Here is a 56,945-nt window from a genome sequence, read left to right as displayed (position 1 = left end):
AGCGGCACCAGAAGTGGTGCGCGGGTGAGCGTGACAGCGAGGATCAGTGCCCCGACCACGCGCTCGTCGTCGGTGTCGCGGTCGAACAGTCCGATCTCGCTGGTCAGCTTGATGAGCACCGGGAAACCCATCACCAGGACCGCGCTCGCGGCGGCGGCGGCCATGGCGGTCAGCGTGTTGGTGGTCAGTCGCCGGTCGGTGACGTCGCCCGGCAACCCGACCGCGCCGCGCGCCGCCGATGAGCCGAGCAGCAGCAGGCACCACGACACCGATCCGATCACCGTGATGAGCAGAAATGCGACGATGCCCCAGCCGAGGGCGACTGCAAGGATCGCGCCGACCAGCCGGATCAGGGCATCGACGGAGAGCAGCGTCGCGAAGGCCGTCCACGACGCGGCGCCCGCGAGCACGCCACACAGATGCGCATACACCGCGAAACTGGCCACGCCGACGGCCAGGAGCAGCGCCGAGAGCCAGCGGTCGGTGGCGAACACCTGCCCGCTCCACAGTGGAGCAGTGATCGCCACCAGCGCGCCGAGCGCGAGTCCGATCGCCACATTGACCTTCAGCGGACGTGACCCGGACGCGCCACGCGACGAATCCGAAGCCGACCCGAGCGCCGACCGCACCGCCCGCGTCGTCTCCTGCAACTGCCCGTTCTGCGCGCCGGTCACCATGCCGTATGCCGCCCAGAACACCGCGAACACGCCGTATCCCGCTGCGCCGAGATGACGTGCCGCGATGAGCAGCACGAGGTACCCGGATGCCGCGGCGATGATGGTGGCGACGGTGACCCGGCCGAGGGTGCCGGCCATCGACCCTTCTTCGGCTCCGTCCTGTTTCATGGTGCGGCTGTCATGGTGCGGCTCTCATGTCGCGGCGAACGTCAGGCCGGGCCCGGATACGGCGGCAGCGCAGGAGTGAAGAGCCACGCATCCCACAGCGGATTGAGCGAGGTGGTCGAGAAGTTCGCGGCGAGTGCGATGAAGTCCTCGGTGGTCACCGACCCGTAGCGGTATTTGTCGGTCCACCGGTGCAACAGCGCGAAGAAGTTGCCGTCGCCGATCGTCAGTCGCAATGCATGCAGGGTCATCGCGCCGCGCTTGTACACCCAGTCGTCGAACATCTTTCGCGGACCGGGGTCGGCGAGCGGAACCCGCACCGGCGCGGCCGCGAGTTTGGCGTAGTAGTGGCGTGCCCATTCGTCGGCGCTGCGTCCGCCCGACCGCTGACTCCACAACCATTCGGCGTAGCAGGCGAAACCCTCGTGCAGCCAGATGTCGCGCCACCGCGCGAGAGTGACCGAGTTGCCGAACCATTGGTGGGCGAGTTCGTGTGCGACGAGGCGTTCCGCTGTGCGGTGACCGTCGCAGTGATTGGCGCCGAAGGTGGAGAAACTCTGTGCCTCGATGGGGATTTCGAGGTCGTCGTCGGTCACCACGACGGTGTACTGCGGAAAGGGATACGGCCCGAACATCTCGACAAAGGCGTTGACCATCTCGGTCTGCCTGCCGAAGTCGTGGCGAAAGGTTTGCACCAGTCGGGGCGGGACGAGCGCCGACACCGGAATCGGCTTGGTACTCAACGAAACCGGTTTGTACTGGCCGATCTGGATCGACGCGAGGTAGGTGGGCATCGGCTCGACCTGCTGGTACACCCAGGTGGTCTGGCCGGCGCGGGCACGTTTGGACTCGAGCACGCCATTGGCGAGGGCGTGATACGGACTGTCCGTGGTGATGGCGAATCGGTACGGCGCCTTGACGCTCGGGTGGTCGTCGCACGGGAACCACGACGCCGCGCCGTTGGGCTGGTTGGCGCACAGCGCGCCGTCGGACAGTTCCTCCCAGCCGACCTCGCCCCATGGCCCGCGGATCGGCCGCGGTCCACCGTGATAGCGGATGAGGATGGTCAGCGCGCCGCCGGCGGGCACCGCGCTGTCGGGAGTGATCGTGAGTTTGTGACGACGGTGGCTGTAGTGGGCGCGCTTGTCGTTCACGGTCACTCGGTCGACGCGCAGCGACGCGGCCATGTCGAGGGTGAATCGGGCCAGTTCGACGTAGGACGTCGCGGTCAGGGTGGCCACGCCGGTCAGCCGGTTGCTGGCGACCTTGTATTCGAGTTCGAGATCGTAGCGGGAGATGCGATACCCGAGGTTGCCGTTGTGCGGCAGATACGGATCGAGAGTGTCTGCGGGCGTACCGAGAACGGGCTGCCGGGCCGACGCACCACGCGAACCCGAGCCAGACTTTCCCGGCACTGATTCTCCTCTTCCGGTGGTCACGGGTTGATTGCGGTTGTGCCGGCGGCGTCTCGATTGTGTGGAATCGCCACAGTGGATTCGCCCGTCAACCAGACTCAGAGTACCCGCCGACCCCCGGTTGCACCGGTACCGGTCCGGGGATGCGTGAAGACGGTGCGCATGGCTACTGTGGGGAATAATCGGACCGTGGTCCGGTTAAACCATTCGGTCGGGACCGAACCCAAGGAGAGACGTACATGGTCGGCTTCAGCACGGTCGCGCAGTTTCTAGCGCGTTTGATTCTCGGTGTCATCTTCATCGCACACGGCTGGCAGAAACTGCACACCAACGGCATCGATGCCACCGCGACGTTCTTCAAGTCGCTCGATATCCCGATGCCCACGACAGCCGCCTACGTCGCGACGTGGGTCGAGTTGGTCGGCGGGATCTTCCTGATCATCGGACTGCTGCTCCCGCTGGTGGCCGTCCTGCTGATCCTCGACATGCTCGGCGCCATCTATTACGTCCACTGGGACAACGGATTCTGGGCAACCAACGGCGGCTGGGAATGGCCGGCCGCGCTGATCGCCGGACTCCTGGCCGTCGGTTTCGCCCCGTCGGGCCGAGCCGCGGTGGACGGTCTCGTGATGAGTCGCAGGCGGCGATCGCGGGCGACCGTCGACGGCTGATCCTTCGATTGCGATAGAAGCCGACCGTCAGTGCCGTAGATCTGCGCCACCTGGTGACTCAGATCTACGGCACAAGGCGTTCCGGACGTCCGCCTCAGGCGATGGCCAGGCCCTCGCGCGTGATCGCGGCGTCGGATACGGGCAGGCCCGCGATCACGCTGTTCAGCGACGCCAGCAGGTCCGCGCTGTGGCGCAGGCGCACGCCGTCGATGAGCCCGGGTTCGATCATCGCGCTGTAGTCGGCGTCGCGCCGGTAGACCGCGGCGGCGCCCAGCAGTCGCGCGGCCTGCTGCGGGTCGGTGTCCCACAGCGCGTCGGCGGTGGTGAGGTAGAGCCGCAGGGCAGGTGGGTAATCGTGCAGGTGCACCAGCGCCCAGGCCCAATGCTTGGCGACGTCGACGGTGTCGGCCTCGGCGCGTCCGTGGGTCCGCACGTACTTGCCGTGCAGTTCGCTGCACAGCGGCGTGCAATCCGACCACATCTGCAGTTCGGATGTGCATCGCACGCAGTCGTGCAGATTCGACAGATATCTGGGTGAATAGGGCCCTTCCCGTCGCGCACGGATCTCCCGCAGCACCGAGAACTCGGCCAGTGCGTGAGTGTATTCGCCCGCGGAGAGCAAGGCCTGGGCCTCGGCCTGCATTTCCTCGATCACCCTGTGCATTGTCGCCGATCGGGCCTGGTTGATACCCCGATTCGGGCGAACCGATGAGGGATCGTTGTGCGAGGGTGACGGACGCCATGACATTGATGGCGCGGTATCGCCGAGCAGCGAGGGCCCCGGGCATATCGTGAAAGGTATGAACGACATCGGCAGCACACCAGAAGGTTCGGACGGCGAGTACAGCCTCGACGACGACGATCAGCTGCAACCGGGCGACACTCTCGACGACCGCGGCGTCGAAGATGTCCTCGACGAGGGATATTCGCCTCCGGACTTCGCGCCGAAGGGTGCCGTGCACGGGCTCACCGCTCAGGAGATGCGTGAGGGCGAGACCCTCGACGAGCGGCTCGCCGAAGAGGAGCCCGACGTCGGCGCCACCGATCCGCTCGACGACATCGAGGCCGACCGGCGCGACGAATCGAACTGGGAATCACACGAATCCGACAGTGACGACGAGTTCCCCGAGAACGACGAGGTGGGCGCGACCCGCGCGGGACGGCTGATCGCACCGGACGCCGGTTCGGGCATCGACACCGACTCCGACGTGTTCGCCACCGACGCCGGCATCGACGGGGCAGGTGCCTCCGCCGAGGAAGCTGCCGTGCACTACATCGATCCCGACGCGCGACAGTAGGGCTCCTGACCAGCAGTGACGCTGTTTTGTCGGTGGTCTCTGGTGGACTGGGTATGGGTGCGTGTCGCGTCGTTCGTTGCAACGACCGTCGTTGACACGTCCCACCCGCGCGGACACGATGGAAGGTGGAGCTCGACGCCAGTCCGCCGGTATCACCTGTACCGCCGCCTTTGAAACCGTCGCCACCCCGAGGATGCCCAATGAGCATTACCGAGCACGTTTCCACCGATTCGCCCAACGGAGTGACCAGTCCCGGCCTCACGCCGTCTGTCGTTTCACGATTTCTCGACGTGCGGTCGACGACCGACGCGCTGACGGCGAGCCTCTCACCCGAGGACCAGACTCCGCAGTCGATGACCGACGCGAGCCCGGCCAAATGGCATCGCGCCCACGTCACGTGGTTCTTCGAGGAATTCATCCTGCGGCAAGACCCGGACTACGTCGTCTATGACGAGACCTTTCGCTACCTCTTCAACAGCTACTACGAGGCGGTCGGCGCCCGACACCCCCGTCCCGACCGCGGCCTGGTCACCCGGCCCGGCGTCACCGACGTCACGCGCTATCGCGAGTATGTCGACGCCGCGATCGTGTCGGCTCTCGAGCGGGGGCGTCTCGACGCGGCTGCACTGGATCTCGTCGAACTCGGTTGCAATCACGAACAGCAGCATCAGGAACTGATCCTGATGGACATCAAGCACCTGTTCTCCACGCATGCGTTCGCGCCGGTCTACGTCGATCGTGCCCCCGACGAGTCGTCGTCGGCTCATCCGCTGTCGTGGCGTCCGTTCGCCGGAGGCGTGCACGAGATCGGCCATGCCGGAACGGGATTCGCCTACGATAATGAAGGGCCACGGCACCGGGTCTTCCTCGAGGACTTCGAGATCGCCGATCGTGCCGTGACCAATGCCGACTGGCTGGAGTTCATGCACGACGACGGCTACCGCCGGGCCGAGTTCTGGCTGTCCGACGGGTGGGCCCGCATCCGTGAAACCGGTTGGGATGCACCGGGTTACTGGCATCACGACGATGGTGAGTGGTCGACGTTCACGCTGTCGGGCCGACGCCCGGTGGTGCTCGACGAGCCGGTGGCGCACGTGTCCTTCTACGAAGCGGACGCCTACGCGCGTTGGGCGGGTGCCCGATTGCCCACCGAGTTCGAGTGGGAGATCGCCGCGGCGGCAACGGGATCGGTGCGCGGGCAACTGCTCGATCCGGCCCGATGCCACCCGGGGCGGGCCGGGGTCACCATGGTCGGCGACGTGTGGGAGTGGACCGCGAGCGCCTACCTGCCCTACCCGGGATTCGTCCCGGCCAACGGGGCGGTCGGCGAGTACAACGGAAAGTTCATGTCCGACCAGCACGTTCTGCGCGGCGCGAGCGCGGTGACCCCGAAGGGACACGAGCGGATCACGTACCGCAATTTCTTCCCGGCGTCCTCGCGCTGGGTGTTCTCCGGCCTGCGGCTGGCCCGATGACCGTCGAACTCGGCAGTCCGCTCGCGGCCGACGCACTTGCCGGTCTATGGCAAGACCCGCCGACCCTGCCGGTGAAATGGCTCTACGACGAACGCGGCAGCAAGCTGTTCGACGAGATCACCCGACTCCCGGAGTACTACCCCACCCGGCGCGAGACGGCGATCCTGACAGCGCGCGCCGCCGAGATCGCGGCGGTCACCCAGGCCGAGATGATGGTCGAACTGGGGTCGGGCACCTCCACCAAGACGCGGTTGCTGCTCGACGCCTTCGCCGCGCACTGGGAGAAGTGCACCACCCGGCTCCGCTATGTCCCCGTCGACGTCAGCAACGAGATCCTGGGCACGGCAGCGGAGATCCTGTCCATCGACTACCCGTCGGTCGACGTGGTTCCGGTGGTCGCAGACTTCACCGAACCGGATCTGCCCCTGCCCGCGGCGTCGGGGCCGCGGGTCGCGGTGTTCCTGGGCGGCACCATCGGCAATTTCTACCCGGAGGACCGCGCCCGGTTCTATCAGCGGCTGGCCGGCTCACTCTCGCCCGGCGACTACTTCCTCATGGGTGCCGATCTCGTCAAAGACACCGGCCGGCTCGTCGCCGCGTACAACGACAAGGCCGGTGTCACAGCCGATTTCAACCGGAACATGATCGAGGTGCTGCGCACCGGACTCGACGCCCGTGGGCTGTACGCCGACGACTTCGACCACATCGCACGCTGGAATCCGGTCGACCACCGCATCGAGATGTGGCTGCGGGCGCGGCGCGACGTCGCTGCGTATTTCGAAGTGCTGCAACGGCCCTGGCGGATCTCTGCGGGAACCGAGATCCTCACCGAGATCAGCACCAAGTTCGACGCCGCCGACCTCGCGTCGGAGTTGGGCGACGCGGGCCTGCCGGTCGTCGCGTCCTGGACCGATCCGGCCGGGGATTTCCTCCTGGTGCTCAGCCGTCGCTGAGTAGCTCGCGCACACGTGGGATCACCTGTGTGCCATAGAGTTCGATGCTGCGCATCAGTTGGGGATGACCAAGTGTGCCGTGTGAGTACTTCAGGTCGAAGCGGCTCAGGCCCAGTGCGGAAACGGTGGCCGCGATCTTGCGCGCCACAGTCTCCGGTGACCCGACGTAGAGGGACCCGCCGGGTCCGGTGGAGCGGTCGAACTCGATCCGCGTCGGCGGTGGCCAGCCACGTTCACGGCCAATACGTGCGACGTAGGTCCGGTAGTGCGGCCACAGTTCTTCACGGGCCTGCTCATCGGTGTCGGCGACGTGACCGGGGGAGTGCACGCCCACCGGGAGCCCGTCGTGCTCGAGTTCACGCAGAGCCCGGTGATAGAGGTCGACGTACGGCTTGAACCGCAACGGGTCGCCGCCGATGATCGCGAGCATCAACGGAAGGCCGTAACTCGCAGCGCGGACAACGGATTCGGGACTCCCGCCGACCGCGATCCACGTGGGCAGGGGTGCGTTCTCCAGTTGCGGGTAGACAATCTGGTCGCGCAGCGGACCCCGCGTCGAACCCGACCAGGTGACCGGCCCACCGCCATGTAAGGCGTCGAACAGTGCCAGTTTGTCGGTGAAGAGTTCCTCGTAGTCGGCGAGGTCGTACCCGAACAGCGGAAACGACTCGGTGAACGAACCGCGACCGAGGATGACCTCGGCGCGGCCCGACGACAGGGCGTCGAGCGTCGAGAACCGTTCGAAAACCCGGATGGGGTCGTCGGAGGACAGCACGGTGACCGCCGAACCGAGACGTATGCGACGGGTGCGGGCGGCGATGGCGCCCAGCACCACCTCCGGCGCCGACACCGCGTAGTCGTCGCGGTGATGCTCCCCGACGCCGAGGAAGTCGACACCCACCTGATCGGCGAGAATTGCCTGGTCGAGCAGGTTGCGCAGCGTCTGCGCACCGGAGATCAGCGAGTCATTCTCGTCGACGGTGACGTCGCCGAAGGTGTCGAGGCCGAGCTCTACGTTCTCTGGAGTTGCCATGTCCTCACCTATACGGGATGAATGTCTGGGCACAAAGCCCTGTTTACGCCGGGCATCTATCGCCTGGTGCCCGAGCGTGTGACATGCTGTTGCCGCAGTCAACGAGCCTCGTTGGCGACCCGACTCTAGAGCAAGAAGGAGCTAGCCCAATGTGGGACTCGTTCTGGGACTTCATCTGGTACACGATCGTCATCTTCGCGTTCGTCGCCTACCTGATCGTCCTCTGGCACATCATCTCCGACCTCTTCCGTGACAAGGCGTCCTCCGGTTGGGCCAAGGCCGCGTGGGTGATCTTCCTGATCATCTTCCCGTACCTGACGGCCATCGTGTATCTCCTCGCCAAGGGCAAGGGGATGGCCGAGCGTCAGCGCGAGGCCTACGCCGAGGCCAAGAAGGCCTCCGATGCCTACATTCAGTCGGTTGCCGGCGCTACGCCCGCACAGCAGATCTCCGAGGCAAAGTCCCTGCTCGACGCGGGTTCGATCACGCCCGAGGAGTTCGAGGCACTGAAGGCCAAAGCGCTCAGCTGACCCAGCTTCAGTTCAAAGGCGCCCACACATTCGATGTGTGGGCGCCTTTGCTTCGCCCTCCGTTGGCTGGCATGCGAGCCTGCCCTCCGCTGGCTAGGTGCGAGCCTGCGAGCCATTAGCCCCCGGCGAGATGACATCGTTGTCTCACCACGCCCTTCGAGGCGAGCAAGCTCGCACCTAGCCAGCGGGCGGGGCGCTTCGGGCAGATCCGTTTATTCAGCTCAAAGCGCGGGGCAACGAGCTCGTCCGGATCAGCGACCCACCCGCCGACCTCGTCGGCGATCGTGGAGGCGGGACGAACGTTGCCGCCCATGCGGCTGGGGAGCTTCCGCGCGGCCGGCACCGCGACAACCAGAGCCGAATTGGAGAATGCGAGTGCTGCAGCAATCGCATTCTCCAACTCAACTCGAGTTCTCACAGCTCGACGCGGGACGTGACCAAACACAAACCCAGGCCGCACCCGACCTGGCCGGTGATGCGCCCCGGGGTGCCCTCAGACCACACCCTGTGCCGAATCGGCCCAACTGTGTGCTGCAGCACACAGATTCTCCAACAGGACACAGAGCGTCTGGACCGCCTCCGCGCGGCAGACTGCGTCTCCCCAGGTCAGCGCGGTGGTCGCTTAACTCTTCGGATCAAGAGTGGCGGATTCTCACCAGGTCGGTGGCGCCGGGAACGGATCCTGCGTACGCCCGACGAGGTCGGCGACGGATTCGATGACCATCGTCGGACGGTACGGGTACATCTCCACCGACGCGGCCGTGGAGATTCCGGACAACACCAGGATCGTCTGCATGCCGGCTTCCATGCCGGAGATGACGTCGGTGTCCATGCGGTCGCCGATCATCAGCGAATGCTCGGAGTGGGCGCCCATGCGTCGCATCGCGGTCCGCATCATCAACGGATTGGGCTTCCCGACGTAGTAGGGTTCGCGGCCGGTCGCCCGGGTGATCAACGCGGCGACCGCACCGGTTGCGGGCAGCGACCCACTCGTCGACGGCCCGGTCGCGTCGGGATTGGTCGCGATGAACCGGGCGCCGCGTTCGACCAGCCGGATGGCCGTGGTGATCGCCTCGAACGAGTAGGTGCGCGTCTCGCCGAGCACCACGTAGTCGGGGTCGGAGTCGGTGATGACGTAGCCGATCTCGTGCAGCGCGGTCGTCAGCCCCGATTCGCCGACCACGTACGCCGTCCCTTCCGGTCGTTGTGATTCCAAGAACCGGGCCGTGGCCAGGGCCGACGTCCAGATCGACTCCTCGGGAATGTCGAGACCGGAGCGCAGAAGCCGGGCGCGTAGATCACGTGGTGTGCGGATCGAGTTGTTGGTGAGCACGGTGAACGGGGTGCCGGCGGATCGCAGTTCGGCGAGGAAGGTGTCGGCGCCGGGGATCAGGTGTTCCTCACGAACCAGCACACCGTCCATGTCCATCAAGTAAGTCCAGTCCATGACAGCCGATTATCGTCGCCCTATGGCACCGGTGGATGAAACAGGGCGCAACCGCCGTCGCACTGACACAATGACTCTCAGCCCGGGGGTCGATCGAGTCGGCACCCACCGATGATCAATGTGGAGCGGATGTGATCGCGTACCTGAGCAAGCGCATCGCGGTGTGGGCCTTGCTGGTGTTCGTGGCCACGAATCTGACGTATTTCCTGGCCAACGCGATGCTCGACCCGCGATCGAACTACGCCGCGCGCCGGCCGCCGCTGCCCGAGCCCTTGGTCGACGCAACGCTGAACTCGTACAACCTCAACGACAAGACGCCGATACTCGAGCGCTGGTGGACGTGGCTGAGTGGAGTTCTCTTCCACTGGGACTGGGGAAAGACGCCCCTCGGGTTGAGCGTCAACGAGCAGATCAGCTTCCGGATGATGTCGTCGGTGCAGTTGCTGGCAGCTGCCACGATCATCTCGACGCTGTTGGGGATCGCGGTCGGCGTCTACACGGCGCTGCGGCAGTACAAGCTGTCCGACCGTGCCTGGCAGTTCGTGTCCCTCGCGTCCATCAACCTGCCGGTGCCGGTCCTCGGCCTCGGCATCGTGCTGCTGGGAATCACAGTCAATCAGGCACTCGGTAACACCGTCGTCTATGTGTCGGGGTCGGAGAGTCTGGGAATCAGCGGGTTCTGGGCGGTCGCCGGCGATCGCGCCCAGCATTTGATCTTGCCGACGCTGACCTTGGTGATCGGCGGCTATGCGGGCCTGCACCTGCTGCAGCGGTCGCTACTGCTCGACACCATCAACTCCGACTACGTCCGTACCGCACGCGCCAAGGGGCTGACGCGGGGACAAGCGGTTCGCAAGCACGCGTTGCGGACCGCGATCATCCCGGTCGCGGTCGGCATCGCGTTCGCGATCCCGGCGGTCTTCACCGGCGCGGTCTTGACCGAGACCATCTTCGCCTGGGAAGGCATGGGCCGCTATTTTGTCAGCTCGATCAACACCAGCGACATCAACGGAGTGGTGGCGGTGGCCGCGTTCGGTGCCGCGGCGACGGCGGTCGGCGCAATCCTGGCCGACATCGCCGTCGTGTATCTCGACCCTCGAGTGCGGGTGAGCTGACATGTCGAGCCTTCCGCAGGAACCGAATCGCACCCGATCGGGCGGCCACGACGCCGCGTCGGTGCCGATCATGGGCGAGAGCGGCGGACTGATCGCCGAAAGCGACAACTCCACTGCCCCGATCGCGCATCGTCGGTCGGGTCGCACCAAGATTCTCGCCAAGCGGTTCATGCGAAACCGGTCGGCGATGGTCGGCCTGGTGATCTTCGTGCTGCTCGTCTTGTTCGCGATGTTCGGTGGGTTGGTGGCCAAGTACTCCTACACCGACGTCGACTTCTTTGCGATCGCGTTGCCGCCGTCGCCGGAGCATTGGTTCGGGACCACCAACGCGGGCAATGACCTGTACGCGCAGGTGGTCCACGGTCTGCAGCGGTCGTTGACCATCGCGATCTGTGTGTCGGTCGGGACCGCGGTGATCGCCGCACTGCTCGGTGGGCTGTCGGCGTACTTCGGGGGATGGGCGCAGCGGATCATCCTGGGCGCCATCTACATCCTGCTTGTGGTGCCGTCGTTCTTGATTCTGGCGTTGGTGTCCACCAGCACCGGTGGCGATTGGCGATGGCTTGTGGTGGTGCTGATCGCGTTCGGTTGGATGATGCTGGCCCGGGTGATCCATTCGATGGCGTTGTCGCTACGCGAACTCGACTACGTCACCGCGGCCAGGTACCTCGGCGTGCCCGCGCTCGTGATCATCGTCCGACATATCCTGCCGAACATGGCGTCGCTACTCGTCCTGAATCTCGCGCTCGGGGTGGTCGCGACGGTGCTCACCGAGACCGGACTGTCGTTCCTCGGTTTCGGCGTCAAGATCCCCGACGTGTCGTTGGGCTCGCTGCTGCAGTCGGGCAGCGGTTCGCTCGAGTCGTCGCCGTGGTTGTTCTGGTTTCCCGCCGGAGCCCTTGCGTTGCTGACCATTTCGATGGCGCTGGTCGCCGACGGGCTGCGCGACGCCTTCGATCCGACGTCCACCAAGGGCGCCGCGTCGTGAGTGGGTGTCGGGGGTGCTGAGGTGAGCGACGTGGTGCTCAAGGTGCGCGACCTGCGTGTGTCCTTCGGCAGCGAAGCCGGTCGGGTGGAGGCCGTTCGTGGGCTGTCGTATGAGCTGCGTTCGGGTAAAACCACGGCGATCGTGGGCGAGTCGGGCTCGGGGAAGTCGGTGTCGGCGATGGCCGTCCTCGGGCTGCTGCCTGACACAGCGCTCATCGACGGATCGGTACGGCTGCGCGATCGGGAGCTGATCGGACTGTCCGACAAGGACATGTCGTCGATACGAGGCCAGGAGATCTCGATGATCTTCCAGGATCCGTTGTCGTCGTTGACGCCGGTGTTCACCGTCGGATCGCAGATCGTCGAGGCTCTGCAGGCACATCAGCGGATCGCGTCGAAGCCGGCGTGGTCGCGCGCGGTGGAACTGCTCGACCTGGTCGGTATTCCCGATCCGGCCAGGCGCGCCAAGGCTTTTCCGCACGAGCTCTCCGGCGGTATGCGACAGCGCGTCATGATCGCGATGGCGATGGCCAACGACCCGGCGGTCATCATCGCCGACGAACCGACCACGGCGCTCGACGTCACGATCCAGGCGCAGATCCTCGACCTGTTGAAGACCGCGCAGCGCGAGACCGGTGCGGCGGTCTTGCTCATCACGCATGACCTCGGGGTGGTGGCCGGCACGGCCGACGACGTCGTGGTGATGTACGCGGGCAGGCCGGTCGAACGCGCCGACGTCGACACGCTCTACCAAGAGCCGCGGATGCCCTACACGATCGGGCTTCTCGGCGCGGTGCCCCGCGTGGACCGCCGCGTCGAGATGCTGACCCCCATCCCCGGTACGCCGCCTGTGCTGATCGACCCGCTCGACGAGTGCATGTTCGCGCCGCGGTGCCCGATCGCCATCGACGATTGCCGGAGCAGCGAGCCGCCGCTGCGGGAGATGTCCGCACACGGCCACGACGCGGCGTGTGTGCGCTCGGGTGAGATCACCGGGGCCGGCACCGTTTCCGGCGAGCCGGTGTTTCCCGTATCAGACGTGTCGTCGTCGGAATCCGCAGTGCCACGTGAGGATCGACCCGTGGTGCTCGACGTCGTCGGGATGCGGAAGTTCTTCCCGCTCACCAGTGGTCTCCTCAAGCGTCGGATCGGCACGGTGCGCGCGGTCAAGGGCGTGAGCTTCGACATCCGCGCCGGCGAGTGCATGGCCATCGTCGGCGAGTCTGGCAGCGGGAAGTCGACGACGCTCCTTGAAGTGATGGACTTCGCGCAGCCTGCCGGCGTGGTGCGAATCGGTGGGGTGGATCCGGCGTCGGTCCGCAAGCGGGCGGCGCGCTCGCTTCGCCAAGACGTCTCGATCGTGTTCCAGGACCCCTCCGAGGCTCTCGATCCGCGTTTCACCGCCTACGACATCGTCGCCGAACCATTACGCGCACTCGGCACTTCACGTTCCGACACCGAGGCCAAAGTGGCCGGACTGTTACGACGAGTGGGCTTGGACCCGGTACATTCGGATCGCTTCCCGGCCGCGTTCTCGGGTGGCCAGCGTCAACGACTCGCCATCGCGCGTGCGCTGGCGACCGATCCGTCACTCATCATTCTCGACGAGCCGTTGTCGGCGCTCGACGTCTCGGTGCAGGCCGACATCGTCAACCTGATCCGGCAATTGCAGTCCGACGGTGATGTTGCCTATCTCGTTGTCGCACACGATCTGTCGGTGGTACGGCACTTGGCCGACCGGGTCGCGGTGATGTACTTGGGCGAGTTCGTGGAGGTCGGCGACACCGATCGTGTCTTCGACAACCCGGCCCACCCCTACACGCGCGCGTTGCTGTCGGCGGTGCCGATCCCCGACCCGGCCGCCGAACGCGCCCGCACGCCGATCGTGCTGAGCGGCGAGCAGCCGAGCCCCACCGCCGAGATCGTGGGCTGCAGTTTCACCGGGCGATGCCCGCTGTATGCAACACTCGACGACGAGCGCCAAACCCGGTGCCGGAGCCATCACCCGGAGCTGCGCGTCATCGGTGACGCCGACGACCACGCAGCGTCCTGTCATTTCATGGAGGTCAGCGTATGAGGGGTTCGGGCAAGAGCGGCTTGGGTAAGACACGGCTGTTGGTCCTGCTGGCCGCGGCGTGCATGGGTGTGGCACTGGTGTCGGCATGCGGGAGTGACTCCGACACCGGCGCTCCCATCTCGGTGACCGGCGCCCAGATCAACGAACAACCGCGCGACAACCTCCGCGAGGGTGGATCGCTCACTACTGCGCTTGTGGAGGTCTCACCGCAGTGGAACACCTTCCAAGCCGACGGCACGGCCTACACGCAGTTGTTGTGGCGTTGGTACAACCCGAACCTGGCGTATTTCTCACCCGACGGCGAGTATCGACCCAACACCGACTTCGTGACGAAGGTGGACAAGACCCTGGTCGACGGCAACACCGTGGTGACCTACACGCTGAACCCCAAGGCGTCCTACAACGACGGCACGCCCTTCGATTACCGCTCCTTCGTGACGACCTGGCAGGCCAACTCCGGTAGAGATGCCCGCTACGTCACGAGTTCGACCGACGGATACGACAAGATCGACTCGGTGACCCGGGGAGTCGACGATCGCCAGGTTGTCGTCCGCTTCAAGGGTGTCTACGCCTGGCCCGACGGGCTGTTCAACAATGTTCTGCACCCAAAGGTCGCAAATCCGGACTTCTACAACAAGGCCTATCTCCAGCAACCCCATCCCGAACTCGGCGCCGGGCCGTACACGATCGCGTCCTACGACCGCAATCAGGGCACCGTCGTGTTTCAACGGAATCCCAAGTGGTGGGGCAATCCCGGGAAGCTCGATCAGCGGGTGTTCCGGCAGATGGAGTCCCAGGCCTCGATCAATGCTTTCCGCAACGGGGAGATCGACGCCACCGGAGTGGGCACCAAAGATCGTTTGGCGCAGGTGAAATCGATGAGTGGCATCGACATTCGGACGTCGGCCACGCCGGCTCAATCCCTGATGGTGATCAACACCGATTCGCCGATCCTCGCCGATGTCCGAGTTCGTGAGGCGATCATGCGCGGCACCGACCGGGCGACGCTGGCGAAGATCGAGTTCAACGGGCTCAATTACTCGGAGCCACTCCCCGGCTCGTTGTTGCTCTACTCTTTCGAGAAAGGCTATGAGGACAACCTTTCCGGCGTAGTCGACTTCAATGCCGACCAGGCCAAACAGCTTCTCGACCGGGCGGGTTGGACGGTCGGGGGCGACGGCACCCGGACCAAGGACGGTCAGCGGCTGACGCTGACCTTGCCGACGCTCGGCGACGATCCCACCGGGCAGGCCCAAGTGCGGGCCTTGCAAGCGATGTACAAGACCATCGGCGTCGACCTCAACGTGATCCAGCGTCCGTCGTCGGACTTCTCGAAGGTCGTCACCAACAAGGAATTCGACATCTTCCTGATGGGCTTCCAGTCCAGTGATCCGTTCGGAATGGCGTACTTCTGCCAGATCTGGTGCGAGAAGTCATCCTTCAACAAGAGTGGTGCCGGTTCGCCGCAGTTGGACGCCGAGATCGCACGGGTCGGGCAGATCGCCGATCCGGCAGAACAGATCGCGGCGGGAAACAAGGTGGAGCGCACCGCCTTCGCGCAGTACGCGATGCTTCCGTTCACCAACGGGCCCACCATGGTGGCCGTGAAGCAGGGACTCGCGAACTACGGTGCGGGGCAGTTCTTCGTCGGCCCGGTCGAGGACATCGGCTGGCAGAAGTAGGAGGGCGGCCTCACCGGTGCTCGAGCACGTTGACGACGTTTCCGGCCGGATCACGGAAGAAGAATCGGCGAACGCCCCACTCCTCGTCGCACAACGCGTGGACGATCTCGAGCCCGGCGGCCTCGGCGGCCGCGTGTGCGGCGTCGACGTCCTCGACCTGGAGGGAGGCGACCGGATTGCACGACGCGGTCGCATCTTCGGTCATCAGACTGAACTGGGCGACGTCACCGGAGCCGAGCGTGACGATCCAGCCATGGTCCATCAGCACCTCGAGGCCGAGGGTCTGCCGGTAGGCGGTGGTGGCGGCCGCGATATCGTCGACGGTCAGAATGGGTACTGCGCGTGACAGCTTCATTCGGCCACCGTAATCGGTGACGGTGGCCGTTACGGCCGGCTCACGCGCCACAGAGGGTTGACGGGACCGTGCCCGGCACCCAGCGGGTACGCCGCAGCGAGACCCTTCGATACCCAACTCTTGGCGAAGGCAACCGCGTCGGGTACCGAATACCCGTGTGCGAGTGCGGCTGTGATGGCCGCGGCGAGGGTGTCGCCGGCGCCGTGGTCGTGGGGGGTGTCGATGCGCACGTGGTCGAACTCGTGGAACTCGGTGCCGTCGTAGAGCAGATCGGTGCTGCGGTCGGAACTCCGCAGATGTCCGCCCTTCACCAATGCCCACTGCGCACCCAGGCCGTGCAGAACCCGGGCCGCATCGCGTTGGGTGGCATCGTCGACGACGTCGATTCCGGTGATGAGCCGCACCTCGTCGAGGTTGGGCGTCACCACGGTGGCCAGCGGAATCAGCGTGTCACGCAACGTGTCCAAGGCCTCGGTGGCGAGAAGCGGGTCGCCGTGCATCGAAGCGCATACCGGGTCGACGACGAGCGGTACGTCGGAGCCGCGGCCCAGACCGGACTCTCGGCACTGCGCCGCTACCGCGTCGATGATCGGGGCCGACGCCAGCATGCCGGTCTTGGCCGCACCAATGCCGATGTCGTCGATCACGCAACGCATCTGGGCGGCCACCACGTCAGGAGTGATCTCCTGGAAACCGCTGACACCCAGCGAGTTCTGCACCGTGACCGCGGTGACCGCAACACAGGCATGAAGACCGAGTAGTGCAAAGGTGCGCAAGTCGGCCTGGATGCCCGCGCCGCCACCGGAGTCCGACCCGGCGATGGTCATCACCCGGATCGGGGTGGAACCCGTTGCGGCGGTGGGTAACAGCGGGACGTCCGTCATGTGGTGGTGGCCTCCAGGGGTAGATAGACGCGGTTGCCGGCCTCGACGAACTCCGCCGACTTGGCCGCCATCTCCTGCGCGATCTTGCGGTCGATGTCCTCGGCGGTGACGAGATTGTTCTCCTCGGCATAGGCGCGCACGTCGGCGGAGATGCGCATCGAGCAGAACTTGGGGCCGCACATGGAACAGAAGTGGGCGGTCTTGGCCGGTTCGGCGGGCAGTGTCTCGTCGTGGTACTCGCGGGCGGTGTCCGGGTCGAGGGCCAGGTTGAACTGGTCGGTCCAGCGGAACTCGAAGCGCGCCTTGGACAGTGCGTCGTCGCGGGACTGTGCACCCGGCAGTCCCTTGGCGAGGTCGGCAGAGTGCGCGGCGATCTTGTAGGTGATCACACCGACCTTCACGTCGTCGCGGTTGGGCAGCCCGAGGTGTTCTTTCGGCGTGACGTAGCAGAGCATGGCGGTGCCCGCCTGGGCGATCATCGCGGCGCCGATCGCCGAGGTGATGTGGTCGTAGGCTGGTGCGATGTCGGTCGCGAGCGGGCCGAGGGTGTAGAACGGCGCCTCCTCGCAGAGCTCTTCCTCGAGCCGCACGTTCTCGGCGATCTTGTGCATCGGGACGTGGCCCGGACCTTCGATCATCACCTGCACGCCATGGGATTTCGCGATCTTCGTGAGCTCGCCGAGCGTTCGGAGTTCGGCGAACTGCGCCTCGTCGTTGGCATCGGCGATCGAACCCGGACGCAGGCCGTCGCCGAGCGAGAAGGTGATGTCGTAGCGCGCGAAGATCTTGCACAGCTCGTCAAAGTGCGTGTACAGGAACGACTCCTGATGATGGGCAAGGCACCACGCGGCCATGATCGACCCGCCTCGGGAGACGATGCCGGTGACCCGTCGGGCCGTCAGCGGGACGTATCGGAGCAGCACCCCGGCATGCACCGTCATGTAGTCGACGCCCTGCTCGGCCTGCTCGATCACCGTGTCGCGGTAGATCTCCCACGTCAGTTTGGTGGGATCGCCGTTCACCTTCTCCAAAGCCTGATAGATCGGCACCGTGCCCACCGGGACGGGCGAGTTGCGCAGGATCCATTCGCGCGTCATGTGGATGTCCTTGCCGGTGGACAGATCCATGATGGTGTCGGCCCCCCAGCGCGTGGCCCACACCATTTTCTCCACTTCCTCGGCGATGGAACTGGTGACCGCGGAGTTGCCGATGTTGGCGTTGACCTTCACCGCGAACGCCTTGCCGATGATCATCGGTTCCGATTCCGGGTGCCGATGATTCACCGGGATCACCGCACGGCCAATCGCGACCTCGCTGCGGACCAACTCGGCGTCGACGCCCTCGCGAGCGGCGATATAGCGCATCTCGTCGGTGATGATCCCCGCGCGTGCCCACGCGAGCTGGGTGGCGGCGCCGTCGATGGGGTCGGGTCGCTGCCACGCGTCGCGGATGGGCGGCAGGCCGGCTTGGACGTCGATGTGCGCCGTCGAATCGGTGTACGGCCCGGAGGTGTCGTAGACGTCGAGGTGTTCGCCGTTCGTCAGGTGGATGCGCCGATGCGGAACACGCAGATGGTCGAGTGTGCGGTAGTGCTTGGTGCTGCCCTCGATCGGGCCGGTGGTCAGCAGGTCGGCGTCGACGGTGATGTCGGTGCGCGAACCGGATGTGGGTATACGAGTGCCCATGAGATGTCTCCCTACGCCGGCATTACCCGGACAGGTTCAGGCGGTCGGCGACCGCCCGTCGCCATCTCAGCCCTCGGTGTCGTGAGAGCCCCCGCGATGTTGAGTTGTGGCTGTGAGTCAACCCCAGCGATGCGAACGCATCGCCCGACACTCTACGCCCTATCCGACCGGACAGGATTGTTTGCTGTGCCCCCGTAGCCATGGCATGGCTACGGTCCCGTAAGGTACTGTGTGACCCGAATCACAGTAGTGACGTGAGGCGCCTGGCTGGGGAATCAGGCGCACGCGCCGTGGTCCACGCGTAGTCGTCTGAGCATTTCCGGGAGGGAATCCGTTGAACAGGAAACATCGGCAACCGCCGCCGCAGTCCGCGCAGGCGATTCTCCAGCAGATCTCACAGGTCGTGCACAATCCCGAACGGGATCGATTCGAGTTGTGGGTGGCCGGCGACCTTGTCGGCGTGCTCGGCTATTCGACCGAGACGACCGACGGTCAGACGACGGTCACGGTGCTGCACACCGTCCTCTACGACGAGTATTCCGGTCATGGTCTCGGGACCCGGCTGACGCGGTGCGTCATCGGATACGTCCGCGACCAGAACGCGCGGTTGCGGCCGGTGTGTTCGTTCACCAAGCACTACGTCGACGCCCATCCGGGGATCGTCGCGCTTGCGCCGGCCTGATCCGACGAGTGCAGCAGTCGGTCTCCTGACCAGGGCAAATCCGTCAGCGTCGTACCCGAAAAATCTAGGGGAAGAACTTCTTCCCCGGGGTTCATGGTCGTCCGCGAGAATTCTCTGGGGGAGGACTCCAAGGGTAGGGGAAGAAGATTCCTCCCCTACTTTTGTGGCGGCGGATCGGGGTCGACGGTGGCCACCGAAGTCGAATGCAAGTTAGGGTAGGCTAATTTCGAAACTGCTGTCGACGGGAGGCTGATGATGACAGAGGTGTCCACCAAGGGGCGTGGCTGGCAAGGTGCCGTGCTCAAACTGCTGCGTGCCGACGACTTCGCGTTCACCGTGACCAGCACGGAAACCGTCACCGATCACTACGTGCGCCTCGGATTCACCGGTGGCGGATTGCTGACGGAGGTCAAGCAACACCCGACGATGTGGGTGCGAATGTGGTTCGAGGACAACGGCAAGTTGCATCAGCGTGGCTACACGCTGGTCGACCCCGATCCGGCGTCGGACACTTTTCACATCGAGTTCGCCATCCACGACGGCGCGTCGGCACGCTGGGCGCAGCAGGCACAACCCGGCGACACGATCAATGCGACGGTGATGGGGTCGAAGTTCGAGATGCCCGACCCGCCCGCGAAGGGATTCCTGATCGCGGGCGACACGGCGTCGATGGCCGCGATCAACTCGATTCTCGACGCGATCTCGGCGTCGTCGGCGCCGGAAACGCCGGCCACCATCTGGTTTGAATACCAGCATGAGTCCGACAAAGATTTGCCGCTGCGATCGCGCGCTCAGGACACCGTGCACTGGATCGCCCGCGAGCGTTCTGGGGCAGCCCTGGTCGAGACGGTGAAGGCGGCCGCCTTTGACGCGAGTGGCCATTTCGGTTGGGTCGCACTCGATTCGGCGAGTACACGGGCTGTGACTGCAGCCTTCAAGAACGATTTCAACTTGGGTAAGAAGGCCGTCAAGGGTATGGCCTACTGGATCGAGGGGAAGTCCTTCGGCTGAGCCGGAAGGGATCTGCGCTCGCAGCTGCAACACACAAGGGCGGGACCGCAATTGCGGCCCCGCCCTTGAGTGTTGAAGTTCAGCTCTGCTTCGCCGTCGCGGCCAGGGCCGGGTTCAGGCGGTCGAGGACCCACGGGATCGACAGGACGCTCGGCGTGTTGAGCGCGTTGATCTCGTCGGAGGTGAGCGCCGGCGCGGCGCCGGCCTTCACTCCAGCGAGGTTCGAATAGCCTGGCAGACTGCGGAACTGCTGGTCGAGCTGTGGTGTCGCACCGGTTGCCAGCACCAGGTTCGCGTCGAGGACGGGTACGTTCTCGAGCCCGATGGTGAACCGAGGTGCGTTGCCCTGGCGAGCGCGCTCGGCCGCCACCGTCGGCGAAACCTTCAGTCCGATGCTGGTAAAGATCTGTCCCGCACCGTCATTGGGGTCGCCGAGAACCGAGATCTGTGTCGGCGTGTACATGAACGAAAGCGAGTACGTCTTGTCGGCCAGCCCCGGGTTGGCCGTCTTGACCGACGAGTACTTCTCGTTGACTCCGTTGATGAGCTCGGTGGCCTTCTCCGGTTCCCGCAGCGCGGTGCCGAGCACGGTCACGAGCTTGTCCCACGGGTCCACCGACGAGGCACTGACCGCGCCGATGGTCGGCGCCAACGCCGCCAACTGGTCGCGCAGCGCGGCCGGGGCGTACGACGGGACCAGGATCAGATCGGGGTTGAGCTTGGCGATCTGGGTGATCTGCGCGCTCGGGTCGGTCGGCGAGGTGATCGCCGTCGACGAGTTCAGCTTGTCGCCGGTCCAGGGCGCCTTCTGCGCCGGACCGGTCTGCCCGGTCAGATAGCCGACCGGCGTCACGCCGAAGGCGAGTACGGTGTCGATCCATTGCGTGCCGACGGCCACGATCCGTTGCGGCACAGCGGGAATCACCACCGGCTTCTGACCCGGCAGGTCGGCGATGGTGACCGGCGAGACGCTGGCCGGCGTGTCGTTCTCCTCCGGCGCACTGCATCCCGCGAACAGTCCGGCAGCCAGCAACGCGGCCAACAGGGCCGCGATCGGTGTGAGCGTCCGGGTGCGTGATCTGGGACGATTTCTACTTGTGGGCATGCACTTTCCTCAATCCCCGACGTTGTGGACAGATCTCGATGCAGCAAGACTCACTGCGCGGGTGTTGCCTCCGCTATGACCGCGTCGAACGCTTCGATGAAGCGTGCCGCGTAACCCGGCAGCGCCGCGGGATCGGCGACAATACCGAAGGTGGTTGTGCCACCAAGGATCAGGCACGTCACCGAGAACGAATAACCGACCAACGGCGACAGCGGTGTCAGGGCGGCGATCTTGCGCCCCAAAGCCGACCGGACCCGGGTGAATCCGGGGTTGATGCCGATGTGGATGTCGGGACTCATGCGGTCCATCGACGCGGCGACGATCTCCCGCATCTCCGCCCATGGCGGAGCCGGTTCCTGATCGTTGGCGACCAGCGCCAACTCCATACGCGACGATTCGACGATCGCGAGTTCGGCACGCGCCCGATCGATGTGACGATTCAGGTCGGACTCCGAACCGAGCAGGTTGAGCAGCGAGATCGCGACCGCGTTGCCGGTGTGCCGGAAGGACTGGTCGAGCGTGACCGGGAGTGTGACCCGGATGCTCTCGGATTGCGGCCCTTCGCCATTCGGCGCCGCGACGCTCAGGGTTTTGGCGATCGCGCCGAGGAGGAACTCGTGCACCGACGCATCGTGCGCCTTGGCGGCCCGACGCAGCGTGCGGGTCGACGCGCGATACAGCGCGATCTCCCGCTTCCCGGATTCTGTCAGTGCAGGCCAGTCGCGGCCGGCCTCGCCGTCCATCCACTGCTTCTCGAAGGCGACGCGGGAGGAGTGCAAGAGGTCCGGATCGATCGGCCCCGTGCGGAAGCGCGGGCTCGTGGCGAAACGCTCGAACTCGGAGAAGTCCCCGTCCTTGACATCGGCCAGCAGTCCGGCAAAGGCCGCACCGGCGATCCCGTCGGAGAGACTGTGGTGGACCTTCAGCAGGATCACCTGATCCCCGGTCTCCGACGAGGTCAGAAGCGTGACGCTCCAGAACGGATCCGGCCGTGGCAGAGGCTGTTCGAGCAGAGCCGCGATCCGTCGGTACAGATCGCCGCGGTCGGTGAACCGATCCTCGGTGACGTGCCGATCGACATCGACGTCGTCGTGCAGGACGATCTCCGGCTCGAGCTCGCGACCCTCGCGCACACCGATCCGGAACAGATCGAACAGCGAGACACGCTCGCGCACGCGGGCTCGCACTGCGTCGAGCGTCAACGCCGGGTCGCCGGGCTCGAATTCGAGCGCCATCGCCCAGTGTCCGTGGCGACTATCGGTGTCGGTGTGCAGGTAGGTGAAGTCGGTCGGACCGAAGTCGGTCACGGCCGGGGCGGTGGAGACAACGGCGCCGGGAGCGGAGCGAGCGGGACGAACTGTTGCCGAACTCATTGTGACGCACCGCTCATCGTCGTGCTGCCCATCTTGGCGCGGATCGCGTTCTCGAGATCGCCGACCGTTTTGCATTCGTAGATCTCACGCTCGGTCAATGCGACGTCGAGACGTTCTTCGATGGCCACGACACCAATGGCGAACGCCACCGAGTCCAGGCCGAGATCGTCGATGAGCAGGGACGACTCGGTGACATCACCGAGCGAGAGGTCGAGGTCTTCTTCGAGGATGCTCTGCAGCGCCTCGTGAATCGAATCGGACATGTGTAACTCCTTTGCTACTGCCGTGCGGCAGCCTGAACAACACTGACATTCGCACTCTGTGTCAACAGATCTCGCAGTGACAGGTGCGACTTCTTCGGAAGGTCGGCGACGAGTGCGGAGGCGACCTGAGCGGCGCGTCGTGCGACGTCCTCGCCGAGGACGTCGGTGCGGTACTCGATTTCGAGGTGCACATCGTCGTTCTCGCCGGTCTCGAAGGCCAAAGACAGGGGATAGTGCACGATGTCCTTGAAGATCGTCTCGCAGCTCACTTCGGCGCCGTCTGGGGTGGGGACACCGCGCAGCGGGGCGTTCTTGGCCAGGGCCATCACCTCGGCGACCGGGAAGCGGCCGCCACTGTTGCGCAGCGCGGTGAGGATCGTGCCGTAGTCGACAGACGAGTACTCCATCGCGGAGTACACGGTCGAGACCGCGGCGCGTACCGCCTCGTCGGCGCGGGTGGTCGGGTCGAAGGTGAAGCGCATCGGCACCACGTTGCCGCTGTACCCGACGCGATCGATCGTCTCCTCCGGCCGCCGGTTATCGGCTGGGACAAGAAGATTGAAGTCCGACGCATCGGTCAGCGCGAAGACGGTCAGTGCGCACACCACGATGAGCATCGCGTTCGATGTCGCGCCCGTCTCCCGCGCGAACCGCTCGAGTGCCGCAACGTCGTCGCTGTCGATCGGCTGGCTGATCAACCGGCCCGGACCCTCGCCGAGCACCGAGAACCAGCTGTCCTCGGGACTCGTCTGCGGCAGCGCGCCGGAGATCGGGTAACGGATACCCTCGGCGGCCCAGGTTGCGCGTGCATGGTCGACGGCAGCGCCGACCAGGGACTCCGGTCGCGCCGACGGATCGCCGGCGGGCGCCGGCGGGAGTCCGGCTTCGGGATCGTCGGACACGAGAATGCCGATAACCGGCGGGAGGATGGTCTCGTCGCCGGCGAGGTGGTGCAGAACGAGAATCATCGACAACCCGTTGTCGTGCTTGTAGATCCGTGCGCGGCCGGGTGCCTCGCGACGCAGGTCGAACGGCTGTTTGGCGAGCTCGGCGGCAGCGGCGAGAACGGCGTCTCGTGTCTGCGGACGTTGCGTCTGACTCGAGGTCGCGTCGGTGGTGCCCCACTCCCAGATCTCGCCGGGAACAACCCAGCGCCCTTCCCAGGTGGTCGCCTTGCGGCGCGGGGCGCCGTCGTCGCCGACCTCGATGACCGAACCGAGCACCGACGAGGTGTCGACGAGGCGTTGCATCGAGGCGACGACCGTGTCGATCGAGTATGTGGGACCGAACTCGAGAAGCACCGCGAAGTTGTGGGCGTCCGAACCGGGTTCGAGTTCGTAGATCTTCCACATACGCCGTTCGGCGGTGGCGAGAGTGCCGTCCGTCGGGAGCGGTGTGGCTTCCGGTGTCGTGGTGCCGAGAGCTGCTTCGTCGGCGGCGATTCCGGCGTCGGCAAGCCTCTTTCGCATGAGTTCACGCTGCGCGTCGCTCAGGATGTTCACGATTCTCCTTGGGATAGAACTACGTTGGTCTCGGGGAGGGCGGGACGCACTACCTCCCGGGTTGTTGCCTCCTCGCGGAGCGCTGACCAATCACTGACGACGCTGATCAGCTCGCCACGGGCCCACAGCGGCCCCTGATCGGAGAAGTGCGGTGATTGCGCGTCCCCGGCGGCTCCGGACGGGACGATCCACTGGTCGGCGTCGCGGTCTGCGACATCCCATATGTAGCGGGCCACAGGTCCCTGACGGCACACGTGTGCGAATCCGACCGCGCTGGCGTTGGCGAACACGCACTCGGCGTCGCCACCGAGGGGCAGTGGCTCCGGTCGTACCCGTGGGGACAGTTCGGGGTGGTTGGCGGTCACGCCGGCAAAGTCCAAGAGGTGGAACGGGATGAGGACGTGAACCTCGCCCCACGTCGGAATTCTCTCTGCTGCAGCAGTATCGGCGGCCACCGATTCCAGTACCTCGGAAGCGAGTGTGTGAATGTCCACACCGACGGCGTCGGAGAGCTCGACCACCGACGAGAAGCCCGCACCGATGCGTGTCGCGGCGAAGAACCATGGGTCCAGCCAGCGCGGGAAGGGATGCGGCGCTGCGAGACCGGCGAGAGCGGGGGTGGCGGCGATCGCCGAAACCAGCCGGGTGCGGATCTCGGCGAACAGGTATGCCTCCACACTGTCGGCGTGCATCGCGCTGTCCCAGCCGAGGATTCGGCGTCGAAGATCCTCGGCGGCCGCAGTCAGGCCGGTCAGCGGCGTGAGCAGGTCTAGGACGACGCCAGCCGATCGGTTGTCGACATCGCCCTGGATGCGTCGGCAATCCTCTGCCGACACAACAGGTGAGTCCGCCAACAGAGAGCCGATCCGGTCGGCCCGTGCCGGCGAGGCGCATTCTGTGGTGAGGGCTTGCAGAGGCGGTGTGCTGTCGATGCGTTGGTTGGCGATGACGGACACGTCGGTCACCTCGCCCGTGAAGTCCTCTCCCGCAACCGAGGACAGGGTGACCGAGGCCGGTGCGTATCCGGTCCATCGGTACCGCTCGTCCCAACCGGGAACCGGAAGCCAGTAGTTCTCCGGAGCGCGCTGCGGAACCATCCCCACGGCGTGGTTGGTCAGTCGTCCACTCGTGTCCGCGATGACGATGCGATTCGCGGGCTCCACCCAACTGGTCAGTGCCTCTTCGACGTCGGCGACGGTCTGGGCGAACAGCAGGTCGACCACTGCGTCGAAGGTGGCCTCGGCGTCACTCATCATCGGCGTGCGCAGGCTGATGGCCCATTGCGTGTCGGCGCCACCGAAAAGAACCGAGCCGTTGCGGGTTTCGATGACCTCGACGTCCACCGGGTCACCATCGCGGACCGAGATCTGTTCCGTGCGGCTCGACACCGGCTCGGTGCCTTCCGATGTCCGTGCCACGACGTGTGCGCCGTCGCGGCCGAGTTGCTCGACAAAGACGTCCTGATAGTCGGCCATCGCGTTGGTGATTCCCCAAGCAGCACTGCGGGTGTGCGCGAAATGTGGGACACCGGGAACCCCGGCGAATGCGAATCCGACGACGTCGAACTCGGGACAGCTGAGGTGGCATTGCTGGTAGATCCCGGGGATCTCGACGAACCGGTGGGGATCACCGGCAATGAGCGGAGAACCGTCGGCGGTGCGACTGCCGGCGACTCCCCACGCGTTGCTGCCGATGATGGCGTCGTCGAGGGGGAAGACGTCACCCCCGACCGCCTCCGCGGGTCGATCGGACACCAGGTCGAGCATGTCGGCGATGAAGTCGTCGGACGGATGCTCGGGTACGTGCAGATCCGACTTGTCCAAACCCTCGCTGTCGAAGAAGTCCAGCGCGACCGAGCCGAGCGCCCGGCAGGCGTGGAGGCGGAAGAGTTTGGTGGTGAACCGTCCGAACATGATGTGCTGCACGATGAACACCGAGATCGGCGACCACGGATGCCATGGTGTGGGTCGATGCCCCAACTCGGTGAGCTCGATCGACGTCGTGTCCTCGTGCAGCAAGCCGGCGCTGACGCCTTCGGCGTAAGCGCGCAGGAGGTCTTGCGTGCGCGGGGACGACGCCTCGTAGATCCGTCGGGCTACGCGGTCGACCTGGGCGCGGCGGACGAACTCGTCCCAGCCGAGGGCGTCGGGACCCAAGACCTCGGCTGTGCGTCCCTCGCCGCGCAGACGCAGGAACTCGACCTGCCAAGCGCGGTCGACGCCGGTGACGTAGCCCTGACCGTACAGCGCGCCGTATGCGCTGGTCGCCTTGATGTGTGGGATGCCGTGGGCATCGCGGATGACCTCGATCTCGCCGGTCACGATCGGTTCGGTCACACCTGCACACCACCGGACGTCACGAGGTCGGCGGGCAGGAGATCGGATAGGGGGCGATCGGCGGTCGCGTCGGAGAGCACCTGCTCGATGTTGTCGTGGATTCGCTCCACCGTGCTGGGCTCGAAAAGGTCGATCTGGTAGGAGATCTGGACCTCGGTGCGGTCGGCATGCATGAACGTCTCCACCGCGAGCGGCAGCAGCGCGCGACCTTTGTGGGCAAGCTCCCACGTCGACGACACTCCCGGGAGTTGCGGACCTTGCAACTCCTGGTCGATGAAGAGCACCAGGGTGTCGAACGGCTGCGCCTGCGGATCGCCGGTGATCCGGCGGGCAACCTCCACCAGATGTTCGAACGGGAAGGTGCGGTGACCGAAGGCCGAGTCCGTGACGGCGCGGACGTCGGCGACCAGATCCGCGAAAGCGGCACCGTCGGTGCCGATTCGCAGCGCGATCGAGTTGCTGAAATTGCCGATCAGCGCCTCCATGCCGACTTCCTCGCGGTTGGCGACGGTGGTTCCGATCAAGATGTCACGCTGTCCGGTGATCCGGCGCAATGCCAGGTAGTACACGGCCAGGAACACCGAGAAGGGTGGCACTCGTAGTTCCGAACTCAGCGATCGCAGAACGGATTCCGCGTGATCGCTCAGCTGCCGGTCCATGCGGGCGCTGCGCTCGGACACACTCTCGGGACGACGGTCGTAGGGGAGCACAGTGGTGCTGATGTCGCGGAACTGGTCTTCCCAGAACGCGGTGTCGCTGGCGTGGTCGTCGGCTGCAAACCGGTCCTGTTCCCATTCGGCGAAGTCGGCCACCTGTGGGGACAGTGGTGGGATTTCAAGTGCCCCATCGGGGTTGGCGATCGCTTGGGCGTAGAACCGCTCGACGTCGCGAGCCATCGCGGGCAAGGTCATCCCATCCCAGATGATGTGCTGCATCGCGATCACCACCGCCAACCGAGGTTGCCCGTCGGCGTCGGCGGTCAGCCGAACAAAGGTCAGCCGGATCGACGACTCGCCGGCCAGGTCAAAGGGTTCCGTCGCGGCCTCGGCGATGAGTTCGCTCAGCCGTTCCGTGGACGCCGGTGCGTCGTCGAGATCGAGCGTCTGCACCCGGATCGGGAGATCGGTGTGGATCAGCTGATAGTACGAGCCGTCGTCATCGGTGTGATACGTGGTCCGCAGGATCTCGTGACGTTCGACGACGCCGAGCAGCGCCCGACGCAGAGCCGTCTCGTCGACCACACCGGTGAAGGTGAACGCGAGACAGATGTTGTTGGCGGTGCTGTCGGGAACGCGCTGCTGGTGGGCCCAGACGATGCGCTGACTGAAGGACTGCGCGGCCCGGTCGTGATTGCGCCGGGTCGGCACCCCGCCGTCGACACTGATGCCGACGGCGGTGAGCCGGGAGCGCATGAGCGCCTGGAGTTCTTCCAAAGACGGCATCAGTCGGCAACCCCCGCCAACTCGGCCGAGTCTTCGGGGACCGGAATACCGGTGACTTCCAGCAGGATTCGCGCAACCTGATCGAGCTGACCGGGCACCTGCTCCCGGCCGGCGAGCAATTCGGCGAATCCGCGCACGGTGCGTGCACTGAACACGGCCGTGATGCCGACGCCCTCGACCGCGAGGAGGCCGCGGACGTTCGCCACGAACGAGGTGGCCAGGATCGAGTTGGCTCCGGCGTCGAAGAAGTCGGTGGTGACACCGAGTTCCTGCACCCCGAGGACCTGTTCGGCGATGTAGGCGACCGCAGCTTCCACGGCATTCGCCGGCGCGACGTATCCGTCGGGATTCACGCCGGCGACCTCACGCTCGAGCAGCGCCCGGATGGCCTTGCGGTCGAGCTTGCCGTTGGTGGTCAGCGGGGCCTGATCGAGAACGTGGACGATGGCCGGAACCATGTAGTCCGGCAGCAGATCCCGCAGCCCTGCGGTCACCGCATCCTCGTCTGCGACAGCGCCCGAGGACGGCGCGGTGATGGCGAGGCTCAGGCGGCCGGCGACGACGGCTGCGACTGCCTCGCCGACACCCGGCAGGGTGCGCGCGGCGGCCTCGACCTCGCCGAGTTCCACGCGGTACCCGCGGATCTTCACCTGGTGGTCGGCTCGGCCGAGGAACTGGATGGTGCCGTCCGGCAGGTAGCGGGCGAGATCGCCGGTGCGGTACCAGCGGAGGTCGTCGACCGTCACGAACCGGTCGGCGGTGCGGTCCGGGTCACCCCGGTAGCCGTCCGCGACACTCGTTCCGCCGATCCACAATTCACCGGTGACCCAGTCGGGTGCATCCTCGCCGCGCTCGTTGACGACGCGGCATGCGACGCCACCCATCGGGCGGCCGTAGGGAACCGTGGTCCAGTCGGCGGGGAAGTCGTCGCCGACCTCGTAAACCGTGGAATGGATGGCGGTCTCGGTGGTTCCGCCGAGTCCGGCGAAGCGCAGTCCGGAAACCGCGGACCGGGCCCGACGGGCGAGATCGGCATCCACCCGGTCGCCGCCGGTGATGATCACGCGCAGAGACTGCAACTGCTCGGCGCTCGCGGCGTCCAGCAGCATCCCGATGAGGCCCGGCGCGGCGTTGAGAACCGAGACCTTGTGCGCGGCAATGGCTGCTGCCCACGAATCGGCGTCGCGCGTCTCCTCCGACGCGATGCACACCAGCGCGCCACCGAGGGACAGCGGGCTGAAGATGTCGAACACCGACAGGTCGAACTCCAACGCCGACAGTCCGATCGTGCGATCGTCGGCGGTGAGGCCGAACTCGGCGGCGATGGCGTCGACGGTGTTGGCCGCCGCGCGGTGGCTCACCTCGACACCCTTGGGCTCACCGGTGGAACCCGAGGTGAACAGCACGTAGGCCAGTTCGTCGGGTCCGGCGACGATCGCGGCGTCGGCGCGCGGCCCCGAGGTTGCCTCGTCGAAGCCGAGGACTGCGACCCCTGCGGGCAGATCACCTGCGGCGTCGCAGATCACGGCCGTCACCGCACCGCGGGAAAGGATCTGGTCGCGGCGAGCGGACGGCTGATCGAGCGCGATCGGCAGGTATGTCGCGCCGGCCGCCAGCACACCGAGCACGCCGATCACCTGACGGTGTCCCTTGGGGAGGATCAGTGCGACGGTGTCGCCTGCTCCGACGCCGGCGTCCGTCAGTGAGCGGGCCACCGAGAGTGCCTGACCGGCGACGTCGCCGTAGCTCAGCTCCTGGCCCTGCGCGGTCACCAGCGCGGTGCGCTCGGCAGCGCGGGCAGCGTGATCGAAGAACGCGCCGTGCAGGCTGCGCGGGGTCGAGGTGGCCTCGGTCGACTGCACGCGATCCCGTGTGGTCCGCTGGCCATCGGGGAGTTCGATCGCCAGCAGCTGGTTCCAGTCGGAATCCGGCGCCACCAAATCGTCGAGGATGCGCTGGAATTCGGCGAACATCGACTCCATGACGCCCTCGGGAAGTGCGTCGCGACGGACATCCCAGTTGACCAGCAGGCCACCGTCGAGTTCGACAACCTGTGCGTCGAGATCGACCTGCGGGCCCTGCGACAGAATCCACACGGGCTCGCCGAACAGACGTCGAACACGGTCGGAGAACAACTCGCCGAAGCCGAGGCCTGAGGTGAAGACCAGCGACGGTGTGACCGCGGAGCCGCGAATCCGGCCCAGGTCGCGGAGGACGTCGAGGCCCTCGTAGGTGGCGTGGGCGGCGCAGTTGTGCAATTCCTTCTGCAGGCGACGGGCACGGTCGACCATCGACTCGGTCTCGCTCGCGTCGCTGTCGATCAGCACCGAGTTGGTGAAGTCACCGACCACCTGATCGATGTTGTCGTGCAGCGGCTCCCGATTGAACAGGGGAACGTTGAGCAGGAATCGCTGGTGCGTGGACCACCGCGCGATGACCTCGCCGAACACCGCCGCGAAAGTGACTGCGGGAGTGACACCGTTGTCGTAGGCGACGGAGTAGAGACGGTCCTTCTGGGTCGCGTTCAACTGGTGGTGGTAGCGCACGCTCCGCAGCGGGTCGGCGCGTTGTGCCTCGGGAATGGTAGGCAGGGTAGGGGTTTCGGGCAGAGTCGGAGCCTTGCGCGCCCACCACTCGCGAGCCGCCTCGTACTCCGCGGGCACGATCTGCTCGGGGAACTGCGCCAGATACTCCCGGAAGGTGTATCCGATGGGCGGCAGCGTGGCGTCGGACTCGTAGGCGGTGGCCAGATCGTCCAGGACGCGTCGGTAGCTCATGGCGTCCGCGGCGAGCATGTCCACGTCCAGATGCAGGCGGTGGCGGCCGTCGGGCAGCAGGGTCAGCACGAATTCGACGACGCTGCCTTCGGAGACATCCAGCAACTGGTGACTCATCCGGTGCCGGGTGCTCTCGAGACCGGCCTCGACCTCGCTTGCGTCGGCGTCGCGGAGATCGACGACACTGAACACCGGTCGCGGCGGCTGGGCGAGGATTCGCTGCTGGCCGGCGTCGTCGAAAGCGGCGCGGAGCATGTCGTGCCGCGCGACGACCGCCGCGACGGCGCGTTCGAGGCGCCCGGCGTCGAGGAACTGACCGTCGAACTCGGCGAAGAGGTGGGCAGCCACACCGCCGAGGGCCTGGCCGTCCTGGCGGCCCACCCAGTAGGCGTGCTGCATTGTGGCCAAACCGAACTCTTCTGCATCGGGATCTTCGGCGGCGGGGTCGGCCACCGCGACGTCGGGCGTCCGCTCGGCCGGCTTCGCAGGAGCTTCCGTGGCCGGGGCGGAATCGACGGTGTCGGCGCCCAACAGACGTGCCCATGCCTCGATGGTCGGGTCGAGCGTGAGCGCAGACGCCTGGATCAGGTGGCCCTGGCGACGCCAGGCGTTCGTCAGTTTCATCACCAGCAGCGAATGCAGTCCGTGACGCACCAAGTCGTCGTTGTCGGCAATTGTCTCCGGTGCAACGTCGAGCAAAGCTGCGACGTCGGCACGAATCTGGTCCTTGGAAATCACGTCACTCCTCAAGTCCGAGAGCTGTCAATTGGGTGTTGGAACTCGCCGTGGGCGAGTTCGCGAGAAAGTCGTCGATGGATGTCTTGTCTTCTGGCACAGCGGCTTCTGGTACTACATCTTCTGCGTCGGTTCCGGTGACACCGAAACTGGTGAACGCCGTGTGCTTGGGCAGGCGGTACACTTCGCGGCCGGCGACGGTGTTCAGGATGCGCGCATTGCGCACCGCACCGATGTCCAGGTTGGGTGCCGACACACCATGGGCGTGCTCCTCGGCGTTGGCCACGAAGAGCCGATCGGCCAGTGCCGGGTCCGACGACACCGCATGGTTGTTGGCAATGACCAAGCGGCCCAGCGAATCACGGCGCAAGCGGTCTTGGATGGCCACGAGGAACGGCTGCTCGCGGTACCGGTAGCCGGTGGCCGTGATCACCAGGTCCGCGGTGTGTGCCAGAGCTGTCTCGGTGTCACGATGCCGTGCCCGCACTCGAACCCGGCCGTCGTCGAGCGCGTCCAGCCCTTCGATCTCGACGCCGTTGCGCAGCTGGACGGGTGCGAGACCGTCGAAGAGTTGCCTGCGGTAGAGCAGGTCGTGCAAGCGGTCGAGGGTGTCGGTCGAAATTCCCTTGTGGAACTGCCAGTGACCGCCACGCACGCGATCGCGGGTGCCCTCCGGCAGCGAGTGGAAGTAGTCCATGTACGCCGGGGTGGTCATCTCCAGGGACAGCTTGGTGAAGTCCAGCGGTGCGAACCACGGTGTGCGAGTCCACCATCGGACCGCCGGTCCGCCGCGCAGATTGGCCTCGAGCAGGTCGACGACGATCTCCGCGCCCGACTGGCCCGAACCGATCACGGTCACCGCGCCCGCCTCGAGGGCGGTTGGCTGGTGTTGGAGATAGCTCGAACTGTGCACCACGGCAAGGGAGTTCGACGCGAGGGCCGCCGGCACTGCCGGCTCGGTACCGACGCCGATCACCACGTGCTTGGCGATCAGCTCCGACTGCACACCACCGGAGGTGAGCGTCACGCGGAAGTGCTCTGCGTGGTCATCCCAGTGGACCTCGTCGACGGTGGTGCCGAAGCGGATGGACGAGGAGAGCTTGTCGATGGCCCACAGCAGGTACGCCTCGTACTCGCGTCGGGTGGGAAAGAAGTCCTCCCGCACCAGGAACGGATAGAGCCGGTCGACGTCGGCGAGGTAGGCCAGGAACGACAACGGGTGTGTCGGGTCCACCAGCGAGACGAGGTCGGACAGGAAGCTCACCTGCAGGGTGGCGTCGTCGAACATCATTCCCGGATGCCAGCGGAACTCGGGAACCGAGTCCACTGCGAGGACATCGATGTCGTCGACGGTGGACGCCATTGCGGCCAGGCTCAGGTTGAACGGGCCGCAACCGATCGCCAGGACGTCCACTGTTTGTTGGTCACTCATGAACTTTCACCATGTTCTCGCTGTTGTGCTTTGAGCCCTCGGCCAGCTCGGACTCCACTTCCAATGCCATGCGCAGGAGTTCGTCGAAGAGATCGTCGATGTCGGACTCGCGTGCGGTGGGGTTGAGCAGAGTGAGCTTGAGGCAGGTCTGCGGTTCCTCGCTGCCGCCGATCTGTACGCGGGTGCGTCCGATGAGTGCCTTGCCACTGCTGATCAGGCGGCGACGGAGCTCGGCGTTGACCTTGTCGAGCTGCTCGCAGCGGTAGCGGAACACGACGGTCGTCAGGGTGGCGGGTGCGACCAGTTCGAGCTGGAGCTCGGTGACGATGCGCTGTTCGGCATGGCGGGCGAGTTGGTGGCAGGTGTCGAGCATCCGGCCCAATTCCGTTCGGCCATAGGCCAGGAACGTGGCGGTGACCTTGAGGACATCCGGTCGCCGGGTGGTCTGCAGGGTCTGGCCCAGCATCCCACCGAAACCCGCCTCGACATCGTCGGTGGGGTTGAGGTAGGCCACATTTCGGTTCAGCGAGGCGAACTCGCCCTCGTCGGCGAGCAGCAGGATGCTGGCCGCCGCCGGCTGCCAGCCGATCTTGTGCAGGTCGAGGGTGATCGAGTCGGCACGGTCGATGCCGCGGACGAGTCGAGCGAGATTGTCGGAGAACAGCGACCCGAACCCGTAGGCCGCGTCGACATGCAGCCACACCTGGTGGCGTTCGGCGATGTCGGCGATCTGCGGAAGCGGATCGACGGTGCCGAAATCGGTGGTACCGGCGGTGGCCACGATCGCGATGGGGGTGCCGGCGTTCTCGAGCAGTGCGCGTTCGAGGGCGGCCGGGATCATCCGGTGGTGTTCGTCGACCTCGACGGGGATCACCGCGGATTCACCGAGACCCAGGGTGGCGCAGGCCCGATTGATGGAGAAATGCGCCACCCGTGAGCAGAACACGAGCGGACGCGTGAGGGTGGCGACGCCGTGTTGCCGGGTGTCGATGCCGACCTGTGCGGCGGTGTGGTCGCGCGCGATGAGCATCGCGAGCAGGTTCGAATACGAGCCGCCGGGACCGAAGACCCCGCCCGCGGTGTCGGGGAAACCGGCGAGGCGCGCCAGGGCAGCGATCGTCCACTGCTCGATCGCCAGCGTCGCAGGCCCCGAGTCGTAGGTGTCCAACGAGGCGTTCGACGCGCTGGCGAGCGCATCGGCGACCACCGACACCGTGAGTGGCGGTGGCTGCAGATGAGCCGCGGTCAGTTCGTGGGTGAGATCGAGCCCGTAGCGGGCGATCAGTTCGGCCACGTGCTGCAGGGCACGTGACTCGCCGACGCCGTTCTCGGGAATCTGTTCCGGACCAAGAGAATTCGAAACCGAGGCCAGCGTCTCTTCTGGTGCTCCGGGAGGGAGTGGCGCACGATGATGATGGTTTTCGACGGCGTCCGCCAGTTGCGCGAGGCCGCCGCTGACATCGGTCCAACCGCTTCCGGGGCGGGCGAATCGTGCTCCGCCCCATGAGGTGTTGTGGTCATGTGGCAAGGTGATCCCCCAGATGAGATGTAGAAGAGACTATTTCGGAGCGCGCGGGTAGCGCGATGGGGTTGAGCAGCTTGTGGTCGGTGGCGACCAGCGACGCGTAGGAGTGCCCCACGTTCACCATGCGTCGGTTGTTCGCCAGCTGCAGCCCGTTCATGTGAACCGCGCCGAAGGTCGGCGCGAACAGATCCCACTTCGCGAAGCGATCGGCGAGATCCGGTTGCTGCGAGATGAATTCGCGGATGCTGTCCCCGACCAACTCCCAGAAATCCCGGTCGGACACCAGCCCCGCCGAATGCACGATGGCAGCCAGGGGACGTAGGAAGTCGTCGAACACGTCTGAGAGAATGCCCAGGTTACGAATCTCGTCGGGTTCCTCGGTGAGGGCCCGCCGGCACGATTCGGGTAGGTCGTCGGGCTCGGCGAAGATGCTGACCTCCTCGCCGATGTCCTTGAGGATGGCGCGCACCGGAACGCCGGAGTCGATCACCAGGATCAGGTTCTCGCCATGCGGAGAGAACTTCAGCTCGTGGCGGTAGAGCAGGTAGGTGATCGGATGCAGGTAGGTCCGCAGGTATCGACGTACCCACTCGTCGGCGCTCAGTCCGGACCGTTCGACGAGCGCGGCGACAAAGGGATCGCCGTGGTGATCGACGTGAAGCAACGCAGCCATGCTCATGAGCTGCTCGTCCCCGGTCGTCAGCGGGACCGGACTCTCCCGCCACAGCGCCGAGAAGAACTTTCGGTACTCCGAACCCGGCTGCGTGATCGCGTTGAATGTCGGGTTGCGGTAGCCGATGGCGGCCACCTCGTAGAGCAGCTGGAAGCCGAGGGACGCGAGGTACTCGTCGTCCTGAACCTGCTTGCGGACCCACTCGTTGATCAGCGGGGTGGTGCGCATGTAGTCGGCCGACATTCCTCGCGTGAATCCCATATTGACAATGGAGAGCGAGAGTTTGATGTAGTGCCGGGTGGGATTGGAGATGTTGAACAAGCTGCGAATCGACTGCTGAGGTTGGTAGAGATCCGGTCCTTCACCGAGTCGCACCAGCTTGCGGTCGGCGATGTCGGGACCGTAGAGCTTGCTGATCTTCTCGATCCACTGCCACGGGTGGACCGGCAGGTAGCAGTAGTCGTCGGGGTCGAGTCCGAGGTCGGCAAGGGTGTCGCTGAAGCGTTCGAGGGTCCGGTCGCCGAGTTCCTCGCGCATGAGCGTCATGTACTCGAGCCCACTCATCGACGCGAAGTCGCAGTGATCGCGCCAGACGGCCACCCACGTCAGTCGGAATGGGCGAGCAGACTCGGGGGCATAGCGCTCGACGTCGTCGGAGCTGAACCCGAGCCGGCCGGCATTCGCGACGATGCACGGGTGTCCCTCGGTGAGGGTGCGCTCGACGGTCTGGAAATCCGCCACCGCCAGCGCAGCCGCGGCGACGCGTCGGGAGTCGGAACGGTGCGCGCTGATGGCGACCGTATTGATGAGTTCTTCGATGTACTCGGGCAGCGACTCGGTCGGAATGCCCAGTGTCTCATGGACATCCACAATCAATTCGACAGCGCGAAGGGGAAGTTCGACACCGTCGCGAACCCGTCGAATCGACGCCTCGTCGATCGCCCAGTTGTCGAGGGCCAGCACCTCGGCGGCAAAGGTGTAGAGCGTCTGCCGGTCGTCGGACGTCACGACGAAGCGACCGGCGGAGTCCTCGACGGGCGACAGGGCCTGCTCGTGGCAGAACTCCGCCAGTATCTTCTTCGCGATGCGACGGTCGTAGACGTCGCGCAACCCCCGAGTGGCGAGCGCGGGTGAACTGGTCAACGTGCAACCTCTTGTTCGCCGGCCGCGGCCGATCCGATCGTCCGGCCGTTGTCGGTGACTGTGATGAAATCCTCACGCGTGCAATAACTCAGGCGGGCGATCTTGTCGGCAACCGGGTAGTCGCCGTCGACGCGGAAGCCGACCGCGGCGTTGAGGTTCTGCACCGCGGTGTTGCGGACATCGGGTTCGACGACGACCCGGGCGGCACCGACCTCGAAGAAGGCCGTGCGCATGATGAAGAGCATCACATTTCCGGTGAAACCGGACAGCTGCCGGTCGGAGTGGGCGACGAGCAGGTGCATCCCGATGTCACCTTCGGTGTGCACATATCCGGTGCCCGGCGCCGCGAGGTCGCTGGTGAGTGGGTCGTAGAGCTCGAACATGAATTCGGGGGCATCGTCGCAATACCCGATCCGGAGTCCGTAATCGCTGTCGCCGGCCTCGGCAATGTTGTCGGCGAGGAAGTCGCGAACCTGAGTCTCCGTGCTGTCCAACATGTCCCAATACTTCGCCTTCGGATGCACGAGCCATTGGTGCACGGTGGCGCCATCTCGTTGCGGATCGATCCGCAACGAGTCGAGGCGGTAAGTTGACGTCAAGGGTGAGGTCATTGCGGTACCCACTTCATTCGCGATTCGTGCTTACGTCTTGAGTTCGATGGCGCAGGTCGACGCGCTGGCCGGGCAAGTTCGGATTTTGTTGTCCTGGCTTGACCATGGAGAGGACCCTCTCGCGGATCGACGCAGATTAGGTTAGGCTACACACACTAACCCATCGCGGTGCTGAGGTGAAATGCAGGCACAGATACCCGGGCGGGGCCTCGAACCTCGGCTTAATTCGGGGACCAACTCATGTTAGGCTACCCTCATCAGCAGGCCGTGGCCACCCGAATGACGATATTCGGTGAACCGACCACCGGCCTCCTGTTGAGCGCCAAGAGAACTCGATCAGGCGCTCTGGGGGATCGCGGAGAGTTCTTGCGAATGTGGTGTTCGCCACCGCGCCGCTGAACCAAACTTCAAGTGCACGTAGAGGGATAGCGCATGACGACAAGCAATCTGGAGACGCCGACCACCTCGATCCGTGACCGGATACCCAATTGGCCGGCCGACTACGCCGAGCGGTATCGAGAGCTGGGCCTCTGGGAGGGAAAGACTTTCGGTACCCGGGTCGACGAGTGGGCTGCCGCCTATGGTGACTCGACGGCGATTGTCGATGGTGAACAACGGATTTCGTACCGGGATCTTGCGAATCGAGCAACGCTAGTTGCGAACGGTTTACGAAGTCTTGGGATTCGGGCCGGCGACGCGGTGTTGCTCCAGTTGCCGAACTCCGCAGAATTCATCGTGACGTGGTTCGCTCTTCAGCGACTTGCGGCGATCCCGGTGCACACACAACCCGGCCACCGGCACGCCGAGGTCGGGCACCTGGCGGGGGCCACGGGCGCGGTCGCTTATGTGACAACGGGTGTGTTCAATCGTTTCGATCACCGTGAACTTGCGCGCGACATTCTGGATACGTCGCCGTCGCTTCGCACGGTCATCGTCGCAGGCGATCTCGGCGACCACGGTTCCGATGACCGATTTGTCCCGTACTCGACGTTGTCGACGGCCGGCGACGATCCGATCGAAGATGTTGCCAAGCCGTCGGACATCGCGCTGCTGCTGCTCTCCGGCGGCACCACCGGGATGCCCAAATTGATCGGGCGCACCCACGATGACTACCAATACAACTCGCGCGCGGCCGGCGAGCGGAGCCGGCTCGACAAGGACAGCGTGTACCTCGCCGTCTTGCCGATCGCCTTCAACTACACCTGGAACTGCCCGGGCATCCTGGCCACGCTCCGCGTCGGAGGCAAGGTTGTCCTTGCGCCACACCAAGATCCGGCGATCTGCTTCGAGCTGATCGAACGCGAGCGGGTCACCATGACCGCGATCAACCCGCAACTGGCGCCGTTGTGGCTCGATGAGCGGTCATGGACCTCCAATGACTTGAGTTCCTTGCGCATCATCGAGATCGGATCGGCGCGCCTGTCCGATCACGAAGCGCGTCGCATCATCGACGAGTTCGACGCAACCCTGCAGCAGATCCTCGGTATGTCCGAAGGGTTGTTCTGCGCAACACATCTCGACGACGAACCGGAGCTGCTGGCCACCACGCAAGGAGTACCGGTCTCCGTCTACGACGAGATTCGAGTGGTGGACACCGAGGGCAACGAGGTGCCGACCGGTGAGGTGGGCGAGCTCACAGTCCGCGGACCGTACACTCCGCGTGGCTATTTCGACGCCGAGGAGCACAATCGGAAGTCGTTCACCGCTGATGGCTTCTACTGCACCGGTGATCTGGTGCGTCGTCTCGAGAGTGGCCACCTCATCGTGTCGGGCCGCATCAAGGACCAGATCAACCGGGGCGGCGAGAAGATCGCCGCGACCGAGATCGAGGGTGCGCTGCTGAGGCACCCGAAAATCCGGGCGGTGGCGCTGATCGGCGAGCCCGACGAAACCCTCGGCGAACGTTCGGTTGCCTTCGTGGTGGTCGAGAGCGGCACCAAATCCGCGCCCAACCGGCGTGATCTCGCCGACTTCCTCGGTGACGAAGCAGGTTTCGCCGCGTACAAGGCGCCCGATGTGGTGCGGATCATCGACGAGATGCCGCTCACTCCCCTGGGAAAGATGGACAAGAACGCGTTGCGGCAGCAGCTTGCCGGCGCGTGAGTCTGCTCCGACGAGGCTGAGGACCATGGACACACTGTCAACGTCATGCGCGTCTGCCACCACCACGGCCGACGCGTCGAATCCGCTTGCCGACATCCTCACCGCGGCGTCCATCGAACACGGCGACCGCTGTGCCATCCGAACCGAACTCGGTGAGCTGTCGTATGCGGAACTGTCCGAACGCGTCACCGAGCTGGCGGCCGGACTTCGCGCTGCCGGGGTGGGTGGCGGCAGTGCGGTCGCGGTGTACCTGCCGCGATCCGCACCGGCCACGATCGCGATCCACGCGGTCATCGCCACTGGCGCTGTCGTCGCACCGATCGATGTGGCCGATCCGCCCGATCGCACGGCTGCACTGCTCGACCAGGCCAGCATCACCCACGTCCTTTCCGACCGCACCGGCATCGACCGGGTGAACCCGGCCGGCCGCGTCGTCGAGCTGCCCCAGGACGGGTTGCTGCTGGCGGCACGCGGCGAGGACGACGCCCACGGTCCGTCCGCGGAACCCGGCTACCTGCTGTTCACGTCCGGCAGTACCGGACTCCCGAAGGGAGTGTTGCTGTCGTCGTCGGCGGTGGCGTTCTTCGCGCAGTGGGCCGCAAGATCTCTCGAACTTCGTGCGGGAGAACGGGTGGCAGCTCAGGCGGCGCTCACCTTTGACCTGAGCACCTTTGACATCTTCTCGACCGCCATCGCCGGAGTCACCGCGGTGCAGTTGCCCGAGTGGCTGAAGGCATTTCCGCAGGATGCCGCCGAATGGCTTGCGGACAACGAGATCTCGGTGATCTACGCGGTGCCCAGCCTGCTGCGTGGGATCGTCTCGGCCGTTCGACGCCAGGAACAACCGTTGTCGGCGCTGCGTGCGATTGCCTTTGCCGGCGAACCCTATCCGCCTGCGGCGCTGCGCGAACTGCTCGACACCTTCCCGGGCATCCACGTGCGGAACTGGTATGGGCCCACCGAGACCAACGTGTGCACAGCGGCCGATGTCCGGAACTGGCGTACGGGAGAACCCGTCCCGGTGGGGTCAGCGTTGCCGGGTGTCGAGATCCTCCTCGTCGACGAGGAGTGCAACGCCGCGGAGGCAGGCGAATTGGTGGTCGCAGGCGCACCGTTGCTGACGGGTTATGTGATCGGCGGCGAGGTAGTCGATCCCACAGTCGCACTGGCCTTCCCCGACGGTCGTGTGCGGCGGGCCTATCGCACCGGCGATCACGCCTATCGCGACGCCGACGGTCAACTGGTGTTGACCGGACGGGTCGACAGCCAGATCAAGCGCCGCGGATATCGCATCGACTTGGCCGGCATCGAGACGATCGCCTGCGAAGAGGCGTCCGTGCTGGCCGCGGCCGCGGTGGCCACCGGGCCCGACAACCGGATCACCCTGTTCCTCGACACCGGCGCCGGCGCCGAGACCACGGAGTCGGCCGACGCGATCACCGCAACCGACGGAGCCATCCGCGCGCTACTCCCCATTGCCTCACAACCGGATTCGATAGTCATCTGCTCGCCGTTGCCGACGAACCGGCGCGGAAAGATCGACCGCGAGCACCTGAAGACATTGGCTGCGCAGCCAGGACACACAGAGGAGAAAGAATCTTCATGACCAGTAACAACGTCGATACGGCGCCAGTCTCCGTCGAGGACGTCTGCACGATCGTCTCCGGGGCGATCGCGCGCCGTCACGGTCATGCCGACGCCGTCACGCCGGACAGCGAACTGCTGCTCACCGGCCTGCTCGACTCGTTGACCCTCGTGAACATCGTCGCCGATCTCGAGCAGCGCATCGGACAGAAGCTGCCCGAGGACATCGTGGTTGCCCGCAACTTCCGGACTCCCGCGAAACTGCACGCCACGGTTGCCGAGGTGCTGGACGGATCGACCCGATGACCCTCGTCGCGCCGCCGGTGGACCGTGCTGCCAATGCCGCCGCCGAAATCGCGGAGATTGCACCGGAACTGACCGGTGTGCCGTTCCGGGACGCCTGGCGTCGGCTGGTGGCCACTGCATCGGTATCGTCCGCGATGGCCGATTCCTTGCGTGGCACGACCGGCGACGGCGCTGTCCAGAATGCGGTGGCCGTGGTGGAAGGAGCCGGACGAGCCGGTGTGCCGGCCGGTCTCTGCTATGCGCTGGCCTCCCAACTCTTCGGCATCCAGTGGCCGTTGTCGGCGTTGCCTCGGCAGCCGCTGGCGCCCTATGCGGATCGTCTTCTCGACGGTTCGATGCTGCTGTGCCACGCACTCACCGAAGAGACCGGCGGGTCCGACCCCCTGTCGATGAACACCGCGGCGCATCGGCTCGACGACGGCAGTCTGCGCATCGACGGCCGCAAGGCCTATGTCACGGCAGCACCGGCCGCCGATCTCGTGCTGGCCTTCGCCCGCACCGAGGCCGAGCGCCATCCGTTTGCGTTGAGCGCCTTCCTGATTCCGGCCGACCGGCCCGGAGTGGTGCGGTCGGAGCCGTTCGACAAGACCGCACTCACCGAGGTCCCCATGGGCGCCATCGATTTCAATCACGTGGCCGCCACCGACGCGGACATGGTGACTACCGAGGGATCCGGCCTGGCCTTCCTGTCGAGCACCACGGCCTGGGAACGGGCGCTGCTCATGAGTTACTCGGTCGGCCTGATGCGAGCAACCGTGGAGCGGGCTGTGACGTGGCTGCGCGAACGCAAGCAGTTCGGCCGTGGACTCGGCTCCAATCCTCTTGTCGCGGCTCGGGTCTCTGATCTGTCGATCATCGAGCACCGCGTTCGCACGCTGGTCTACGACATGGCTCGCCGCATCGATGCGGGTACCCCGCTGAGCGCACTGGCCACGGAGGCGGCGCAGGTGAAGATCTCGTGTGCACAGGATCTCGTCGCATTCGAGACCGCTGCGGCACCGCTGTTCGGTGCCCGGGCAGTGGTCGCGGATTCGGGATACGCCATCAACTTCTCGAGTGCCGTCGCCGCCTCGATCTACGCCGGGACCAACGACTTGCTGCGCGTGGTGATAGCCCGCGATCTCGGTCTACCAGTGGAGAATTGAGATGAACACAACCACCTCGGAGCCGTTGCAGAAGGCACTCGATCTCGCAGGTGAGATCCTGCCGGAGCTCGCCGATCTCGCCGGTCCCATCGACGAGGGAACCCAGGCGCCGGCCAAGGCGTACGCGCTGCTGCGTGAGTCCGGTCTGCTCGCGGCGATGGTGCCGCCGGACCGGGGTGGACTCGGTCTGGACTTCGCCGGCTACACCACCGTGCTCGCCGAACTGGCCAAGGCCAACGGCGCCATCGCCCTTGGCTACAACATGCACAACGTCGCCATCGGCTCGCTGTTCGAGGCCGACGGTGATGCTCTCGGTGCGACCGGTGCTGCGTTCCGGGACTGGGTCGTCGGAGAGGTGGTCGACGGGCAGCGGATGTTCGCCTCGGCCGCCTCGGAGCCCAGCACCGGTGCCCGGTTGCGCGGGATCGCCACCACCTATCGGCGTGAGGCCAACGGGTTCGTCCTGTCTGGACACAAGTCGTTCGTATCGCTGGCCGGGGTCGCCGACTACTACGTCGTGACCGCGCGGCCCGACGACGCGGACGGCGACTACGAGGTCTCGCACTTTGTGGTTCGCGCCGACGATCCGGGGGTGTCGTTCTCGGAGGAATGGCGCGGTACTGCCTTGCGTGGCACCTCCACCGCCCAGATGTTCTTGGCGGACACACCGATTCCCCTCGATCGCCTGTTCCTCGGCGTGGAGGGCATGTCCTTGTTCAAGGCTGTCCGCGAACCGCATTGGATGGCGGCCGGCTACCTCGGCGCATACCTGGGACTTGCGACCTCGATCGTCGACTTCGCCAGCGAGCGCATCGGCGACGACGCGCGCCGCCGCGACGACGCGCCGAGCATTCAGCGTCTCGGCTCGATGGCCGTCGACCTGCAGGCCGCTCGCGCGCTGACCTTGGGTGCAGCGCGAGCTGTCGCCGACAACCGTTCGGACACCGCAACCAACTCGCTGGTCTATGCCGCCAAGTATCACCTGGGTGAGACTGCACAATCCCTTGCCGCGCAGGCAGTTGCCCTCGTCGGCTCGGCGTCGATGGCGGTGGATGGGCCGATGCAGCGACTGCTGCGGGAGGTGCAGTTCTGCTCCATCATGCCGGCCAAGCCGATCGACTGCCTCAACTACGTGGGGAGGGCCCAGCTCGGTGCGAACATGCTGGACGTCTCCAACCACAGTTGGTAGGGCGCGATGCCAGTTCTCGCACACCACCGAGGTGAGCTCGAATACCTTGTGTACGAAGGTGATCGCCCATATCTCCCGACCGTGGTCCTCCTGCACGAGGGTCTCGGCTCTGCGGGGCAGTGGGGTCGTCTGCCCGCGCTGATCAGCGCCCGGACCGGGATGTCCACCCTCGTCTATTCGCGCCACGGGTACGGAAGTTCGGCGGGCTACGGGCCGACGGGTCCGGACTATCTGCACAGCGAGGCGCTCACCGTCCTGCCGGAGGTGTTGTCGACACTCGGAATCGAGCGTCCGTTTCTCGTCGGCCACAGTGACGGCGCGTCGATTGCCGCCATCTATGCGAGCGAGTATCCGGTGGCCGGCGCGGTGCTGATCGCTCCGCACGTCTTCGTCGAAGACGTCACCCTCAACGGCATCCGGCAGACCGCCGAGTCGCTCGACACGAAGGTCCGGCCCTCGCTTGCACTGTTCCACGACGACCCGGATGCGTTGTTCCGCAAATGGTCTGGCGTGTGGCTGTCGGACGAGTTCGCAACCTTCGACATCACCGAACAGTGCCGTCGGATCGGTGCGCCGCTGTTGCTCGTACAGGGTGAGAACGACCAGTACGGCAGCGTCGCACAACTCGACCGGATCGTCGGCGCGGCCGGCGGCGACGTCACCCGGCGGGTACTGCCCGGGCATGGTCATCATCCGCATCTGCAGAACGCCGACGAGATCGGCGACCTGATCACTGAATTCATCGCAAAGCTCGAAGAGAAAGGCTGGGCATGGTAACGGCGCTCGATGAGGCTGGCACAGCCAGCATTCTGGCGGAATCGGTCAGCGAAGGAATGCTGTCCGGAAACGGTTCGCTGTCGGTCCTCGATCCGGAAACGGGGACATGGGATGCCCGGCCCTGGTCGGATGTACACGCCCGGGCCGAGGAGGTCGCGGCGCAGATCCTCGCCGATCGCCAGCGCGTGGAGCCGCACCACGTCGGGCTGATCGGCGACCCGAGCTTCGACCTGGTTGCCGCGGTGCTGGGCGCATGGCTCGCCGGCGTCGCCGTGTCGATCCTGCCCGGTCCGATCCGAGGAGCAGACGAAGAGCGTTGGGCCCAGACAACGTACGCCCGCTTCGCCGATATCGGCGTCGGCACGGTTCTCGGCAGCGGACCTCAGTTGGACCTGCTGGCCAAGGTCGATGGCTGGATGTGCGTCGAGCAGGTCGCGGTCTACGGCGCCGGCATCGACACAACCGGATTCGAGCCGCGTCGCGTGGGCGAGGATGCGCCCGCGGTGCTGCAGGGTACTGCCGGCTCCACCGGTGACCCGAAGACCGCCGTCCTGTCGACCAAGGCAGTGCACACGAACACCACCGAACTGATCGTGCGACTCGGTGTGCATCGCACCCGCGACATCGGCTTCAGTTGGCTTCCGCTGTATCACGACATGGGCCTGACCTTCCTGCTCGCCACGATGGGCGCAGGCTTCCCGCTGTGGCTGGTGCCGAACTCGGCCTTTGCTGCGGCACCGTTCAAGTGGCTCGAGTGGCTCACCGAGTCGCGGGCCACCTTGACCGCGGCTCCCAACTTCGCCTACGACATCCTGGGCAAGTACGGCTCGCTCATCAAGGACGCGGACCTGTCGGCGCTGCGTGTGTCGATCAGCGGTGGCGAACCGATCGATCCCGATGCCTTCGACAAGTTCCTCGAAGTCACAGAACGATTCGGCTTCGACCCGGGGGCAGCGGCGCCGTCGTACGGCATGGCCGAGTCGACGTGTGCCGTCACGATTCCGTCGGTCGGTAGCGGCGCCAACTACGACGAGGTGACGGTGACCCCGCCGGGTGACGGGTCGGTTCCGATCCGCCGCCGCTATGCGATCCTCGGTAAACCGCTGGGGGGAATGCAACTTCGTATCGTCGAACCTGCCGATGGTGAGGTTCCGCAGATCGACGACCGCGCCGTCGGACATGTGGAGATCCGAGGCACCTCGATGATGAACGGCTACCTGGGGCACCCGCCGCTGGCAGCAGGCGAGTGGTTCCCCACCGGTGACATCGGCTACCTCGTCGACGGCAAGCTGGTGATCTGCGGCCGGGCCAAGGAGATCGTCATCGTCGCCGGGCGCAACCTGTTCCCGATCGAGATAGAGCGTGCCGCGGCCAAGGTGTCGGGAGTGCGCAGCGGTTGCGTGGTTGCGATGGCCCGCAACGAGCAGTCGGCCCGGCCCGGACTGGTGATCGTGGCCGAATTCCGTGGTGAGGACGAGGAATCCGCGAAGAGCGCCGTCAAGGCCGAAGTCGCCGCACAGTGTGGTGTCATGCCGTCGGATGTCATCTTCGTGGCTCCCGGCTCGGTGCCGCGCACCACCTCCGGCAAGATTCGCCGACTGGAGACCAAGCGACTCGTCGAGGTCGGTGAGATGAAGTGACCGCCACGATCACGCAACAGACCACCGTCGAGGAGTATCGGGCGTTGCTCGAATCGGTCTTCGACGACGAGGTCCGTGGATGGACCGCCGAAGCCGAAGCCGCAGAGCGATTTCCGCGCAAGCTGCTCGAGCGTCTCGGCGCTGCCGGTGTGTTCGCCCAGAAGTGGGGCGACGGAAAGACGCCCGACGTCGCCAAGCTCGTCGAACTCGCCTACGCGCTGGGTCGCCAGGGTTCCGCGGGCATCAGTGTGGGGGTGAGCCTGCACGATTCGGCCATCGCGATCTTGCGTCGCTTCGGTGGGCGCTCGCCGCTGCTGACCGACGTCGCCGAGCGCGCCATCCGCGGCGATGCGGTGCTGTGCCTGGCAGCCTCGGAATCGTCGGGCGGCTCGGATCTGCAGATCGTGGAGACCGAGATCTCCACCGAGGGCGACGGATTCCGCGTCAAAGGCCGCAAGAAGTTCGTCTCGCTGTCGCCGATCGCCGATTACATCCTGGTGGTGGCGCGCACCGTCGAGGGTGACTCCGAGAGCCGGCACGGAAACGTGGCGTTGATCCTGGTTCCGACCGATCAGGTGACGATCATGCCGCCCTACGCGAAAGTCAGTGCCGGGCCACTGGATACCGCTGCGGTGGAGATCGACACTGTGGTGTCCGCGGACCATCTGATCGCGCGTGCCGGTACCGGTCTGGCGGCGGTGAGCTGGGGCCTCGCCCACGAGCGGCTGTCGATTGCCGGGCAGGTCGCCGCGTCATGCGAACTGGCCCTGGGTGTCACGCTTGCGCGGATGCACGAGCGCACCCAGTTCGGCAAGACACTGATCGACCACCAGGCGCTGCGGCTTCGGATGGCCGACCTCGTCTCCCGTGTCGACATGCTGCGCCTAGCGCTGACCGGTATCGCAGCGGGAGGCAAGCTCGATCTGCGCAGCGCTGCTGCCATGAAGGTGTCGGCGGCGCGGCTCGGCGAAGAGGTCATCGGCGAATGTATGCACATCTTCGGCGGTTCGGGCTTCTTGACCGGTGAGACCCCGCTCGCGCAGTGGTGGCGGGACATGAAGCTCGCGCGCGTCGGCGGCGGCACCGACGAGGTCCTGTGGGAGCTCGTGGCCGCATCGATGAAGCCGGATTTCGATGCCTACCAACAATTCTCTGGTTCCATCACCTGACGTTTGTCAGGGTGACCCATATACCGTCAGCTATGCTCACGATTCAAGGATGGGGTGACCACAATGTCGCTGGTCGTGGTCGAAGATCTGGCCAAGTCGTACCGGGACGTCCGCGCGCTCGACGGCATCTCCTTCGAGATCCCCGAGGGTTCGGTGCTGGGACTGTTGGGGCCCAACGGTTGTGGGAAGACCACCACTGTCTCGATCCTGTCGACGCTGCAGCGCCCGACAGTGGGCCGTTGTTCGGTGGCCGGATACGACGTCGTCGACGACGCCGGCAGAGTGCGCGAACTGATCTCGCTCACCGGTCAGTATGCGGCGCTCGAGGGGTCGCTGACGACGCGGGAGAACATCGCGATGTTCGGTCGGCTCACCGGCCTGCCGCGGCGCGAGACACGGTCGCGGCTCGAGGAGGTCGCCGAGACCTTCGGTCTCGTGGAATTCATGGACCGCAAGGTTTCTGAGCTCTCCGGCGGTATGCGACGACGCGTGGACATCGCGGCGGCGCTGGTAACCCGGCCCAAGGTGCTCTTCCTCGACGAACCAACCACGGGCCTCGACCCGCGGAGTCGCGCGTCGGTGTGGGAGACCGTGTCGACGCTGCGCACGGAGGGAATCACCGTGCTGCTGACCACGCAGTACCTCGAGGAGGCCGATCGCCTCGCCGACGATCTCGTCCTGCTCGACCACGGGCGAGTGGTCGAGCAGGGCACTCCCGAGCAGCTGAAACAGCGTGCGGGATCGGCGGTGTGCGAGATCACGTTGCTCGACTCCGCAGATCTCGACCGGACCCGTACCGCCCTGCGGGAGTTCGAGGAGATCGAGGCGGCCACCGGTGGTGGCGCCCAGCGTCCGCGGCTGTCCGTCGCTGCGCCCGACGAACTGGGAACGGTCGGCACCGTGGTTGCCACTCTGCAGCGGGCGTCGATCCCGGTCTTCGACATCGCCTTGCGACGTCCGTCTCTCGACGAGGTGTTCTTCCAGTTGACCGGGCAGACACCGGAATCGGCCGACGAGTCGGAATCGGGCGACGCGGTGATGGCCGGGAAGGGCGCCGAATGAGCGTCGCCCCGCTGATCGCTCGTCCGGCCTCGGTCGGCGGTGATGCGATACGAACCGCGGTCCCGGCGCTGGTCGCGATCGGCGAACTGACTCGGCAGAGCCTGAAATCCGGTGCACGCGAGGGACAGTTCGTCTTCGCCGTGGGTTCGCCGATCGTCTTCTTCATCTGCTTCTATGTACCCCTGCACAGCCGGTTCGACCGAATGGGTATCGACTATGCCCAAAACCTCGTGCCGTTGGTCGTGATCCAGGCCGCCATCTTCGTCTCGATCATCTCGTGCGAGATCGCCGGTCGGGCCGCGCAGAGCGGGGTCCGGGGCCGGTTGGCATCGCTGCCGATGGCGCGCAGCGCGCCGCTGATCAGCCGGATGATCAATGCCTCAATACGCGTGACGATCTCGTTGGCTTCGACCTGTGCGCTCGGCGCGGCCCTCGGCTTCCGCTTTCACGGATCTGTGTGGGATCTCGTCGGATTCGTGTTGCTGGCGGTCATCTTTGCCGTCAGCCTCAGTCTCATGGCGGATGCGGCGGGATCGGTGGCCGATCATCCCGACAGCATCGCGCAGATGCTGATGATCCCGGAGCTGATCCTCGTCGTCGTCTCGACGGGACTCGTTCCTGTGCAGTCATTTCCGGAGTGGGTGCACCCATTTGTGCGCAACAATCCGGTGACGATCTTCGTCGACGCGATGCGCGCGCTCGCGGCCGGGACCGACGTCGACATCACGTCGGTCGTCGCGTGGTCGGTGATCCTGATCGGACTGGGACTGTTCGCTTCCGTTCTTGCCAACCGTCGGGAGGTGTCACGATGACCGCCACTGCCGTTCCGGCCCATTCGGCCATCGATCCATACCTGCGCCAGACGGTTCTGCTCGGTACCCAGGCCGTCGTGCACGCCTCGGCGTTGCTACGCACCTGGGTTCGCGATCCGGGTGTGGTGGTGCAGACGCTCGTCTTCCCGGCATTTCTGCTCGGTGTCTTCCACCTCGTGCTCGGACAGTCGACGACCAACCTGGGTCTGGGCGACAGCATCTATCGCAACACCGGGTTGGTCGCGTTGGTCGGCGCGATGTTCGGGACGATCATGACCGGGCTGCAACTGATCAGCGAACGCGAGATGGGGTTGCTCGCCCGCCTGTCGACCCTGCCGGTACCGCGATCGGGCTACCTTCTGGGCCGGGTGCTGGCAGAGGTCGTGCGGATCACGATCGCCACGGTGGTCCTGTTCGCAGTGGCAATCCCCATGGGGTTCCGCTTCACTCAGGGCTGGCTCGCGGGTGTCGCCGCCCTCTTGGTTCCGGTGATCGCCGGGACCGGAATCGTGTTCGTCATGATCGCGTGCGCGACCGTGGCCCCGCGGTCGTTGATGGAGGAGACGGCGATCCCGTTCCTGTTCATGATGTTCTTCAATACCGGCTTCGCGCCGCTGTCGGAGTATCCGGGCTGGCTGCAGCCGATCGTCGAGTACCAACCGATGAGTCCGGCGGTCGACGCACTCAGCGGACTCACCGAAGGAGGTCCCGTCGCGCGTCCGCTTGCGCTGACAATTGTCTGGGCCGTAGGGCTTTCGGTCGTGTTCGGTGTGCTCGCCGTTCGCGGCTATCGCAAAGCCGCACGGCGGTCGATCTGATTCGACGAGCACGGCGACCACATCTCTGACCGGGTCCTCTACCCTACGTACTCACCGGAGTGCCGAAGAAAAATCTAGGGGAAGAAGCTTCCTCCCCTATGTTCGGAGTCTTCCGCCAGTAATTTCTGGGGGAGGACTCCAAGAGTAGGGGAAGAAGTTTCTTCCCCTACTTTCAGTGCGCCCGACCGGTCAGGCGATGTCGAAGATCACCGGGGCATGATCGCTGGCGCCCTTGCCTTTTCGGGCATCACGGTCGACGGTGGCGCCGATGACGCGGGTGTCGAGTGCGGGGGAGCAGAGTGCGTAGTCGATGCGCATGCCTTCGTTGCGGGGGAACCTCAGCGCGGTGTAGTCCCAGAACGTGTAGCCCGGCGCGTAGGGAAGTGCCGAATCGGCCAGCCCGGCAGTGAGGAAGGCGCGCACAGCGGATCGTTCGGCGTCGGAGACGTGTGGTTTGCCCTCGAAGCAGCCCGGGTCCCAGACATCGGAGTCCTGCTGGGCGACATTCCAATCGCCGGCGAGCATGATCTCCGCGGCGGGGTCGTGGGCGAGCTGCAGTGACGTGATGCCGGCGAGCGCGTCGAGCCAATCGAGCTTGTAGCGGTAGTGCGGGTCGTCGAGGGCTCGGCCGTTCGGGACGTACAGACTCCAAACCCGCACGCCGGCGCAGCGTGCGGACAGCGCTCGCGCTTCGGCGGTTTCGCGACCGTCGATGGGGAATGTCGGCATCCCTTCGAAGCCGATCTCCACCTCGTCGAGCCCGACGCGGGATGCGATCGCCACGCCGTTGTAGGCCCCCTGACCTATGTGTGCGACGTCGTAACCGCTTGCGAGGAAACTCATCACGGGAAAGCTGTCATCGTGGCACTTGGTCTCCTGCATGGCCAGCACGTCGATGTCGTTGGAGTCCATCCAGGCGACCACCGCTTCCGACCGGGCGCGGATGGAGTTGACGTTCCAGGTGGCGATTCGCATCGTCACCGCACCTCGGCAACCCGCACACCGGCTGCGCGCCAGCGTGTTCGGACCGTGTCGCGATAGCGCCGAGGCGTGCACAGCAGAACGGCGAACACCGATTGACTGTCGTGGTCGCGGTAGTGGTCACGATAGAACGGCATCGACTCGGCAAACCAGTCGAATCCGTCGGGATCGTCGGTCAGCAGCATATGTGCATCGGTGATCAGCGTCAGGAATCCGGCGGGTGCCGAGCCGGGTTCGGCGGAGCCGTCGAGATCGCGCATGCAGTCGTCGAAGGCGGATTTGTTGTGGCCGAAATGATCCGGGAAATGCCAGGCCGCAGCGAACGCGGTGAACAGGTCGTCGAGCGTGGTCGCCGCAGTGGCGTCGACGTTGCGTACTCGCAGGCCCGACGGGGTCCGGGTCAGCGCGTCGTCGCGCAGCATGCCGACGACGGGTCCGTGACCGCCGGCATCGGCGAGGAAGTCGCGCAGCGTCTCCGGGTTCATCGCCGGTTCCGGATGACGACAAAGCTGACGTAGTGATCGGCGGTGTAGTAGGCCGAACCGTCGCTGCCGGTGATGATCCGCTCGGCATCGCGGCTCTGACCGCGCTTCTTGGGGTTCACATCCCACTCCCGATAGGTGATGCGCGTTCCGCCCGGGTTGGCGCGCGGAAGCTTTCCTTCGTTGTTGCGGAACACATCTCCGCCGTGTGTGCCGGGTGCGTTGGCGGCTTCTGGCCAGTCGCCGGAGTCGATGAGCGCCAGGGTTTGTCGAACTCGGGCAGGCACCCGCGACGACGTGCTCGTCGACCTCGACGTGGACACGGCTGCTGTGGAGGACCGTTTGGCCGACCTTGACGTCTTGGTTGTTGACGTCTTGGCTGCCGACGACTTGGTCACGGACGTGGCGGCAGTCGTTGTCGACGCGGTGGAATCGTCGTGTCTGTTGATCAGCCAGGTGACACCGAAGACCGCTGCGATCACGACGAGGGCGATGGCGGTGATGAGTGCCTGGCGTCGTCGGGCCGCGGCAGTCGGAGCCGATCGTGGCATCAGATCGCGTTTCCTTCGATGGTCGGGGTCAGGTAGTGCGCGGTGTGGTGCAGGGCAAAGCCCCAGCGCCGATACCACGCGCCGGCAACACGATTGGTGGTCTCGACCTGCACGTAGGCCGACGCGGCGCCCTCTGCGGCACCCCACTCGACCAGACGTCTCGCGACTGCGCCGGCCAGTCCGGAGCGTCGTCGGTCCGGGGCGGTCCACAACGCGGTGAGACTGAGCCGTGCAACGCCGTCGGGCCCAGCGGTGACCGCGGCCCGCCCGATCGCCGAGATGTCATCGGTGCCGATCGTCGCAAACCTGACCGGTCCGCGGGCGGCCGTCGTCACCCTCCGGGCGAGCTCAACGTCGGCGTCGGGGCGGTAGGCGTGCAGCCACTGATCCGATGGTTCGTCATCGAGGCGAATCTCGAGGTTCGGCATGGAGGCTCCACGCGCCAGCAATGTTTCGAGGTCGGCGGTCAGGACCTGCACCTCGACGCCGCGTTCGCCGTCGATCACCCCGGCGGTCATCAGGCGGTCCGGCAACGACAGCAGGACCGGCAGGTCGCGACGCCGATACCACGCCGCGATCTGCGGTAGGCTCTGCGCCGATCGGGCCGAAGGCTCCAGTGGCAGTGCGGAATTCGCGCGTCGAGTGAATCCGCCGCCGGCCCGGAGGAGCCAGCCGTCGATCCACGCCGATTCGACACCGGGCCAGGCGAGCGCGGCGGCATGCTCGAGGTTGCGAATCTCGCTGTTGCGTACCGGCTTTGCCGAGAGCAGCCGCACCGAGGTGACAGCCGAGCGGGGGATGGATTCGCGTGTGCCGTCGCGTTCGAGAACGAGCGGGTCCGCGTCGTCGACGAGGAAGCCCGTCACATCCGAGCGTGCCGCGTCCCGATCACCGCGCCAGTCCGCAGGGGTGGCCTCGCCGAGCCGATAGCGCACGACGACACGGTCGCCCGCAAAGAGGTCGGCTGGCTCGGTCACCGTGGGCGTGGTCAGTCGTCGTCGTGGCCGAACGGATCCTCGACCTCGCCGGGCATCCACGTCAGACCGGGCACACCCCACTTGTGCTTCTTGATGGACTTCTTGGCCGCGCGGGCGTTGCGCCCGATCAGCACGTCCACGTACAGAAAGCCGTCGAGATGGCCGACCTCGTGCTGCAGCATGCGGGCGAAGAACCCGGTGCCCTCCACCACGACTTCGGCGCCGGTGCGGTCGACGCCGGTGACTCGCGCCCAGTCGGCGCGTCCGGTGGGGAACTGTTCGCCGGGGACCGACAGGCAGCCCTCGTCGTTGTCGTCCGGGTCGGGCATGGTCTCCGGGATCTCGGAGGTCTCCAGAATCGGGTTGATCACCTCGCCGCGGCGGCGTCGGGCTTCGTAACGTTCACCCTCGGGGCAATCGAAGACGAACATCCGCTGCCCGACTCCGACCTGATTGGCCGCCAGACCGACACCGTGTGCGGCGTCCATCGTGTCGTACATGTCGTCGAGCAGGGTGATCGTCTCGGCCGACGGCTTGCCGGCATCGTCGAGCGCCACGGGAGCCGTGGGCTCGTGCAACACCGGCTCGCCGATGATGCAGATCGGGAGAATGGCCATGCGGCTCAGATTACTGGGTGGGTTCCGCGTCCTTTCTCGTTGCCCGCATCGCGCCGACCTGGGAGAGAATTGATGCCGCACAAACCGGGCGAGTCACACCGCGTTCGCGGTTGGGGTGCGTGGTTAGATGATTACGAACCACACCATTGTGATTTGGCGGCGGCGCCGGGAGCGAAGCGAGCGGGCCAAGTGTTCCCGGCAGAGCTGCCCGACGCGGTGGTCGTGCGGGTCGACGGTAGGGCGAATCGTGAGGGAGCGAGATGGACGGCGCAGCTGCGCGTAGCCAGAAGCAGGGCGATCAACCCACCCCCGAAAACGCTGCCGCCGATCAGTCAGCGGTGGACCCGCATGAGGTCGGGGCCGACGGGTTGTCGCGGCGCGAACACGACATCCTGGCGTTCGAACGTCAGTGGTGGAAGTACGCGGGAGCCAAGGAAGAAGCCATCAAGGAGCTGTTCGGCCTGTCGGCGACCCGCTATTACCAGGTACTCAACGCGCTCGTCGACCGCCCCGAAGCGCTGGCTGCAGACCCGATGCTGGTCAAGCGCCTGCGTCGGCTTCGGGCCTCCCGGCAGAAGGCCCGCGCGGCCCGTCGGCTGGGCTTCGAGATCACGTGATGCGTGGCTGCGAGCTCTCAATGCGTGCCGCGGATATCACTGACGTCTGACGCCGGGCCACCTCGCGAAGTGCGTTAAGGTCGTCGTTGATGAATGCAGATCGTGAGCCCAATCGCCTTCCGTTGCGTGCCGGGGCCATGTTGCTGCTCGCTGTCGCCGTGGTCTTCATCGGTCTGGGATGGCATTCGGCAGCAACGTCGTCCGACGACCCGGAAGCCGCGCTGGAAGCTGCGAACAAGACCCAGACCACGACGTCGGCGGCACCCACCTCGACCACGGCGGCGGCCGCCGCAAAGCCTGTGTGCGTCTACAACGCCGGTGGCATCAACGGTCTCGGCCGCGAGGTCACCAACGAGCTCAAGGCCAAGGGTTTCCAGACCCGTGCGCCGCAGACCTACACCGACGGCACCTTCAGCGAGAACACCATCTTCTACGACGACGCCGCGTCCAAGGCGCAGGCCGACCAGATCGCCGCGGCACTCGGTGGCAGCTACGTCGTGGAAGAACGTGCACCCGCGTTTGCCGGCCGATGTGAGGACGGCATCCCCGTCATCGCCTTCGAGCGGTCCGAATGAACGGACCCGGTACGATTGCGGCCCGATACGAACACGCACCACGGTGCCGCCCGCAGCCCTCACCAGGATCGACCAAGGAGTGACATGACCGGCAGTAGGAAATCTCGTCCGACCACCCTGCGCATCGCCGCGGCACTGGCGTCGGCGGGTGCGCTCGGCGTCGTGCTGGCGGGCTGTACCCCCGACGAGCCGGTGTCGGACGTGAAGGGCACCACGCCCCCGGTGATCTCCGACGTCCCACTGCCTCCGGGCTCGGTCGAGAACCAGGACAACGTCCCGACCGGACAGCAGGCGAAGGCCGAGATCAAGAACGAAGACGGCGACCGGGTCGGTGAGGCGACGTTCGTGGCCCGCGGGGCGGGCGGTCCGGTGACCGTGACCGTTAAGGTCGCCGGAGGTGACATCCCGGCGGGATTCCACGGGATGCACATCCACACCAACGGCCAGTGTGCGCCGGGCCCCGACGGTGAGGCCTTCAGCGCAGCGGGCGGTCACCTGCAGGTCGGAGACGCGAACGCGCATCCGTCCAGTGGCGACCTGATCTCGATGAACATCCTCAAGGACGGCACCGGTGAGACTGTCACCGTCACCGATGCGGTGACTCTGCAACAGATCATCGGCAAGTCCATCATCATCCACGAGAAGCCCGACAACTTCGGCAACGTGCCCAACCCGAGCCCCAACACCCTCAAGACAGGCGATGCGGGTGCCCGTCTGGCCTGCGGCGTCATCGAGCTCGGCGCGTAGCGATACCAACCCCCGAGGCCAGACGTGGTGACGTCCATCCCGTTTCAGGGATCCCCGACCCCGTCGCTCGGCGTCGAATGGGAGTTCGCACTCACCGACAAGCAAACAGGTGACCTCTCGAACTCGGCTGCGGCGTTGTTTGCGGCCGTCGCCGAGCAGCACCCCGAGCGGACCGGGCAGGTCCACAAGGAGTTGCTGCGCAACACCGTCGAGCTGGTGACCGGTATCTGTCGGACCACAGCCGAGGCGGTCTACGACCTCACCGGGACATTGGCGGTGGTGCGCAGGATCGCCGACGAACTGGGCGTCGACCTGTACGGCGCGGGTACGCATCCGTTTGCCGAATGGTCGACGCAGCTGCTCACCGAGGGGCACCGGTATGCGGAGCTGATCGAGCGGACCCAGTGGTGGGGACGCCAGATGTTGATCTGGGGTCTGCACGTGCATGTCGGTATCAGCCACCGCGACAAGGTGTTACCGATCCTCGACGCCCTGCTCAACTACTATCCGCACCTGCTGGCGATCTCAGCGTCTTCGCCGATGTGGGCCGGGCAGGACACCAGCTACGCCAGCAACCGTGCAATGATGTTCCAGCAGTTGCCGACGGCGGGTCTGCCCTTCCAGTTTGCGACGTGGTCGGAGTTCGAGGCGTTCGTCGGCGACCAGAAGACCACCGGCATCATCGACCACATCAACGAAATCCGTTGGGACATCCGGCCGTCGCCGCATCTGGGCACCATCGAGGTGCGGGTGTGCGACGGGATGACCAACGTGGCCGACCTGTCGGCGGTGGTCGCGCTGATCCACTGTCTCGTCGTCGATCTGGATCGGCGGCTGACCGCGGGAGAGGCGCTGCCGACGATGGCGCCGTGGCTGGTTCAGGAGAACAAGTGGCGCGCAGCACGTTACGGCCTCGAGGCCATCGTCATCCTCGACTCGGACTGCACCGAACGGCTGGTGACCGAGGACCTATCGAACGTTCTGGAGCGGCTGGCGCCGATCGCACGCGACCTCGAGTGCGTCGACGAGTTGGCGGGTGTCTCACGAATCATCGAGCGTGGGGCCAGCTATCAGCGCCAGCGTGCCGTGTACGCACGCACCGGCAGTATGCGCGACGTGGTCGCGTCGGTGGTCGAGGAACTGGCGCAACCGGTTTCGTAGTTGTCAGTCAACATGGCCGGGGCTCATTCCCGGTAGCCAACCTCGGTCTCGCTGAGAATCTGGTCGATGTCACCGGTCGGAAACTCGTACGTGAGAGCGTTTCGGACGGCAGCCAGTTTTCGGGCCTGCGACTGCCGAGGTTCGTCGTCATCAGAAGCGATCCGAACGTGCTTGTTCATGTATTGAGATGCAGTGCTGCGCTGCAGGTATCCGCTTTCACGGCCAGGTGATGATGGTTTTGCCGGTGGCTGCGTGCTGCCAGATGACTGCGCGGCCTTCGGCCAGGGTGGGTATCCAGATGTCGAGGTGTTTGAACTGGTGGCAGGGGATGCAGAGCGGGATCAGATCGTCGGTGATGGTCCAGCCGCCGTCGATCGGGTGGGCATGGTTGTAGGACTTGACGTGGTCGAGTTGGCATTCGGCCACGGGTCGTCCGCAGTAGGGTCCGCGGCAGTGGTGGTCAGTCAGCGCGATCGCACGCCGCTGTGCGTCTGTTGGTTCGTAGTCCAACGCCCCGACCGGGGGTACGAGTAGCCCACCGTGTCCGGTGGGGTCGATCGGCGCCGGGTTGGG

The 56,945-nt window shown here is 65.7% G+C and carries 50 protein-coding genes, 1 pseudogene and 1 riboswitch (1 of these 52 running past the window's edge); of the genes and pseudogenes, 26 read left to right on the top strand and 25 right to left on the bottom strand.

What is annotated here, in order from left to right; genetic code table 11:
• A protein-coding gene (locus tag ABZW74_RS01295; RefSeq protein WP_355273120.1) for a polysaccharide biosynthesis protein crosses the window boundary here: on the bottom strand, positions 1 to 845 show its 5' portion. Its footprint begins 424 nt before the window's first position; only the first 845 of its 1,269 coding nucleotides appear in the window; it begins with the start codon at positions 843 to 845; its stop codon lies off the left edge, out of view.
• 41 nt (positions 846 to 886) lie between these two features.
• Complete coding sequence (locus ABZW74_RS01290; RefSeq protein WP_240856146.1) at positions 887 to 2,257, bottom strand: M1 family metallopeptidase; 1,371 nt, start codon at positions 2,255 to 2,257, stop codon at positions 887 to 889.
• 239 nt (positions 2,258 to 2,496) lie between these two features.
• On the opposite strand from ABZW74_RS01290, the gene ABZW74_RS01285 reads away from it, so the two are divergent.
• A complete protein-coding gene (locus ABZW74_RS01285) occupies positions 2,497 to 2,928 on the top strand; it encodes a DoxX family protein (RefSeq protein WP_355273116.1) in 432 nt (143 codons plus the stop codon).
• Between the two features lie 94 nt (positions 2,929 to 3,022).
• Here the strand turns inward: ABZW74_RS01285 and ABZW74_RS01280 are convergent, their stop codons facing one another.
• The gene (locus ABZW74_RS01280) at positions 3,023 to 3,592 is read right to left on the bottom strand and encodes a hypothetical protein (RefSeq protein WP_240856144.1); all 570 of its coding nucleotides are present in this window, start codon (positions 3,590 to 3,592) and stop codon (positions 3,023 to 3,025) included.
• A 136-nt stretch (positions 3,593 to 3,728) separates the two neighbouring features.
• Here ABZW74_RS01280 and ABZW74_RS01275 point away from each other — a divergent pair, with 136 nt between their 5' ends.
• The 3 genes from ABZW74_RS01275 to egtD all read left to right on the top strand — a co-directional run bounded on the left by ABZW74_RS01275 (position 3,729) and on the right by egtD (position 6,654).
• The gene (locus ABZW74_RS01275) at positions 3,729 to 4,226 is read left to right on the top strand and encodes a DUF5709 domain-containing protein (protein ID WP_240856143.1); all 498 of its coding nucleotides are present in this window, start codon (positions 3,729 to 3,731) and stop codon (positions 4,224 to 4,226) included.
• Between the two features lie 200 nt (positions 4,227 to 4,426).
• Positions 4,427 to 5,701 (top strand): ergothioneine biosynthesis protein EgtB, encoded by a 1,275-nt coding sequence (gene egtB, locus ABZW74_RS01270; protein ID WP_240856142.1) that lies wholly within the window; start codon positions 4,427 to 4,429, stop codon positions 5,699 to 5,701.
• Positions 5,698 to 6,654 (top strand): L-histidine N(alpha)-methyltransferase, encoded by a 957-nt coding sequence (egtD, locus tag ABZW74_RS01265; protein WP_240856141.1) that lies wholly within the window; start codon positions 5,698 to 5,700, stop codon positions 6,652 to 6,654. The genes egtB and egtD overlap by 4 nt, the downstream gene beginning before the upstream one ends.
• Here egtD and ABZW74_RS01260 read toward each other — a convergent pair.
• Positions 6,641 to 7,687 (bottom strand): LLM class flavin-dependent oxidoreductase, encoded by a 1,047-nt coding sequence (locus tag ABZW74_RS01260; RefSeq protein WP_355273111.1) that lies wholly within the window; start codon positions 7,685 to 7,687, stop codon positions 6,641 to 6,643. The two genes, egtD and ABZW74_RS01260, sit on opposite strands and share 14 nt — an antisense overlap.
• Positions 7,688 to 7,836: 149 nt before the next feature.
• Here ABZW74_RS01260 and ABZW74_RS01255 point away from each other — a divergent pair, with 149 nt between their 5' ends.
• Complete coding sequence (locus tag ABZW74_RS01255) at positions 7,837 to 8,217, top strand: PLDc N-terminal domain-containing protein (RefSeq protein WP_240856139.1); 381 nt, start codon at positions 7,837 to 7,839, stop codon at positions 8,215 to 8,217.
• A gap of 652 nt (positions 8,218 to 8,869) precedes the next feature.
• Here the strand turns inward: ABZW74_RS01255 and ABZW74_RS01250 are convergent.
• Positions 8,870 to 9,664: an HAD-IIA family hydrolase gene (locus ABZW74_RS01250; RefSeq protein ID WP_240856138.1), complete on the bottom strand. Its 795-nt coding sequence runs from the start codon at positions 9,662 to 9,664 to the stop codon at positions 8,870 to 8,872.
• A 131-nt stretch (positions 9,665 to 9,795) separates the two neighbouring features.
• Between ABZW74_RS01250 and ABZW74_RS01245 the strand changes: the two genes are divergently transcribed.
• From ABZW74_RS01245 to ABZW74_RS01230, 4 genes are read left to right on the top strand one after another with little or no spacing between them, the layout of a single operon-like run.
• Positions 9,796 to 10,779, top strand: coding sequence for an ABC transporter permease (locus tag ABZW74_RS01245; RefSeq protein WP_355273107.1), 984 nt, complete (start codon positions 9,796 to 9,798; stop codon positions 10,777 to 10,779).
• A gap of 1 nt (position 10,780) precedes the next feature.
• Positions 10,781 to 11,767 carry an ABC transporter permease gene (locus ABZW74_RS01240; RefSeq protein ID WP_355273104.1) on the top strand — a complete coding sequence of 329 codons (987 nt, stop codon included), beginning with the start codon at positions 10,781 to 10,783 and terminating at the stop codon, positions 11,765 to 11,767.
• Between the two features lie 21 nt (positions 11,768 to 11,788).
• Positions 11,789 to 13,843: an ABC transporter ATP-binding protein gene (locus ABZW74_RS01235; protein ID WP_355273101.1), complete on the top strand. Its 2,055-nt coding sequence runs from the start codon at positions 11,789 to 11,791 to the stop codon at positions 13,841 to 13,843.
• Entirely contained in the window at positions 13,840 to 15,525 is a 1,686-nt protein-coding gene (locus ABZW74_RS01230; protein ID WP_355273098.1) for an ABC transporter family substrate-binding protein, read from the top strand. The genes ABZW74_RS01235 and ABZW74_RS01230 overlap by 4 nt, the downstream gene beginning before the upstream one ends.
• Before the next feature lie 10 nt (positions 15,526 to 15,535).
• On the opposite strand, the gene ABZW74_RS01225 is transcribed toward ABZW74_RS01230, so the two are convergent.
• The 3 genes from ABZW74_RS01225 to thiC all read right to left on the bottom strand — a co-directional run bounded on the left by ABZW74_RS01225 (position 15,536) and on the right by thiC (position 18,449).
• Positions 15,536 to 15,880 (bottom strand): VOC family protein, encoded by a 345-nt coding sequence (locus ABZW74_RS01225; RefSeq protein ID WP_355273095.1) that lies wholly within the window; start codon positions 15,878 to 15,880, stop codon positions 15,536 to 15,538.
• Between the two features lie 29 nt (positions 15,881 to 15,909).
• Complete coding sequence (gene thiD / locus ABZW74_RS01220) at positions 15,910 to 16,764, bottom strand: bifunctional hydroxymethylpyrimidine kinase/phosphomethylpyrimidine kinase (RefSeq protein ID WP_355273092.1); 855 nt, start codon at positions 16,762 to 16,764, stop codon at positions 15,910 to 15,912.
• A complete protein-coding gene (thiC, locus tag ABZW74_RS01215) occupies positions 16,761 to 18,449 on the bottom strand; it encodes a phosphomethylpyrimidine synthase ThiC (protein ID WP_355273090.1) in 1,689 nt (562 codons plus the stop codon). The genes thiD and thiC overlap by 4 nt, the downstream gene beginning before the upstream one ends.
• Positions 18,441 to 18,554, bottom strand: a riboswitch (TPP riboswitch). Its footprint overlaps the gene before it by 9 nt.
• A 229-nt stretch (positions 18,555 to 18,783) precedes the next feature.
• Between thiC and ABZW74_RS01210 the strand changes: the two genes are divergently transcribed.
• Both ABZW74_RS01210 and ABZW74_RS01205 read left to right on the top strand, forming a co-directional pair.
• On the top strand, positions 18,784 to 19,131 hold the full coding sequence (locus ABZW74_RS01210) for a GNAT family N-acetyltransferase (RefSeq protein ID WP_355273088.1): 348 nt from the start codon (positions 18,784 to 18,786) through the stop codon (positions 19,129 to 19,131).
• A 255-nt stretch (positions 19,132 to 19,386) separates the two neighbouring features.
• Positions 19,387 to 20,142 carry a siderophore-interacting protein gene (locus ABZW74_RS01205; protein WP_355273236.1) on the top strand — a complete coding sequence of 252 codons (756 nt, stop codon included), beginning with the start codon at positions 19,387 to 19,389 and terminating at the stop codon, positions 20,140 to 20,142.
• A 79-nt stretch (positions 20,143 to 20,221) separates the two neighbouring features.
• On the opposite strand, the gene ABZW74_RS01200 is transcribed toward ABZW74_RS01205, so the two are convergent.
• From ABZW74_RS01200 to ABZW74_RS01150, 11 genes and pseudogenes are all read right to left on the bottom strand, one after another.
• Complete coding sequence (locus tag ABZW74_RS01200) at positions 20,222 to 21,247, bottom strand: ABC transporter substrate-binding protein (RefSeq protein ID WP_355273086.1); 1,026 nt, start codon at positions 21,245 to 21,247, stop codon at positions 20,222 to 20,224.
• Positions 21,248 to 21,297: 50 nt separating this feature from the next.
• Positions 21,298 to 22,620: a wax ester/triacylglycerol synthase domain-containing protein gene (locus ABZW74_RS01195; protein WP_355273084.1), complete on the bottom strand. Its 1,323-nt coding sequence runs from the start codon at positions 22,618 to 22,620 to the stop codon at positions 21,298 to 21,300.
• Positions 22,617 to 22,886: pseudogene (locus ABZW74_RS01190) on the bottom strand (acyl carrier protein); the annotation flags it as partial. The gene ABZW74_RS01195 and the pseudogene ABZW74_RS01190, both read right to left, overlap by 4 nt.
• A gap of 11 nt (positions 22,887 to 22,897) precedes the next feature.
• Positions 22,898 to 24,385 (bottom strand): condensation domain-containing protein, encoded by a 1,488-nt coding sequence (locus ABZW74_RS01185; protein ID WP_355273082.1) that lies wholly within the window; start codon positions 24,383 to 24,385, stop codon positions 22,898 to 22,900.
• A complete protein-coding gene (locus ABZW74_RS01180) occupies positions 24,382 to 26,721 on the bottom strand; it encodes a penicillin acylase family protein (protein ID WP_355273080.1) in 2,340 nt (779 codons plus the stop codon). Before ABZW74_RS01180 ends, ABZW74_RS01185 begins: the two co-directional genes overlap by 4 nt.
• Positions 26,718 to 28,163, bottom strand: coding sequence for a condensation domain-containing protein (locus ABZW74_RS01175; protein ID WP_355273078.1), 1,446 nt, complete (start codon positions 28,161 to 28,163; stop codon positions 26,718 to 26,720). Before ABZW74_RS01175 ends, ABZW74_RS01180 begins: the two co-directional genes overlap by 4 nt.
• Positions 28,163 to 31,678 carry an amino acid adenylation domain-containing protein gene (locus ABZW74_RS01170; protein WP_240856105.1) on the bottom strand — a complete coding sequence of 1,172 codons (3,516 nt, stop codon included), beginning with the start codon at positions 31,676 to 31,678 and terminating at the stop codon, positions 28,163 to 28,165. The genes ABZW74_RS01175 and ABZW74_RS01170 overlap by 1 nt, the downstream gene beginning before the upstream one ends.
• A 1-nt stretch (position 31,679) precedes the next feature.
• The gene (locus ABZW74_RS01165; protein WP_355273074.1) at positions 31,680 to 33,107 is read right to left on the bottom strand and encodes a SidA/IucD/PvdA family monooxygenase; all 1,428 of its coding nucleotides are present in this window, start codon (positions 33,105 to 33,107) and stop codon (positions 31,680 to 31,682) included.
• Positions 33,100 to 34,635, bottom strand: coding sequence for a pyridoxal-dependent decarboxylase (locus ABZW74_RS01160; protein WP_240856101.1), 1,536 nt, complete (start codon positions 34,633 to 34,635; stop codon positions 33,100 to 33,102). Before ABZW74_RS01160 ends, ABZW74_RS01165 begins: the two co-directional genes overlap by 8 nt.
• A complete protein-coding gene (locus ABZW74_RS01155) occupies positions 34,625 to 36,448 on the bottom strand; it encodes an IucA/IucC family siderophore biosynthesis protein (RefSeq protein ID WP_240856098.1) in 1,824 nt (607 codons plus the stop codon). The genes ABZW74_RS01160 and ABZW74_RS01155 overlap by 11 nt, the downstream gene beginning before the upstream one ends.
• Entirely contained in the window at positions 36,445 to 37,059 is a 615-nt protein-coding gene (locus ABZW74_RS01150; protein WP_308221008.1) for a GNAT family N-acetyltransferase, read from the bottom strand. The genes ABZW74_RS01155 and ABZW74_RS01150 overlap by 4 nt, the downstream gene beginning before the upstream one ends.
• Positions 37,060 to 37,491: 432 nt before the next feature.
• On the opposite strand from ABZW74_RS01150, the gene ABZW74_RS01145 reads away from it, so the two are divergent.
• From ABZW74_RS01145 to ABZW74_RS01095, 11 genes are all read left to right on the top strand, one after another.
• Positions 37,492 to 39,162 (top strand): AMP-binding protein, encoded by a 1,671-nt coding sequence (locus tag ABZW74_RS01145; protein WP_355273069.1) that lies wholly within the window; start codon positions 37,492 to 37,494, stop codon positions 39,160 to 39,162.
• 25 nt (positions 39,163 to 39,187) lie between these two features.
• Positions 39,188 to 40,768: an AMP-binding protein gene (locus ABZW74_RS01140; protein ID WP_355273066.1), complete on the top strand. Its 1,581-nt coding sequence runs from the start codon at positions 39,188 to 39,190 to the stop codon at positions 40,766 to 40,768.
• Positions 40,765 to 41,052, top strand: coding sequence for a phosphopantetheine-binding protein (locus ABZW74_RS01135; protein ID WP_355273064.1), 288 nt, complete (start codon positions 40,765 to 40,767; stop codon positions 41,050 to 41,052). Before ABZW74_RS01140 ends, ABZW74_RS01135 begins: the two co-directional genes overlap by 4 nt.
• Positions 41,049 to 42,197 carry an acyl-CoA dehydrogenase gene (locus ABZW74_RS01130; protein WP_240856089.1) on the top strand — a complete coding sequence of 383 codons (1,149 nt, stop codon included), beginning with the start codon at positions 41,049 to 41,051 and terminating at the stop codon, positions 42,195 to 42,197. The genes ABZW74_RS01135 and ABZW74_RS01130 overlap by 4 nt, the downstream gene beginning before the upstream one ends.
• Before the next feature lies 1 nt (position 42,198).
• Positions 42,199 to 43,386 carry an acyl-CoA dehydrogenase family protein gene (locus ABZW74_RS01125; RefSeq protein WP_240856088.1) on the top strand — a complete coding sequence of 396 codons (1,188 nt, stop codon included), beginning with the start codon at positions 42,199 to 42,201 and terminating at the stop codon, positions 43,384 to 43,386.
• A 6-nt stretch (positions 43,387 to 43,392) separates the two neighbouring features.
• Complete coding sequence (locus tag ABZW74_RS01120) at positions 43,393 to 44,163, top strand: alpha/beta hydrolase (protein ID WP_355273060.1); 771 nt, start codon at positions 43,393 to 43,395, stop codon at positions 44,161 to 44,163.
• Positions 44,157 to 45,803, top strand: a complete 1,647-nt coding sequence (gene mbtM / locus ABZW74_RS01115) for a long-chain-fatty acid--ACP ligase MbtM (protein WP_355273057.1) — start codon at positions 44,157 to 44,159, stop codon at positions 45,801 to 45,803. The genes ABZW74_RS01120 and mbtM overlap by 7 nt, the downstream gene beginning before the upstream one ends.
• Positions 45,800 to 46,972: an acyl-CoA dehydrogenase family protein gene (locus ABZW74_RS01110; RefSeq protein ID WP_308221007.1), complete on the top strand. Its 1,173-nt coding sequence runs from the start codon at positions 45,800 to 45,802 to the stop codon at positions 46,970 to 46,972. The genes mbtM and ABZW74_RS01110 overlap by 4 nt, the downstream gene beginning before the upstream one ends.
• A 63-nt stretch (positions 46,973 to 47,035) precedes the next feature.
• Positions 47,036 to 48,034, top strand: coding sequence for an ATP-binding cassette domain-containing protein (locus ABZW74_RS01105; RefSeq protein ID WP_355273234.1), 999 nt, complete (start codon positions 47,036 to 47,038; stop codon positions 48,032 to 48,034).
• Positions 48,031 to 48,846, top strand: a complete 816-nt coding sequence (locus ABZW74_RS01100; RefSeq protein WP_355273053.1) for an ABC transporter permease — start codon at positions 48,031 to 48,033, stop codon at positions 48,844 to 48,846. Before ABZW74_RS01105 ends, ABZW74_RS01100 begins: the two co-directional genes overlap by 4 nt.
• Positions 48,843 to 49,664, top strand: a complete 822-nt coding sequence (locus ABZW74_RS01095) for an ABC transporter permease (RefSeq protein ID WP_355273050.1) — start codon at positions 48,843 to 48,845, stop codon at positions 49,662 to 49,664. The genes ABZW74_RS01100 and ABZW74_RS01095 overlap by 4 nt, the downstream gene beginning before the upstream one ends.
• Before the next feature lie 189 nt (positions 49,665 to 49,853).
• Here ABZW74_RS01095 and ABZW74_RS01090 read toward each other — a convergent pair whose 3' ends face one another.
• From ABZW74_RS01090 to ABZW74_RS01070, 5 genes are read right to left on the bottom strand one after another with little or no spacing between them, the layout of a single operon-like run.
• Positions 49,854 to 50,639, bottom strand: a complete 786-nt coding sequence (locus tag ABZW74_RS01090) for an exodeoxyribonuclease III (RefSeq protein ID WP_355273047.1) — start codon at positions 50,637 to 50,639, stop codon at positions 49,854 to 49,856.
• Between the two features lie 2 nt (positions 50,640 to 50,641).
• The gene (locus ABZW74_RS01085) at positions 50,642 to 51,130 is read right to left on the bottom strand and encodes a barstar family protein (RefSeq protein ID WP_240856081.1); all 489 of its coding nucleotides are present in this window, start codon (positions 51,128 to 51,130) and stop codon (positions 50,642 to 50,644) included.
• A complete protein-coding gene (locus ABZW74_RS01080; RefSeq protein WP_355273044.1) occupies positions 51,127 to 51,678 on the bottom strand; it encodes a ribonuclease domain-containing protein in 552 nt (183 codons plus the stop codon). Before ABZW74_RS01080 ends, ABZW74_RS01085 begins: the two co-directional genes overlap by 4 nt.
• A complete protein-coding gene (locus ABZW74_RS01075; RefSeq protein ID WP_355273041.1) occupies positions 51,678 to 52,655 on the bottom strand; it encodes a GNAT family N-acetyltransferase in 978 nt (325 codons plus the stop codon). Before ABZW74_RS01075 ends, ABZW74_RS01080 begins: the two co-directional genes overlap by 1 nt.
• Before the next feature lie 11 nt (positions 52,656 to 52,666).
• Positions 52,667 to 53,272 carry a peptide deformylase gene (locus tag ABZW74_RS01070; protein ID WP_240856078.1) on the bottom strand — a complete coding sequence of 202 codons (606 nt, stop codon included), beginning with the start codon at positions 53,270 to 53,272 and terminating at the stop codon, positions 52,667 to 52,669.
• A gap of 260 nt (positions 53,273 to 53,532) precedes the next feature.
• Here ABZW74_RS01070 and ABZW74_RS01065 point away from each other — a divergent pair, with 260 nt between their 5' ends.
• From ABZW74_RS01065 to ABZW74_RS01050, 4 genes are all read left to right on the top strand, one after another.
• Positions 53,533 to 53,889 carry a DUF3263 domain-containing protein gene (locus ABZW74_RS01065; protein ID WP_012832574.1) on the top strand — a complete coding sequence of 119 codons (357 nt, stop codon included), beginning with the start codon at positions 53,533 to 53,535 and terminating at the stop codon, positions 53,887 to 53,889.
• 89 nt (positions 53,890 to 53,978) lie between these two features.
• A complete protein-coding gene (locus tag ABZW74_RS01060) occupies positions 53,979 to 54,464 on the top strand; it encodes a LytR C-terminal domain-containing protein (RefSeq protein WP_240856077.1) in 486 nt (161 codons plus the stop codon).
• An 84-nt stretch (positions 54,465 to 54,548) separates the two neighbouring features.
• Positions 54,549 to 55,211: a superoxide dismutase family protein gene (locus tag ABZW74_RS01055; protein WP_355273036.1), complete on the top strand. Its 663-nt coding sequence runs from the start codon at positions 54,549 to 54,551 to the stop codon at positions 55,209 to 55,211.
• 27 nt (positions 55,212 to 55,238) lie between these two features.
• Positions 55,239 to 56,372 (top strand): glutamate--cysteine ligase, encoded by a 1,134-nt coding sequence (locus ABZW74_RS01050; RefSeq protein ID WP_355273033.1) that lies wholly within the window; start codon positions 55,239 to 55,241, stop codon positions 56,370 to 56,372.
• 216 nt (positions 56,373 to 56,588) lie between these two features.
• Here the strand turns inward: ABZW74_RS01050 and ABZW74_RS01045 are convergent.
• Positions 56,589 to 56,945 (bottom strand): HNH endonuclease signature motif containing protein (locus ABZW74_RS01045; protein WP_355273030.1); only part of this gene is annotated, 357 nt, incomplete at its 5' end.

The organism is Gordonia sp. NPDC003585, assembly GCF_040610755.1.
Taxonomy (GTDB): Bacteria; Actinomycetota; Actinomycetes; order Mycobacteriales; family Mycobacteriaceae; genus Gordonia.
This window is presented reverse-complemented; position numbering and strand designations above follow the sequence as displayed.

What these genes read in the sequence shown, in the direction of transcription:
- ABZW74_RS01285 (WP_355273116.1), top strand. Translation starts at nt 2,497, where the DNA reads ATGGTCGGCTTCAGCACGGTCGCGCAGTTTCTAGCGCGTTTGATTCTC.
- ABZW74_RS01280 (WP_240856144.1), bottom strand. Translation starts at nt 3,592, where the DNA reads ATGCACAGGGTGATCGAGGAAATGCAGGCCGAGGCCCAGGCCTTGCTC.
- ABZW74_RS01275 (WP_240856143.1), top strand. Translation starts at nt 3,729, where the DNA reads ATGAACGACATCGGCAGCACACCAGAAGGTTCGGACGGCGAGTACAGC.
- egtB (WP_240856142.1), top strand. Translation starts at nt 4,427, where the DNA reads ATGAGCATTACCGAGCACGTTTCCACCGATTCGCCCAACGGAGTGACC.
- egtD (WP_240856141.1), top strand. Translation starts at nt 5,698, where the DNA reads ATGACCGTCGAACTCGGCAGTCCGCTCGCGGCCGACGCACTTGCCGGT.
- ABZW74_RS01260 (WP_355273111.1), bottom strand. Translation starts at nt 7,687, where the DNA reads ATGGCAACTCCAGAGAACGTAGAGCTCGGCCTCGACACCTTCGGCGAC.
- ABZW74_RS01255 (WP_240856139.1), top strand. Translation starts at nt 7,837, where the DNA reads ATGTGGGACTCGTTCTGGGACTTCATCTGGTACACGATCGTCATCTTC.
- ABZW74_RS01250 (WP_240856138.1), bottom strand. Translation starts at nt 9,664, where the DNA reads ATGGACTGGACTTACTTGATGGACATGGACGGTGTGCTGGTTCGTGAG.
- ABZW74_RS01240 (WP_355273104.1), top strand. Translation starts at nt 10,781, where the DNA reads ATGTCGAGCCTTCCGCAGGAACCGAATCGCACCCGATCGGGCGGCCAC.
- ABZW74_RS01230 (WP_355273098.1), top strand. Translation starts at nt 13,840, where the DNA reads ATGAGGGGTTCGGGCAAGAGCGGCTTGGGTAAGACACGGCTGTTGGTC.
- ABZW74_RS01225 (WP_355273095.1), bottom strand. Translation starts at nt 15,880, where the DNA reads ATGAAGCTGTCACGCGCAGTACCCATTCTGACCGTCGACGATATCGCG.
- thiD (WP_355273092.1), bottom strand. Translation starts at nt 16,764, where the DNA reads ATGACGGACGTCCCGCTGTTACCCACCGCCGCAACGGGTTCCACCCCG.
- thiC (WP_355273090.1), bottom strand. Translation starts at nt 18,449, where the DNA reads ATGGGCACTCGTATACCCACATCCGGTTCGCGCACCGACATCACCGTC.
- ABZW74_RS01205 (WP_355273236.1), top strand. Translation starts at nt 19,387, where the DNA reads ATGACAGAGGTGTCCACCAAGGGGCGTGGCTGGCAAGGTGCCGTGCTC.
- ABZW74_RS01200 (WP_355273086.1), bottom strand. Translation starts at nt 21,247, where the DNA reads ATGCCCACAAGTAGAAATCGTCCCAGATCACGCACCCGGACGCTCACA.
- ABZW74_RS01195 (WP_355273084.1), bottom strand. Translation starts at nt 22,620, where the DNA reads ATGAGTTCGGCAACAGTTCGTCCCGCTCGCTCCGCTCCCGGCGCCGTT.
- ABZW74_RS01175 (WP_355273078.1), bottom strand. Translation starts at nt 28,163, where the DNA reads ATGCCGTCTTTGGAAGAACTCCAGGCGCTCATGCGCTCCCGGCTCACC.
- ABZW74_RS01165 (WP_355273074.1), bottom strand. Translation starts at nt 33,107, where the DNA reads ATGAGTGACCAACAAACAGTGGACGTCCTGGCGATCGGTTGCGGCCCG.
- ABZW74_RS01150 (WP_308221008.1), bottom strand. Translation starts at nt 37,059, where the DNA reads ATGACCTCACCCTTGACGTCAACTTACCGCCTCGACTCGTTGCGGATC.
- ABZW74_RS01145 (WP_355273069.1), top strand. Translation starts at nt 37,492, where the DNA reads ATGACGACAAGCAATCTGGAGACGCCGACCACCTCGATCCGTGACCGG.
- ABZW74_RS01140 (WP_355273066.1), top strand. Translation starts at nt 39,188, where the DNA reads ATGGACACACTGTCAACGTCATGCGCGTCTGCCACCACCACGGCCGAC.
- ABZW74_RS01135 (WP_355273064.1), top strand. Translation starts at nt 40,765, where the DNA reads ATGACCAGTAACAACGTCGATACGGCGCCAGTCTCCGTCGAGGACGTC.
- ABZW74_RS01130 (WP_240856089.1), top strand. Translation starts at nt 41,049, where the DNA reads ATGACCCTCGTCGCGCCGCCGGTGGACCGTGCTGCCAATGCCGCCGCC.
- ABZW74_RS01125 (WP_240856088.1), top strand. Translation starts at nt 42,199, where the DNA reads ATGAACACAACCACCTCGGAGCCGTTGCAGAAGGCACTCGATCTCGCA.
- ABZW74_RS01120 (WP_355273060.1), top strand. Translation starts at nt 43,393, where the DNA reads ATGCCAGTTCTCGCACACCACCGAGGTGAGCTCGAATACCTTGTGTAC.
- mbtM (WP_355273057.1), top strand. Translation starts at nt 44,157, where the DNA reads ATGGTAACGGCGCTCGATGAGGCTGGCACAGCCAGCATTCTGGCGGAA.
- ABZW74_RS01105 (WP_355273234.1), top strand. Translation starts at nt 47,036, where the DNA reads ATGTCGCTGGTCGTGGTCGAAGATCTGGCCAAGTCGTACCGGGACGTC.
- ABZW74_RS01100 (WP_355273053.1), top strand. Translation starts at nt 48,031, where the DNA reads ATGAGCGTCGCCCCGCTGATCGCTCGTCCGGCCTCGGTCGGCGGTGAT.
- ABZW74_RS01095 (WP_355273050.1), top strand. Translation starts at nt 48,843, where the DNA reads ATGACCGCCACTGCCGTTCCGGCCCATTCGGCCATCGATCCATACCTG.
- ABZW74_RS01090 (WP_355273047.1), bottom strand. Translation starts at nt 50,639, where the DNA reads ATGCGAATCGCCACCTGGAACGTCAACTCCATCCGCGCCCGGTCGGAA.
- ABZW74_RS01085 (WP_240856081.1), bottom strand. Translation starts at nt 51,130, where the DNA reads ATGAACCCGGAGACGCTGCGCGACTTCCTCGCCGATGCCGGCGGTCAC.
- ABZW74_RS01080 (WP_355273044.1), bottom strand. Translation starts at nt 51,678, where the DNA reads ATGCCACGATCGGCTCCGACTGCCGCGGCCCGACGACGCCAGGCACTC.
- ABZW74_RS01070 (WP_240856078.1), bottom strand. Translation starts at nt 53,272, where the DNA reads ATGGCCATTCTCCCGATCTGCATCATCGGCGAGCCGGTGTTGCACGAG.
- ABZW74_RS01065 (WP_012832574.1), top strand. Translation starts at nt 53,533, where the DNA reads ATGGACGGCGCAGCTGCGCGTAGCCAGAAGCAGGGCGATCAACCCACC.
- ABZW74_RS01060 (WP_240856077.1), top strand. Translation starts at nt 53,979, where the DNA reads ATGAATGCAGATCGTGAGCCCAATCGCCTTCCGTTGCGTGCCGGGGCC.
- ABZW74_RS01055 (WP_355273036.1), top strand. Translation starts at nt 54,549, where the DNA reads ATGACCGGCAGTAGGAAATCTCGTCCGACCACCCTGCGCATCGCCGCG.